The sequence below is a fragment of the Micrococcus sp. Mcc28 genome (assembly GCF_024519775.1).
Taxonomy (GTDB): domain Bacteria; phylum Actinomycetota; class Actinomycetes; order Actinomycetales; family Micrococcaceae; genus Micrococcus; species Micrococcus luteus.
On record NZ_JALJRH010000015.1, the window covers coordinates 1 to 56042 of the forward strand.

The following is a 56042-nucleotide window of genomic DNA, read 5'->3' on the forward strand; positions in this document are numbered from 1 at the left end:
TCGACCCCGAGGTGGTGGCCCAGATCCAGACCCTGCGTCGCAGGGAGAAGTGGTCAGCCCGCCGCATCCATCACCACCTCGTCTCTGAAGGCCACCAGCTGTGCCTGCGCACTGTGGGCAGGTGGCTGCACCGACTGGGCATCTCCCGGTTGCCAGACCTCGCGCCCACGGGTGAGGACCTGCGCCAACGACCGCAGAAGATCACCGCCCGCGGCCCGGGGCACATGGTGCACCTGGACGTGAAGAAGATCGGGAAGATCCCTGACGGGGGCGGCTGGCGTGCTCACGGACGTGAAAGTGAAGCAGGCCGTGCTTCCAAGCGTGGTGCAGGCCGGCGGGTCGGGTACACCTATCTGCACTCGGCGATCGACGGGTTCACCCGCCTGGCGTACACCGAGGCGTTGGAGGACGAGCGGGCGGCCACGACCGTGAGCTTCTACTGCCGGGCGAGGGCGTTCTTCGCCGCCCACGGGATCCGGATCGACAGGGTGATCACGGACAACGGCAACAACTACCGGGCCGCGGACTTCACCGCCAAGGTGGTCTCGCTCGGGGGCCGGCACCACCGGATCCGCCCCTACACCCCGCGCCATAACGGGAAGGTCGAACGCTACAACCGGCTGATGGTCGATGAGGTCCTCTACGCCCGCCCGTATACCTCAGAGCAAGCTCGGCGTGAGGCCCTTCAGGTGTGGGTGAACCACTACAACTATCATCGGCCTCATACCTCCTGCGGAGACGCCCCTCCGGCCTCACTGGCACCGACCCGAGTCAACAACGTCATGCCCTCCTACAACTAGGGCTTCGATGACCGCGGCCTGGCTGGGCGTTGCCGGGTTCGTGGCGGCCTCTCGACGCACCGCGTCGCGGATCGCTTCGGGCACTCGCACGTTCAGGGCCGCGGTCGGCGCCCCACGCCGCGCCAGGGGCGCATACCCACCGGCCGGGTCCGAGGTCGTTGCCGGTTCTGCGGGGATCACCGCTCCGGGAGCCGGGGTCTGGGGGGCCGGGGTGGGCTTGCGTCGCTGTGCTCGCAGACTCAGGTCGGGCTCAAGCTGCTTCTCGTTCATGCGGTGATCCTTTCGAAGATGAGGCCGGCCAGGTCGGCGTAGGCGGAGGCGACGGGTTCGCGCTTCTCATAGTGGCCCAGCCAGTCGCAGGCCAGACGTGCACCGGGGACGATGGAGCGGGCCGGCACCAGGGGGGTGAGCAGCAGCCCGGTCTCGCGCAGCTCCCAGCAGGGCCATGGACTGTTTGAACGCGGCCACGCTGCGGCAGGCTCCGTGCACCCCGACGCAGTCGTCCGAGGCGGGGCGGGCCGCATAGATCACCCGTCTGCGGCGGTGAACGCGTTGGGGGTCAACGGCCCGCCCTGACGGTCGGGGCAGTGGACGACGAGCTGTGGATGCCGCGAGCGAGACGAAGGGCGGGGGCTTCGCGTCTCCGCCTCTATCGTCGGGTCCCCGCGCCCTCCGGCCGACCCCATCCATGACGGCGCGGGGCTGCCGGCGTTCCGGACGGGCCCGGTTGACCGGCCTGCGATCACCCCACCGGCCCCGGGGACAGGGTCCACGTCGAGAGCAGCCGACCCAGCAGGCAGCCCCGCCCGGCCACCCTCAGTCCCGTGGCGTGACCGAGCGCAGCGCGAGCTCGGTGAGGACGGCCGCCTCGAGGGCCTCGCGTCCCTTGTCCTCTCGGGATCCGGGCAGGCCCGCCCGGTCGCGGGCCTGCTGCTCGGTGTCCACGGTGAGCACGCCGAAGCCCACGGGAACGCCGGTGCGCACCGAGACCTCCGTCACGCCCTGGGTCACGGACTGGCACACGTAGTCGAAGTGCGGGGTGTCCCCGCGCACCACGACGCCGAGGACCACGACGGCGTCGAAGCGCTCCGCCAGCCGCGCCGCAGCGACGGTGAGCTCGACGGTGCCGGGCACGCGCACGAGCACGGGCTCCAGGCCCAGGTCCGCTGCGGCGGCCTGCGCCCCGGCGATCAGTCCGTCCATGATCTCCGTGTGCCACTGGGCGGCGACGATCGCCACGTTCAGGCCGCTCGCAGCGGCGGGGTCGGGGGTGAAGGTCGGGGCTCCGGCGCCGCTCATGGGGTGTCCTCCTGGTGGGTGGGGTGGGTCGGGTCGGTGGTCGGGTCATCGGCCGGCGTGGCGGGGCCGCCGGTGGCCGTCGGCGGTTCGAGCACGCGGTCCGCCAGGGCGTGGGCCATCCGGTCCCGCTTGGTGCGCAGGTAGACGACGTTGTGCTCGGTGACGGGCGTGGGGGCCGGGACACGCTCGACGACGTCGATGCCGGCCGCCCGCAGCCCCGCGACCTTCGCGGGGTTGTTGGTGACCAGGCGGATGCGCCGATGGCCGGCGGCCGTGAGGACGGCGGCGGCCCCGGCCCAGTCGCGCGCCTCGGCGGGCAGACCGAGGGCGAGGTTGGCCTCGACGGTGTCCATCCCCTCCTCCTGGAGCCGGTAGGCGCGGATCTTGTTCGCCAGGCCGATGCCGCGTCCTTCGTGGCCCCGGAGGTAGAGGACGGCGCCGCCCTCGATCGCCGCGCGGGCCAGGGCGTCCTCGAGCTGGGGGCCGCAGTCGCAGCGCAGGGAGCCGAGGACGTCGCCGGTGAGGCACTCCGAGTGCACGCGGACGGTGAGGGGACGCTCCGGGTCGGTCTCCCCCGCCACGAGCAGCAGGTGTTCGGCCCCGGTCTCGGCGTCCACGTGCACGCTCACGCGGAACAGGCCGTGCCGGGTCGGCAGGGTGGCCTCGGCGGGGACGGCGGTCAGGGCCGGCGTCGTCTCCTCCAGGTGGGCCACGAGGTCCTCGATGGAGATGAGGACGAGATCGTGCTCGTCGGAGAACTCCCGCAGGGCGGGCAGGCGCATCATGGTGCCGTCGTCGTGGACGAGCTCGGCGATGGCGGCCACGGGCGCGACGCCGGCCAGGCGGCACAGCTCGACGCCGGCCTCGGTGTGGCCGCGGCGGGCCCGGACGCCGCCGGGGACGGCGCGCAGGGGGAACACGTGACCGGGCCGGGTCAGGTCACCGGGGGCGGCACCGGGGTCGGCGAGCACGCGGAGGGTGCGGGTGCGGTCGGCGGCGGAGATGCCGGTGGTGACGCCGGCGGCGGCGTCCACGCTCACGGTGTAGGCGGTCCCCTTGGGGTCCTCGTTGACGGTGGTCATGGGCGGCAGGGCCAGGCGGTCGGCCAGGCCGGCCGGCAGGGGCGCGCAGATGACGCCCGAGGTGTGGCGGACGGTGAAGGCGGTGACCTCGTCGGTGGCCAGGGCGGCCGCGTAGATCAGGTCGCCCTCGTTCTCGCGGTCGGCGTCGTCCACGACGACGACGGGCCGGCCGGCGGCGATCGCGGCGATCGCCGCGGGGACGGGGTCCAGACGGATGTGCTCGCTCACGGGCGGGCCTCCTCGGTGGGTGCGGCGGGGGCGGACGGGATGAGCGCGAGACGCTCGGCGTACCGGGCGAGGACGTCGGTCTCGAGGTTGACGCGGTTGCCCGGCCGCAGGGCGCCCAGGGTGGTGGCCTCGAGCGTGGCCGGGATGATGCCGACCTCGAACCAGTGCGCGGCCGCGCCCGGGTCGGAGACGGCGGTGACGGTGAGGGAGACGCCCTGCAGGGCGATGGCCCCCTGCGCGGGGACGTAGCGGGCCAGGCGGGCGGGCAGGCCGATGCGCAGAGTGGTCCAGGCCCCGTGCGGGGTGACCGCGAGGACCTCGCCGGTCCCGTCCACGTGGCCCTGGACCACGTGCCCGTCCAGGTGGTCGGTGGGGCGCAGGCAGCGCTCGAGGTTGACCCGGTCCCCCGGGGCGCGGTCGCCGAGGCTGGTCATGCGCAGCGTCTGGCCCATGAGGTCGGCACGGAACACGCCGGGGCGCTCCGTGGGCTCGTCGAGGGCCGTGAGGCACACGCCGTCGACGGCGAGCGAGCCGCCGGCGGGCAGCCCGTCGAGGGCGCCGCCGGCGTCGAGGGTCAGCAGGGCGGTGTCGGCGGCCGCGTCGTGCTCGAGGGCGACGACGGTGCCGAGATGGGTGACGATGCCGGTGAACACTCAGTCCTCCTGGAAACGGGTCGGGGCGGGGGCGGTGGGCAGGCGCGGGGCCGGCACCGGGCTCAGGTGGGTCCAGACGTCGACGCCGAGGGCACGGACGGGGCCGCCCTCCGCGGGGTCGGGGTGCCAGCGCAGTCCCTCGGACAGCGTGGCGACGTCCAGGCCGGCGACGGCGGCGCGGCCCGGGCCGAGCAGCAGGGGCGCGGTGTAGACCATGAGCTCGTCCACGAGGCTGGCGCGCAGCCACGCGCCGAGCACGCGGGGCCCGCCCTCGATGAGCACGTGCTCGGCACGGCGGCCGTGGGGCCAGGGCCCGGGGTGGGCCGCGAGCACGGCCAGGACGGCGTGCGGGTCGTGGTCGAGGACCTCCAGCACCACCGGGTGGGTGCGCAGGGCGGCGCCGTCGGGCACGGGCCGGTGACCCTGGACGACGGGCACGGGCTGGTGCGCGAGTTCGGCGCCGACGGCGTCACGGGCGGTGAGGCGGGGGTCGTCGGCCAGCACGGTCCCCGTGCCGACGACGATGGCGTCGACGCGGGAGCGCACCTCGTGGGCGTGGACGCGGGAGTCCGGGCCGGTGATCCACTGGCTCGTGCCGTCGGCGGCCGCGGCGTGGCCGTCGAGGGACTGAGCGAGGTGCCCGGTCACCCACGGACGGCCTGCGTCGCGGACCTCGCGCCAGCGGGCGGTGAGCGTGAGGGCGGCCGCCTCGCCGGTGGGGCCGGTGACGTGCACCCCGTGCGCGGCGAGGCGGGCCGCGCCGCCGCCGTCGTGACCGGTGGGGTCCGCGACGGCGTAGCGCAGTGCGCCGATCCCCGCGTCCAGGACGGCCTGCGAGCAGGGGCCGGTGCTGCCGGTGTGGTCACAGGGCTCGAGGGTGACGTGCAGCGTCAGGCCGGCGGGGTCGAGGGCGGCCAGGGCCGGATCCGTGGCGCGGGCGGCCCGCCAGCGGGTCAGGGCGTCGACCTCGGCGTGGGCAGTCCCCCGTCCGCGGTGGTGGCCGACGGCCAGGACGCGGCCGGCCTCGTCGGTCAGGACGGCCCCGACGAGGGGGTTGGCGCCGCGCACACCGCGCAGCGCGGCGCGGACGGCGAGGTCCATGGGGTCGGCGGACGGGGTCTCGGCGGCGCTCATCGGGCGACGTCCCCCTCGGGGCCGTCCGGCAGCAGCGTCTCCACGGCGGGCTTGTCCCGGTCTGTGGCGCGCAGCCACACGAAGAAGCCGATCAGGGTGAAGGCGCCGTAGAAGGCGTACATCACGGCCGAGGCGTAGTAGCCGGTGCTCCACAGCAGGGGCACGCCGACGACGTCCACGGCCACCCAGATCAGCCAGAACTCCACCCAGCCGCGCGCCATGCCGTAGGTCGCCAGCAGCGATCCCACGAACGTCCAGGCGTCCGCCCACACCGGCTCCCACGAACCCAGGGCGCGGAACACGGGGGTGAGGGCGACGGTGCCGACCGCCATGGCCGTCACGAGGAACACGCGCCCGCGCCAGCCGGCCCACTCCGGGGTGATGGCGGGAGCGTCCTCGGCGTGGCCCCGGCGGGCCTGACGCCAGCGCGCCCAGCCGTAGACGGAGACGGCGATGAACATGACCTGTCGGCCGGCCTGGCCGAGCAGGGTGGCGTGATCGGCCCCCGTGAACAGGGAGGCGAGGAAGACCGTCAGCAGGATGAGGTTGCCGAGGATGCCCACGGGCCAGGCCCAGACCCTGCGCGCCATGCCGCCCAGGGCGGAGGCGAGGCCGAAGACGTTGCCCAGCACCTCGCGCATGAGCAGGCCGCCGCCGGCGACCGGGATGGTCCAGTTGAACGCGTCCACCAGCCAGTCCATGACCGTGACGCCACCTCCTCGGATCGGGACTCCGAGGGGTGCGCTCCGCAGCCCTCCCGCGCAGGGCGCGGAACGGCTCCGCCGCGTGCCTCTCCCATCCCGACTGTACGGTCGGCACCGGAATTCCACCGGTCAGGCCGCCCGGCACCGCCTCGGATGAGGACGGGCCGCGCGGTTAGCGGGCTGTCACCGCCGGTGCGGATTTCCACCGCATCTCGGAGCACGTTGCTGTCCAGCAGTATCGCACGCCCGGCCGGCCGCGCATGCCGGACGTCGCCGGGCGACGTCCGGCGCGGCGGGCGGGCGCGTCGCCGGGCTAGTGGCAGGCGCGGGCGGCGGCGGTGCGCAGGCCGACGAGCGCGGCGTCGGGGTCCTCGGCGCCGAACACCGCGGAACCGGCCACGAACACGTCCGCCCCGGCCTCGGCCGCACGCTCGATGGTCTCCCGGTTCACGCCGCCGTCGACCTGGAGGGCCAGCGGGGCGGACCCGCCGTCGAGGGCGCGGCGGGCCCGGCGGATCTTCGGCAGCACGACGTCGAGGAACGCCTGCCCCCCGAAGCCGGGCTCCACGGTCATCAGCAGAAGCATGTCCAGCTCCGGGAGCATGTCCAGGTAGGGCTCGACCGCGGTCGCCGGCCGCAGCGCCATGCCGGCCCTCGCTCCGGCCGCGCGCAGCTCCCGGGCCAGCCGGACGGGCGCGGCCGAGGCCTCGGCGTGGAAGGTGACGGACTCGGCCCCCGCCTCCGCGTAGCCGGGCGCCCAGCGGTCGGCGTCCTCGATCATCAGGTGGAGGTCCAGCGGCAGGTCCGTGGCGCGTCGGATCGCCTCGACCACGGGCAGGCCGAGGGTGAGGTTCGGGACGAAGTGGTTGTCCATGACGTCCACGTGCACCGCGTCTGCGCTGGGGATGCGGGCCAGCTCGTCGGCGAGGCGGGCGAAGTCCGCGGACAGGATCGAGGGGTGCAGGCGCGGGGCGCGGGCGGTCATGGGCGGGTCCTCTCGGTCAGGCGCCGGGGGCGCGCAGCAGGGCCAGGAACATGGCGTCGGTGCCGTGCCGGTGCGGCCAGAGCTGGGCCGTGCGGGCGACCACATCGGCTGGCTCCGGCGCGCCGGCGGGTTCGGCCTCGTCCAGGCGCAGGTCGTCGAGCGCGACGGTGTCGAGGGCGGTGCGGGCGTCGAGCAGCTCCAGCTCGGGGTGGCGGCGCACGAGGTCCTGGACCTGGACGACGGTCTCCGCGACGTGCGGGGAGCAGGTGACATAGGCGAGCACGCCGCCGGGGGCGAGGACGGAGACCGCCGCGTCGAGCAGCTCGGCCTGCAGGCCGGTGAGCTCGGCGAGGTCGGCCGGAGTGCGGCGCCAGCGCGACTCGGGTCGGCGGCGCAGCGCCCCGAGGCCGGTGCAGGGGGCGTCCACGAGGACGCGGTCGAACGCCGGGGCCGCCTCGGGGGCGTCGGCGATCGTGCGACCGTCCCCGGCCCGGACGGTCCAGGCGTCGGCGGGCACGGCGGCGAGTGCCTGCCGGACGAGGTCGCCGCGGTGCGGGGCGACCTCATTGGCCACGAGCGTCGCCCCCCGCTCGGCGGCGAGGGCGGCCAGCAGGGCCGCCTTGCCGCCAGGGCCGGCGCACAGGTCGAGCCAGCGCTCGGCCCGCCCCTCGGCCGCGGGGACGGGTGCCTGGGCCAGGGCACGGGCGGTGAGCTGGGAGCCGGCGTCCTGGACGCGGAGCACGCCCTCGCGCACCCCGGGCAGACGGCCGGCGTCGCCACCGGAGTGCAGGGCGGAGTCCGGGGCCAGCGGCCCGGGCTCGGCGCCGTCGTCGAGGGCCGCGGCGAGCGCCTCGGCCCCGCCGGCCACGGGCAGGGCGACGAGGTTGACCACGGGCGGGGCGTTGTCCGCCTCGAGCAGGGCGGCCAGCTCGGCGTCGCGGTCGGCGGTGTGGCGGGGGCCGCGGTGGGCGGCCAGGGCCTGGCGCAGCGCGCGGACGATCCACACCGGGTGCGAGGCTCGGACGGCCAGGGCGGCGTCGCCGCCGTCGGCGGGGGCGACGTCGGCCAGCCACTCGTCGAGGGGGCGTTCGGCGACCCGACGCAGCACCGCGTTCACGAACCCGGAGGCGCCGGCCCCGATCTCGGCGCGCACGAGGGAGACGGTGGCGTCGAGGGCGGCGTGGGCGGGCACGCGCATGCCCAGCACCTGGTGGGCGCCGAGCCGCAGGGCGTCGAGCACGGGTGGGTCGATCTGCTCGAGCGGGCGGTCCACGCAGCGGGTCAGGATCGCGTCGTACAGGCCGAGCCCGCGCAGGGTGCCATAGGCGAGTTCGGTGGCGAAACCGGCGTCGCGCCGGTCGAGGCGGGCCTGGCGGATGCGCGCCGGGAGGACCAGGTTCGCGTACGCGTCCTCGGCGTGGACGGAGCGGACCACCCCGAACGCGACGCGGCGGGCCGGGTCGGCGGTGCGGGAGCGCTGGGACGGCGCCTGCGCCGAGTACTTCCGTCCCGCGCCCGAGCGACCCCGGTTGCGGGTGCGCCCCTGCGCGTCGCGGCGGTCCTGGGCGTCCGGCCGGGGTGCGCGGCCGCGTTCCCCGCGGGCCCCTCGCTCGCCCCGGCCCTGTCCTGCCTGTCCTTCGCGGCTCATGCGCGTGCCTCCTCGTCCTGTGCCGCGGCGTTCCGCGCGGCCTCGCGTGCCGCCGCCCGGGCGGCGGCCTTCTGGCGGGCCTGTTCTTCGTGGTGGGCGAGCGCCTCCCCGGCCAGCAGCGCGGCCCCGGCGGCGGCGCCGCGCGCCCAGTCGGCGGCCGGCATCAGCTTCCTGCCCGCCGGCTGGACGCGGGAGAGCCGGACGGCCCCGCCGGACGTGCGCAGCCAGGCGGCCTTCGCGGCCACCAGGATCTGCCCGGGAGCCGCGGCGTCGAGTACGGAGGGCCAGCCGTCGTCGCCGGCGCGGACCGGGGCGACGCCGTCGAGCTTGAAACGGGCCGGGGCGGCGCCGTCGTCCGCGGTCAGCCAGCCCCAGGCGCCGGGCTCGGGGGTGACGCCGTTGATCCGGGCGGCCACCTCGGCCGCCGGGCGGGCGGGGTCCACCAGGCCGTCTGCGGCCGTGAGCTTCGGCGCGTGGGTGGGTTCGCCGCGCTGGGGCGTGGCCGTCGCGGTGCCGGCCGCCAGGCGGTCGAGCACGTCGATCACGAGCGGGCCGCCGCGCTCGGCGAGGTCGGTGAGCACGGTCCCGGCGGTCTCGTCGGCCGCGACGGGGCGGGTGAGTCGGGCGAAGACGGGTCCGGTGTCCAGGCCCTCTTCGAGCTGGAACACGTCGGCGGCGATCTCGGTCTCCCCGGCCATCACGGCGCGCTGAACGGGGGCGGCGCCGCGGTAGGCCGGCAGCGCGGAGAAGTGCAGGTTGAGCCAGCCGTGGCGCGGGATCTGCAGGGCCTCGGCGGGCACGAGCGCCCCGTAGGCGACGACGGCGGCCACGTCCGCCTCGAGCGCGCGGATCGCCTGGAGGGCATCGGCACCCTCGGGTCCGCGGAGTCGGTCGGCCTTGAGCACGGGCAGGCCGGCCTCCTCGGCCACGACCGCGACCGGCGACGGGGTCAGCACCCGCCGGCGCCCGACCGGGGCGTCCGGCCGGGTGAGCACGCCGACGACCTCGTGGGGCGAGTCGAGCAGGGCGCGCAGCACGGGCACGGCGGTCTCGGGCGTGCCGGCGTAGAGCACGCGCAGGGGCGTCGGGGCGGTCATCGGGCGGCTCCTGTTCCGGCGGCGGGGGCGGCGGGGGCGCCGAAGACCGAGCTGACGGCGGCCGCGCGCTCGGCCCCGATGCGGCGGGCGGCGCGGTCCACCTCGCCGGCGCGCATGCGGCGGCGGGCCTCACGGCGTTCCTCGCCGTCGAGGCGGTCGACGTAGAGGATCCCGTCGAGGTGGTCGGTCTCGTGCTGGAGACAGCGGGCGAGCAGGCCGGTCCCCCGGTGCTCCACCGGGTTCCCGTCGACGTCGGTGCCGCGGACGACGGCTTCGGCGGCGCGCGCCGGGTGGTAGCGCAGCCCCGGCACGGACAGACACCCCTCGCCCGGCTCCCGCAGCGCCTGGCCGGCGGTCTCGAGTACGGGATTGACCACGTGCCCGGCGACGCCGGCGACGTCGAACACGAAGACGCGCAGGCCCACGCCCACCTGGGGCGCGGCCAGGCCCACGCCCCCGACGGCGTGCATCGTCTCGATCATGTCCGCCACGAGGGCGCGCACATCCGCGCCCGGGGGCACGGGCGACGCGGCGGTGCGCAGGACGGGGTCGGGGATGGTGCGGACGGGCAGGACGGTCACGCCGTCACCCTATCGCCGCCCTCGGCAGACGCCGGGCGCGACGACGACCCGTCGGGCGCCACGTCCGGGGCGGCGTGGGAGCCGCCGCCGAACGCCGCGGCGCGCACGGCCTGCAGTCCGGTGGCCGCCGACGCCGGGACCGACGGCGGAGGCGGGCCGATGACGCGGAGCGCGGGGCCGGCGTCGTCCACGGCCTGCGCGTGCTTCCAGACCTGGCGCAGGGCCCAGAACTTGTGCCAGTGGCGGGGCAGCACACCGGGGTTGGCCTGGTGCACGGCGACCTCGGTCTCCCCCAGGGCGACGCCGAGCAGCATCTCGGCCTGGCCGTGCCGCCACTCTTCCCAGGTGCCGGCCTCGGGGTCCACCAGGGACTCCTCCGCCTTCAGGCCGGCGGTCAGCTGCATGACCACCTTGGGATCGAGCGCCTTGACCCGTCCGTCCCGCCCCGTGCCCTTCGTCTTGTAGTCGATCAGGCACAGCCGGCCGCCGATCCGGGCGACGAGGTCCAGCGTGCCCGCGTAGCCCACCGTGTGGTTCCAGACGGTGATCTCGGCCGCGATCGGCCGGACGTCGTAGAGGTCCCACCACTCGTCGAAGCGGTCCGCGTAGGCGCCCTCGCCGTGCTCGATCAGCCGGGCCCGGGCCTCCGCCATGGTGTGGGGGCGGCCGAGGGCGCGCTGGGCCACCTGCTCGGCGTAGTCGTGCACGCGGTCCCCGCGCTCGGCCGCGGCGTCCCGGTAGCGGGCGGCGGCGTCGGCGGACTGCCGGGCCACCTGCTTCAGGCGCGCGGCGGAGCCCACGGATTCCGCCAGGCGCGGATCCTGGGTCACGGACTGGGCCGCCATCCACCCGACCCAGCCGTCCAGGTCCGTCTTCTCCATGCCGATCACGGTGGTGATGGACGGGACCTCGGGCAGGCCCGAGAGGGAGCGCGCGTACATGCGCCCGTGGGGGGTCTGATGCGCGAGGCGTGGCTGGGTCATGGTCAGCCATTCTGGCAGGGTCCGCGGACCCCCGACGGGGTGGCCCGACACGCCAGCGGACGCCGATTTTGCATCCGGGCGGAGATGGCCTAGAGTTCTTTCTCGTTGGAAAACGCAGGTGAGCGGCTCGGACGAGCGGATCCCGGCGGCACCGACACGCGGATGTAGCTCAGTTGGCTAGAGCGCCACCTTGCCAAGGTGGAGGTCGCGAGTTCGAATCTCGTCATCCGCTCGCTCAACCTTCACCCCTGGTCGGGTGGCCGAGAGGCGAGGCAGCGGCCTGCAAAGCCGTATACGCGGGTTCGAATCCCGTCCCGACCTCGCAGCCTTCTCCGACCGGGAGTGGCGGCATGTTCACCACCTCTTCGGAGGTGGACGAGCGCGATTGGCGCAGCGGTAGCGCGCTTCCCTGACACGGAAGAGGTCACTGGTTCGAACCCAGTATCGCGCACGGAGACGATCCGTGACGATCGACTCAGGCGGATGTAGCTCAGTTGGCTAGAGCGCCACCTTGCCAAGGTGGAGGTCGCGAGTTCGAATCTCGTCATCCGCTCCCCACACGAAGGGCCCCTCCTGACGGAGGGGCCCTTCGTCGTTCCGGGGCGTGCGGTCGGCCTCGTGCTCGGAGCACGGACGCCGACCGTCGGACGGGATCAGAGCCGCGGGCCGTCCCCCCGCCAGTAGCCGCTGAACATGATCGCGCGCTTCGGTGCGATGCCGCGGCGGACGATCACCCGCCGCGCCGCCGTCGCGAGCGACTGCTCGCCGCACGCCCACACGTGGTCGCGGGGCGCGGCGGGGAGGTCCTCGAGGTGCGGCGTGAGCAGGGCGCCCGGCACGGCGTCTCCGCGGTGCAGGACCGTGAGCGTGGCGCCCTCCGGGACCTCGAGGGCGGGGACGTGGTCACGGCCGGGCACCTCCAGGACGACGTCCATCCGGCCCCCGCGCGGCGTGCGACGCTGCGCGGCGAGGGCGGCGGCGATGCTCGGGACTGCGGTCTCGTCCCCCACCACGAGGTGCGACTCCCCCGCCGCCGGCAGACGATAGGCGCCCGTCCCGGTGCGGAAGCCGGCGACGTCGCCCGGACGTGCGGTGCGCGCCCACGTGCCGGCGGGGCCCGCATGGTCGTGCACGACGACGTCGACGTCGATCTCACCGACGGAGGGCCGGTGCTCGGCGACCGTGTACCACCGCAGATCCGGCCGCACGTCCTCGGGGATCCGCCCGACCGCTCGCCGCGCATTGAGCGCCGCGGGATCGGGCATCACGAGCGCCCGCCCCGGGGGCGGGGTGAGCAGCCCGAAGTACTCGTCGCAGCCCTGCGGGGTGAACGTGCGGAACTCCTCCGCGGCGAACGTGAGACGACGCAGCCGGGGGGCGAGCAGCCACGTGGCGCGGACCGTCATGGTCCACTGCGGATACTCGTCGCGGTCAACGGGCATCGCCTGGCCGAGGGCCGCGAGCCCGCGGTAGGCCTTCATCTGCAGGGCCTCGACACGCGAGGGACGGGCGGCAGGCGGGGGGAGGACGGAGGAGCTCGTCATCCGGTCAGCATAGGTGAGCCTCACCTTTGCTGGAGTCCTCCCTTTGAATACGTCACGTCATTGTTGCGTATTTGCTTTCTTAGGTAAGGCTTCCCTACTGTGCGGGACGTCCGTGGCGCACGCCGCCCGGAGCCGACGACCCCCTCACGGAAGGCCCTCCCATGCTCCCTCGCCTGTTCGGACTCGGCGATCCCGCCGCCTACCTCGACGCCACCGGCAGGGCGGCCCGGGTGGCCGTCGACACCGCCTACGACCGCGCGGGGGTCCACCCGGACACCCCGTCGACGCACCTGGCCGACGCCGTCGGCGCCGTCAACTTCTCGCAGCCGACGGGCAGCCTCGACGACGCCCTCGCCGAGGTCGCGGAGCTCTACGCCCACCAGACCACCGCCTACCACCACCCGCGCTATGCCGCTCACCTCAACTGCCCGGTCCTGCTCTCCAGCACCGCAGCGGACACCGTGCTCGGGGCGCTCAACACGGCGGTCGAGTCCTGGGACCAGGCCCGCTCCGCGGCGCTCATGGAGCAGCGGCTCCTGGCCGAGGTCGGACGCTGGTGCGGGTTCGCCGCGGGCGACGGCGTCTTCACCTCCGGAGGGTCGGCCTCCAACCTGCAGGCCATGACGCTGGCCCGCGGCCGCGCCGTGCAGCGCCTCACCGGCCACGCCGGGCTCGCCGACCTGCCCGCCGAGGTGCTCGGCTCGCTGCGCGTCTTCGTCAGCGCCGCCACGCACTACAGCATCGCCAAGGCAGCCGGCCTGCTCGGGCTGGGTCGCCACGCCGTGGTCGTCGTCCCCACCGACGCCGCCGGGCGTCTGGACCCCGGGGCCCTGGCCGAGGCGGTCGAACGTGAGGTGGCCGCCGGTGCCGTGCCGATGGTCGTCGTCGCGACGCTGGGGACCACCGACCGCGGCGCCATCGACCCGCTGCCGGCCATCGCCGACGTCGCCGAACGCCACGGGATGTGGGTCCATGCGGACGCGGCCGTGGGCGGGATCCTCGCCGCGAGCGCGGCGACGCGCCACGAGCTGCCGGGGCTGCACCGTGCGGACTCGGTGACGATGGACTTCCACAAGACGTTCTACGTGGGGCTGGCCTGCAGCGCGCTGGTGGTGCGGGACGCCGAGAGCCTGCGCCATGTGACGGTGCATGCGGACTACCTGAACCCGGAGGACAGCGTCCATCCGAACCTGGCGGATCGGTCCTTGCAGACGAGCCGCCGGTTCGACTCGCTCAAGCTGTGGCTGACGCTGCGTGAGCATGGGGCCGAGGCGGTGGTGTCCCTGTTCGCGGGGGCGCGCGAACGCACGCGGCAGGCGTGCGGGATCCTGCGGGCCCGGCCGACGTTCGCGGTGCTGGAGGATCCGACGCTGGTGACAGTGCTGTTCCGGGTGCGGGCCGAGGGACTGTCGGAGGAGGAGTGCACGGCGGTGCAGGCGGCGACGCACCGGGAGCTCGTGGCCGGCGGGCGCGCGCTGATCGCGACGACGGTGGTGGACGGGGTGCCCCATCTGAAGTTCACGATCCTGAACCCCGCGGTCACCTCGGGCGAGCTGGAGGAGCTGGTCGACGTCGTGGAGGAGGCGGCGCTGCGGCACGTCGACGCGGTGCGGGCGAGCCGTCATCGGTGGCGCGGGGTGGCGCGGACCCGTCCGCATGGCCCGTCGGTCGCCGTGTCCTGCACGCTCCCCGCTTCGGCGGGGCCACGTCCGTCCGCGGCGCGCGTGGACGAGCACGGAGAGCAGGTGTGCGCATGAGCCCGGCGTCCACGTCCCCCCGCCGCGTGCTCGCGATCGGGCTGGGCCCGTTCAACCTGAGCCTGGCCGCGCTGGCCCACCCGCTGCCCGACGTCGAGGTGGAGGTGGTGGAGAGCCGCGACGCGTTCGTGTGGCACCCGGGCATGATGCTGCCGGGCGCGCAGATCCAGGTGCCGTTCCTCGCGGACCTGGTGACGTTCGCGGACCCGACCTCCCCGTACTCGTTCCTGGCGTATCTCAAAGCGATGGGCCGGCTGCACCGCTTCTACATCCGGGGTTCCTGGTACCCGCTGCGGCGGGAGTTCTCGGACTACTGCGCGTGGGTGGCAGCCCAGCTGCCCGGCATCGCCTACGCGACCACGGTGACGGCGGTGCGGTGGGACGATCAGGCGGACGAGTTCGTGGTGGAGGCGGCCTCCGCGGCCGGGACCAGCACGCACCGGGCCGACCACGTGGTGGTGGGCACGGGCACGGTGCCGTCCCTGCCCGCGCCGCTCGCGCGCGTCGCGGAGGAGTCGGCCCGGGTCGGCGCGTCCCCCGTGGTGCACACGGGTGAGTACATGGGCCGTCGCGAGGACATCGCCGGGGCCGGGTCGGTCCTGGTGGTGGGCAGCGGCCAGTCGGCGGCGGAGTGCGCCCTGGACCTGCTGAACGCGGGCCACCCGGACCTCACGTGGGTCACGCGCTCACCCCGGTTCTTCGGCATGGAGGTCGGCCAGCTCACGCTCGAGCTGACCTCGCTGGACTATGAGCGGCACTTCGCCACTCTGCCCCGGGCGCGGCGGGATGAGATCAACGCATCCCACCGGTCCCTGTACAAGGGGATCAGCGAGTACACGATCGAGGACGTCTACCACGCGCTGTACGAGCGCCAGGTGGGTCCGCTGGACCCGGCCCGGCTGTGGCCGGGCACGTCGGTGACGGACGCCCGCCTGGTCGCGGGCCCGGGTGCGCCCCGGGTGGAGGTCACCCTGCGCGACGAGGAGACCGGGGTGACCGGGGGGCGCGTGGTGGACCGTGTCGTCGCGGGCACGGGCTACCGCCACCCGGACCATCCGTTCCTGGAGCCGGTGCGGCACCTGCTGCGCGCGGAGGACGGTCGGACGACGGCGAACGCGGACCACGCGATCGACGTGAGCGGCCGCCGGATCTTCGTGCACAACACCGCCGAACAGCCCCTGGGTCTCACCGGCCCGGACCTGGGCATGGCGGCGGAGCACAGCGGCCGCATCCTCAGCACGATCGCCGGCCGCCAGGTCTACGCGCAGGCCGAGTCGATCGCGTTCCAGGACTTCGGTGCCGTCGCGGCGGGCGTCCGGTGAGCGCCGTGACGCCGCCGCAGACCACCGTGGACGGTGCGGCCGCGAGCGCGGCCCGTCGTGTGGAGCTCCGTCCCGTGGGCGCGCAGGACCATCCGCTGCTGCACCGGTGGGTGACGTCCCCGCACGCCGTGTACTGGGAGATGACGGAGGCGGGTCTGGCCGACGTCGTGGCCGAGTACGAGGCGATCGCCGCGCACCCGCACCACCACGCGCACGTGGGGCTCGTGGACGGGACCGCGACCTTCCTGGTGGAGGTCTACGACCCGGCCCACTCGGAGCTGGCCGGACGGTATGCGGGCGCGCCCGGCGACGTCGGCCTGCACGTGCTCGTCGCCCCGACGGACACCCCGGTGCCCGGGACCACGGACCTGGTGATGGCCGCGGTGGTGCGCTGGTGCCTGGCCCAGCCGGGGGCGCGGCGCGTCGTCGTCGAGCCGGACGAGCGCAACGCCGCCATCCGGGCGAAGAACCTGGCCGCCGGGTTCACGGAGCTCGGTCCCGTGGCGCTGGGATCCAAGACGGCGATGCTCTCGATCGCCACGCCCGAGTCCTTCACTGCCAGCCGGATCGGCGTCCTCGCCGCCGGGCTGGACCTCACCCTCCCCGAGCCCCCGCTCCTCCTCACCCCCGACAGGCAGGTGTCCGCATGACCCCCGTCCCCCCGTCCTCCCCGTCCCGCCTGGACGCGCTGACGGCGCCGACCGCCCGGCACGCCCACCGGCTGCTCGTCGCCAAGGCGATCCGCGAGTTCACCCATGAGCGGCTCCTGACGCCGGTGCGCGGCGAGCGGGTCGACGACGCCGGCCGCCACGCCTACACGCTCACCCTGGGCGGGGTGCGGTGGACGTTCACCGCGCGTGCCCTCCCGCTCGAGCACCTCGGCGTGGATCCGGACTCGGTGTGCCGTGCCGGGGATCCGGACGCGGTGGCCGTCGACCGCTTCGTCCTCGACGCGGCCGAGGTGCTCGGGCTGGCCGGCGAGGCGCTGGACGTCTATCTCGAGGAGCTCGCCTCCACCTTCGCCGCCCGGTGCCACACCCTGGCCGGCGAGCGCCCGTCCGCCGCCGACCTGGTGGACGCGGACTACACGGCGGTGGAGGCCGCCATGAGCGAGGGACACCCGGGCTTCGTGGCCACCAACGGCCGCATCGGCTGGGGGGCCACGGAGTACGCGATGTTCGCCCCCGAGGGCGGGCGGGCGCTGCACCCGGTGTGGCTCGCGTTCCCCTCCGAGCTCGGGGGACGGTGGACCTGGCCCAAGACCGCGAGCGCGGGCGCCGCCGTGCCGGCGCCGCCCCCGCCGATCACCGAGGCGGTGGCGGGCCTGTGGGCGGAGCGGGCGGCGGCGCTCGACGTCGATCCGGAGGCGTACACGCTGATCCCGGTGCACCCGTGGCAGTGGGAGCACCGGATCCAGGTGGCGTTCGCCCCCGACCTCGCCGCGGGGCGGCTGGTGCACGTGGGCGAAGACCCGGACGCGTTCACGGCCATGCAGGCGGTGCGCACCCTGTTCAACGCGAGCGACCCGCACGCCCCGCAGCTGAAGACGGCGTTGTCCGTGCAGAACATGGGGTTCGTGCGCGGCCTCTCCCCCGCGTACATGTCCGTCACCCCGGCGATCAACGCGGTGGTGGCCGACCTCGTGGACTCCGACCCCCTGCTCGCGAGGTGGGGCTTCGGGGTGCTGCGGGAGTACGCCTCGGCCGGGTACACCGGGGACGCCTTCCATGCCGTGGGCTCGAAGGGTCCTCACACGAAGATGCTCGCCGCCCTGTGGCGGGAGAGTCCGCTGCCGCGCCTGGCGGAGGGCGAGCGGGTCATGACCATGGCGGCGCTGCTGCACCGGGACGGCGGGGGCCGCTCCGTGGCGGGGGCGCTCGTGGAGCGCTCGGGGCTGACGGCGGCGCAGTGGCTGCACGGGGTGGTGACGGCCTACGTGACCCCGCTGGTGCATCTGGCCGCCGCCTACTCGACCGTGTTCATGCCCCACGGGGAGAACATCGTGCTCCGCCTGCGGGAGGGACGGGTCACCGGCGCCTTCCTCAAGGACATCGGGGAGGAGGTGGTGGTCGGCGCGGACGGCGTCCCGCTCACGGAGCAGACCCGGCGCATCCGCATCGACCTCACCGACGAGGACCTCTCCCTCTCCTTCTTCACGGACATGCTGGACGGCGTGCTGCGCCATCTGGCCGACGTGATGGACGCGGACGCCCTGCTGCCGGCGGAGGAGTTCTACGCCGTGGTGGGGCGGGTCCTCGCCGAGTACACGGCCCTGGGGCTCGCGGATGTGGAGCGCCTCGGCCTGGACGCGGAGGACTTCGCGCACTCGTGCCTGAACCGGTTGCAGCTGCGGAACGCCACGCAGATGGTGGACCTGACGGACCCGTCGGGCTCGCTGCTCTACGCCGGTCGCCTGGCCAACCCGGTGGCCGCGCCGCTGCGCCGCGCGCTGGCGGAGCTCCGGCAGGACGCCGCGGCATGAGCGCGGACGCGTGGACCGGGACGGCGACGGGTGACGTGGCGGGCCGTTGCCACCGGGACGCGCACGGCGTGCCGACGCTCGTGGCCGCGTCCCTGCCCGAGCTGGCCTACCTCCAGGGGTGGCACGTGGCGACGGAGCGGGCCTGGCAGGTCGACTGCGAGCACCGCCGGGTCACCGGCATGAGCGCCGAGGTGTTCGGCCCGCCGGCGGTGGCGAACGACGTCGCCGCCCGGCAGATGGACCTGGACGGTGCGGCCCGCCAGGCGTTCGACGCCCTCGACGACGCGGAGGACCGGGCCTGGTTCACCCGGTTCGCCGACGGCGTGAACGCGGGGCTGGACGCCGGGGCCCGGCGCGCGCCCGAGTTCGCCGCCCACGGGGTGAAGCCGCTGCCGTTCGACCCGCACACGGCGCTCGCCCTGCACCTGGGCTACAACGTCTGGCTGACCAACGCGCCGGCCGCCCTGTTCCGCACCCTGCTGGCCGAGCGCTTCCCCGCGCTCGCCGCGGCGCTGATCTCGCCGCGCCCCGACGCGGACGGCTCGAACGCCTGGGCGGTGCGCGTCGGCGCCGAGGGCGCTCCGCTCGTGGCCGCCGACCCGCACCGGCTGCTCGAGCTGCCCGGCGTCTACCAGCAGGTGCGCCTCGTGGTGGAGGCCGAGCGTCCCCGGGACCGCGTCGACGTCGTCGGCCTGGCCTTCCCCGGTGTGCCGGGCGTCCCGCATGTGGGGCAGTCCGAGCACGTCGCGTGGGTGACGACCTCGGCGATGGTGTCCTCGCTCGAGATGGTCCTCGAGGACGCCCCCGAGGGGCCGGAGGTCCTCGACGCCCGGACCGAGCGGGTGCACGTGCGCGGCGGCGACCCCGTGGACGTGCGGGTGGCCCACACCCCGCGCGGGCGGCTCGTGGACGTGCCCGGCGCCGGCCCGGTGAGCATGCGGTTCCCCGCCTGGGACCGCGCCGACACCGGCCTGCCGAGCGCGCGCCGGCTGCTCACGGCCGCGAGCGCCGCGGAGGCCTGCGCGGTGCTGGACGGGCACGTCGAGCCGGTCAATCGCGTGATCGTCGCGGACCGGCGGACGGTGCTCACCCGGCACGCCGGGGCCGTGCGGCGCCGGGATCGACGCTCGGCCTGGGGTGCGGCGCGGGCCTCCGCGCTGGGCCGGGGCTCCGCCGACGGGTCCCTCGATCAGCGCTGGGTGCGCTGGCCCGCGCCGGCCGCGGCGGACGACGTCGTGGTGGCGGCCAACGAGCCCCACCCGGACACCGCCTGCCTCACCGTGGACGCGTGCGCGCCGTGGCGGTCCCGCCGCATCCGGGAGGCCCTCGAGGCGCTGGCACCGCAGGAGCGGACCGTGGACGCGATGGCCGCCCTGCAGACGGACACCCGGACCCCGGGCGCGCCGCGGGCCTGGCTCGCCGACGCCGTCGACGCGCTCGTCGCGGACGACGTGCTGGCCGCGGAGTCCGTCCCGGCGTGGGCCGGCGACGCCGCCGCCGGATCGGCCGCGGCCCGCTGGTGGCTCCTCGTGGAGCACGAGGTGGCCGCCGCCCTGATCGCGCACCTGCCGCCCGCCTCGCGGGCCCTGCTCGGCGGCCCGTGGGCACCGTGGGGCGACGCCGCCGCATGGGTCGGCGCGGCGCTCGCCGAGCGCGGGCCGGAGCCGCTGCGCGCGGCCCTGGGGGTCGCAGCGTCGACGAGGGACCTCGTGCGGGCCGCCGTCGCCGCCGTCGGCGACGCCGCTGAGCCGCCGGGCCCCGACGACACGGCTCGGACGTGGGGTGCGGCGCATGCCCTGACCCCGTTCCTGTTCACGCACGAGCATCCCGGCGGGCCGGATGTGCCGGGGCTCGCCGACGTGCTCGACACGATCGGGTCCGTCCGGGTGGGCGGCACCGCGGACGCGGTCTGCGCCACCTCGCACGCCCCCGGCCTGGCCGTCGGCACCCACCGCGGGCCAGTGGCCCGGGTCGTGTTCGACCTCGGCGACCGCACCCGCAGCCGGTGGGTCGTCCCGTTCGGCGCCTCCGGTCTCGGAGGCGGGCACGTGACGGATCAGCTGGACGCGTGGGCCGCCGGCCGCCTGCTGCCCGTGCCGTCCGGTCCCGTCCCCCCGTCCGCCGGCAGCGGCGTCGCACCCGCCCGCTCCGTCCCCGGCGGGGCCCCTCCGGGACGCATCGTGGCCGAGGTCGGCGTCGGGGCGTTGGGCCTGACCATGACGCGCGTCCGCCCGGCCCTGGACGCCCCGCTGATCCACGCACTCGTCACGGAGCCGCGGGCGGAGTTCTACGGGATGCGCGGGCACAGCGTGCAGGACGTCGAGGAGGTCTACGACTTCCTCGAGTTCCAGCCCACCCACGCGAACCACCTCGTGTGGCACGGCGGGACCCTCGTGGCCCTCGTGCAGACCTACGACCCTCGCGCGGAGGAGGTCGGCGGCGCCTACGAGGTGCGGGACGGGGACCTCGGATTCCATTTCATCACCGCCCCCGGCGGCCTGCAGGGGCGCGCCCGCGCCACGGCCTACCGGAGCATTGTGGACTGGTTGGGCGCACGCCCCGGCACGCGTCGGCTCGTGATCGAGCCGGACGTCCGCAACACGCGGGCCGTGAAGACCGCCCGGGCTCTGGGCTTCACGGTGGACCGGGAGGTCGAGCTGCCGGGCAAGCGGGCGGCGCTGTGCTTCCGCGCCGTGCACTGACCCTGCCCCGCACACGGCGACGGCGCGCACCCGCCTCGGTGCGCGCCGTCGTCGTGCCGGTCAGGGGCGGTGGCTCACTTGTGCTCGGCCACGCCCGTCTGGCCCTCCCGGACCAGGGCGGTCATGCGGGAGACCGTGCGGAAGTACTTCTTCATGTAGCCGCCGTGCATCATCTCCTGCGTGAACAGGGCGTCGAAGGGCACACCGGAGGCGAGGACGGGCACGTCCTTGTCGTACAGGCGATCCGCGAACACCACGAAGCGCAGGGCCGTGGCCTGCTCCGTGATGGTGTGCACGTCGTGGAGGGCGAGCACGTCCACGTCCTTGACGAGCTCGCGGTAGCGGGAGGGATGCACGCGGGAGAGCATCGCGGTGAGGTCCGCGAAGTCGTCCACGGCGAGCACACCCGCGTCGGGGAAGTTCTCCTGGGCGGTGGCCTCGACGGCGGCGTCGTCCAGCGGCGACGGGGCGGCGGAGAGGCCGCGGTGGCGGTAGTCCTCGCCGTCCACGCGGATGACCTCGAACTGGTCGGCCAGGACCTGGATCTCGCGCTTGAAGTCCTGCGCCGCGAAGCGCCCCTCGCCGAGCGAGCCCGGCAGGGTGTTGGAGGTCGCCACCAGGCGCACGCCGGCGTCGGCCAGCTCGCGCATGAGGCGGGACATCAGCACGGTGTCCCCCGGGTCGTCGAGCTCGAACTCGTCGATGCACACGAGGGTGTACTCCTTGAGCTCGTCCACCGCCTTGCGGAAGGACAGGGCGCCCACGAGGTTGGTGTACTCCACGAACGTGCCGAACGCCTTGGGCCCGGGGGCCGCGTGCCACGTCGAGGCCAGCAGGTGGGTCTTGCCGACGCCGAAACCGCCGTCGAGGTAGATGCCGGCCGGCCCTGCCGCCCGCTTCTTCCCGCCGAACAGGCCGCCGAGGAACCCGCCGCCCGAACCGCCCCGGCCGAGGTCTGCCGCGAACCGGCGCAGCCGCTCCACGGCCTGTGCCTGCGAGGGGTGCGCGGGGTCCGGGATGTAGGTGTCGAAGGACACCGTGCCGAAGCGGTACGACGGGTGGAAGCCGGACAACAGCTGGTCCGGGGTGACCTGCGGCGAACGGTCGGCGAGGTGGACGATCTGAGCCACGGGACACTCCCAGGGTCGACGACGGGGATTCCGGGCCATGCTATCGGGCCGCGGACCCGACCCATGTGACCTCGCGTGTCCCGGACTGAGGGGCCCCTACCCTCTTACGTGACACCGACGTGCCGTAATCTGGCGCGCAGGGCACGGACACGGAACCCGCCGTCGTCGTGCCGCCCGCCCCGGGCCCGTGCGGGCCCGCCCCGACGCGAAGGAAGGCAGTGCCATGACCGATACCGCCGCGAAGTTCTCCGAGTACGCCCACCCCGAGAAGCTGGTGTCCACGCAGTGGGTCGCCGACCATGTCGGCGACGAGGACGTCGTGGTCCTCGAGTCCAACGAGGACGCTCTCCTCTACTCCACCGGCCACATCCCCGGCGCCCAACGCGTCGACTGGCACACCGAGCTCAACGACCCCGTCACCCGCGACTTCGTCGGCCCCGAGGCCTTCGCCGAGTTCGCCGCCTCCAAGGGGATCTCCCGGGACACCACCGTGGTGTTCTACGGCGACAAGTCCAACTGGTGGGCCGCCTACGCCCTGTGGGTGTTCACCCTCTACGGCCATGAGGACCTGCGCCTGATGGACGGCGGCCGTGACAAGTGGATCGCGGAGGGACGCGAGACCACCCGCGAGGTCCCGACCGTGGCCCGCGCCGAGTACCCGGTGATCGAGCGCGACGACCACACAGATCGTGCCGCCCGCGAGGACGTCCTGCAGGCCATCGGGACCACCCCGCTGATCGACGTCCGCTCCCGTCCCGAGTACACGGGCGAGACCACGCACATGGCCGGCTACCCGCAGGAGGGCACCCTGCGCGGCGGCCACATCCCCACGGCGGCGTCCGTGCCGTGGGCGTCCGCGGCCAACGAGGACGGCACCTTCAAGTCCCGCGCCGAGCTGGAGCAGGTCTATCGCGCCGGCGCCGGGCTGCAGGAGGGTGACGACGTGATCGCCTACTGCCGCATCGGCGAGCGGTCCTCCCACACCTGGTTCGTGCTCAAGTACCTGCTCGGCCACGAGGACGTCCGCAACTACGACGGCTCCTGGACCGAGTGGGGCAACGCCGTGCGCCTGCCGATCGCCGTCGGCGAAGAGCCGGGCGAGGCCCCCGCGCGCTGAGCCCCCGGCACGGCGTGGATCACTAGACTGGGACACCATGACCGAGAACCACGCCGTGCCCGCCGCCCTGGCCGAGATCATCGACGACTTCGCCGGGGTGCCCGATCCCGAGAAGCTCGAGCTGCTGCTGGAATTCTCGGACGAGCTGCCGGCGCTGCCGGAGCGCTACGACGGCCACGAGGCCGAGATGGAGCAGGTCGTGGAGTGTCAGACCCCGCTGTTCCTGGCCGTGGAGCTCGAGGGTGAGCCCGGTCCGCAGGCCCCGGTCCGCCTCTTCATCACCGCTCCCCCGGAGGCGCCCACCACGCGCGGTTTCGCCTCCGTGCTCACCCAGGGCCTGGACGGGCTGAGCGCCCTCGAGGTCCTGGACGTGCCCGAGGACATCCCCACCCGCCTCGGTCTGGCCAAGGCCCTCACCCCCCTGCGCCTGCGCGGAATGTCCGCCATGCTCGGCCGCATCAAGCGCAACGTGCGCGAGCAGGCCGGGATCGCCTGAGTCCGCCGTGGGCCAGCGCAAGAAGGATCGCAGCGCCCGGCACGGGGCGGCCACACCGGCCGTCGCCGCCCTCGAGGCCGCCGGGGTCCCGTACCGGCTGCACACCTTCGACGTGGCCCTCGACGCCGGCGGCGAGCGGTTCGGCGTCCAGGTCGCCCGGGCGCTCAGCGTGCCCGCCGACCGACTGTTCAAGACGCTGATGGTGGCGGACCCCGACGGCGCGCTCGCCGCGTGCGTGGTGCCCGTGTCCGGTCAGCTGGACCTGCGGGCCGCCGCCGCGGTGCTGGGCGTCAAGCGACTCGCCCTGGCCGATCTGGCCGTCGTCGAACGCCGGACCGGCTACGTGCGGGGCGGCGTCTCTCCCCTGGGCCAGCGCCGGCCCCACCCCGTCGTCCTGGACTCCTCCGCCCTCGACGCGGAGCTCATGTACGTCTCCGGCGGGCAACGCGGCCTGGATGTGGAGATCGCGCCCGCCGACCTCGTGCAGGTGACGGGCGCCGTCGTCGCGGAGATCGCGGCGGACTGACGGGCGGGTCCTGCGGCCGGGCCGGTCAGACGTCGTCGCGCGCCTGGCGGCGCACCACAGCCATGCGCTGGCCGACGGTGACCAGGGAGGCTGCGGCGAGCAGCCCCAAGGTGACGGCCAGGACGACCGGGGGCAGACCGAGGCCGGTGAGGCCGGCGACCACGAGGGTGGCCACGAGCCGTTCGGCGCGCTCGGCGATGCCCACGTGCGCGTCCCAGCCGAGGGCCTCCGCCTTGGCGCGCACGTAGGAGACGAGCATGCCCAGGGCCAGGCAGGCCCCGGAGAGCGCGCCGACCGCGGGTGCGGCGCCGACGCCGAAGCCCCACAGGCACAGCCCGAGGAACACGGCCGCGTCCTGCACGCGGTCCAGGGTGGAGTCGAGGAACGCGCCCCAGCGGCCGGTGGACCCGGCCTCGCGCGCCATGATCCCGTCCACCAGGTCCGAGAACACGAACGCGGTGATGAAGAGCGTGCCCCAGAACAGGTGCCCCAGGGGGAAGAGCACGAGCGCGCCCAGGCTCACGCCGAGTGTGCCGACGACCGTCACGGTGTCCGGACTGACCCCGGCCCGCAGGAGCGTACGGGCCACCGGGGTGAACAGGCGGGTGGTGACGCCGCGCGCGTGACGGTCCAGCATCAGGCGGGGTCTCCGGCCCCCGGGCGAGGATGCTCGGCCGCGGCACGGGCGTTGGCCGCCCGGCGCGCGGCGTGGTCCCGGGCGGCCCGGTCCCAGACGCCCGCGAGGATCTGCCGGGTCTCCCCCAGGGTCTGCGACATGTTCTTGGTCCGAGCGATGATCGGCAGGAAGTTGCCGTCGCCGGTCCACCGCGGCACCACGTGCTGGTGCAGATGGGCCGCGATCCCGGCGCCGGCCACCGCCCCCTGGTTCATGCCGAGGTTGTAGCCGGACGCGCCGGCGGCCTGGCCGAGGGCGAGCATCGCCGTCTGGGTCAGCTCCGCCATCTCGGCGGCCTCCTCCGTGGTGGTGTCCGTGTACAGGGGCACGTGGCGGTAGGGGCAGACGAGCAGATGACCGGGGTTGTACGGGTACAGGTTCAGCACCACGTAGGCGGTGCGGCCGCGGTGGACGATGAGGGAGTCCTCATCGTCGCGCTGCGGGGCCGCACAGAACGGGCAGGTGTGCTCGTCCTTGACCTGGCCCGTCCCCTTGGACACGTACGCCATGCGGTGGGCGTTCCAGAACCGCTCGAAGGCGTCCGGGGCGCCGGGCAGCTCGAAGCCGTCCGTGGCGGCGGCGTCCGCCGACGCGCGGGCCTGCGCCCGCGCGTCGGATCCGCCGGTGCCGGGGCTGGTCATGGGGTGACCTCGCGCTCGCGCACCGCCTTCACGATGCGTTCGATCGCCTCCTCCACCGGCACGCCGTTGTCCTGGGTGCCGTCGCGGAAGCGGAAGGACACGGCGTTCGCCTCCCTGTCCTCGCCGCCGGCGATCAGCACGAACGGCGCCTTCTCCTTGGCCGCGGTGCGGATCTTCTTCGGGAAGCGGTCCGAGGAGTCGTCCAGGCGCGCCCGGATCCCCTCGGCACGCAGCTTCGCGACGACGTCGTCCAGGTAGTCGTTGAATGCCTCGGCCACCGGGATGGCCACGACCTGCTCCGGGGCAAGCCAGGCCGGGAACGCGCCGGCGTAGTGCTCGGTGAGGACGCCCAGGAAGCGCTCGATGGAGCCGAAGAGGGCGCGGTGGATCATCACGGGGCGCTGACGGGTGCCGTCGGCGGCCTGGTACTCGAGGTCGAAGCGCTCGGGCAGGTTGAAGTCCAGCTGGATGGTGGACATCTGCCACGTGCGGCCGATGGCGTCCCGGGCCTGGACCGAGATCTTCGGGCCGTAGAACGCGGCGCCGCCCGGATCCGGGACGAGCTGCAGACCGGAGGCCTCCGCGACCTCGGCGAGGGTGCGGGTGGCCTCCTCCCAGATCTCGTCGGAGCCGACGAACTTCTCCGGGTCCTTCGTGGAGAGCTCGAGGTAGAAGTCGTTGAGGCCGTAGTCCTTGAGCAGGTCGAGGACGAAGTTGAGCGTGGTGGTCAGCTCCTCCTTCATCTGCTCGCGGGTGCAGTAGATGTGGGCGTCGTCCTGGGTCATGCCGCGCACGCGCGTGAGCCCGTGGACCACGCCGGACTTCTCGTACCGGTACACGGAGCCGAACTCGAACAGCCGCAGCGGCAGCTCACGGTAGGACCGGCCGCGGGAGCGGTAGATCAGGTTGTGCATGGGGCAGTTCATCGGCTTGAGGTAGTAGTTCTGCCCCTGGCGCGTGATCTCGCCGGTCTCGGGATCACGGACCTCGTCGATGTGCATGGGCGGGAACATGCCGTCCGCGTACCAGTCGAGGTGGCCGGACACCTCGTAGAGGTGCTGCTTGGTGATGTGCGGGGTGTAGACGAACTCGTAGCCGGCCTCGGTGTGGCGCCGACGGGAGTAGTCCTCCATCTCCTTGCGGATGATGCCGCCGCGCGGGTGGAACACGGGCAGGCCGGAGCCGAGCTCGTCCGGGAAGGAGAAGAGATCCAGCTCGGCGCCGAGCTTGCGGTGGTCGCGGCGCTCGGCCTCGGCGAGGCGCTCCTGGTAGGCCTTGAGGTCGTCCTTGCTGGCCCAGGCGGTGCCGTAGATGCGCTGCAGCTGCTTGTTCTTCTCGTTGCCGAGCCAGTAGGCGGCGGCGGAGCGGGTGAGCGCGAAGCCGTTGCCGATGAGCTTGGTGGAGGGCAGGTGCGGGCCGCGGCAGAGGTCGCACCACACGGCGTCGCCGGTCTTGCGGTCCACGTTGTCGTAGATGGTGATCTCCCCGGCCCCGACCTCCACGGAGGCGCCCTCGCCGGCGGTGTCCGCGGCATCCTTCTTGCCGAGCAGCTCGAGCTTGTAGGGCTCGTCCGCCATCTCGGCGCGGGCGGTCTCCTCGTCCACGACGCGGCGGCGGAAGGTCTGGCCGGACTTCACGATCTTCTGCATGAGCGAGGAGATCTGCTTGAGGTCCTCGGGGGTGAAGGGCTCGTCGACGTCGAAGTCGAAGTAGAAGCCGTCCGTGATGTACGGGCCGATGCCGAGCTTGGCGCCCGGGCGCAGCTGCTGCACGGCCTGGGCCATCACGTGGGCGGTGGAGTGCCGCAGCACCTCGAGGCCCTCGGGCTCCGTGATGTCCACCGCTTCGACGGACGCGCCGGCAGGGATCTCCCGGGCCAGGTCCCAGAGCAGGCCGTCCACCCGCATGACGGCGGTGGTCGGCTTCTCGCGGAAGAGGTCGAGGCCGGTGGTGCCGTGCGTCACCTCCCGCAGCTCTCCGTCCACGGTCAGCAGGATGTTCTTCGGCTCCGACACGGTGCTCCTTCGAGGTCTGGCTTCGGGATCGGTGGCGTACGGGGGCCACCGTCGGCCGCGTCCCATTCTAGGGGCGCGGCCGGACGGCGGGGCACGGAGGCGGACGGTCTCATCTGTCCGGGGTGGGCAGCAGCTCCCACGTCTCCGGGTGGGGCACCGGGATCGGGGTGTGCTCCGGAGCGGGCCGATCGGGTGCCGTGCGGCCGGGGCGGGCCCCGCCGGCCGGCCCGACGTCGGTGCGCACCTTCACGGGCCAGCCGCCCGTGCCGTGGTGCGGGATGTCCGGCAGGGGCTGCGCTCCGGTGCCCGCCCGGCCGCTGCGGCGCGCGGCGGCGGCTCGGCGGTCCGCCGCGAGCCAGTCCCGCCACTGCTGCCGGGTGGCGTCCAGGTAGTCGGGGTCCGGGAGCGTCTCGGGCCGGTGCAGGTCCCAGGCGCGCACGGCCTGGACGGACACGGCCCGGTCGCCGGTGCGCCGGACGGTGCCCTCGATCAGCAGGAGGCGGGCGGAGAAGAGCATCTCCCCGGAGGCGTGCTGGGCCTCGGTGAAGAAGGAGGCGTCCACGCAGCCGGTGCCGTCGTCCACGGAGAGGAACACCACCCGCTTGCCGCTGCGCATGGGCGGGGTCTGGGTGGCCACGCGCACCCCTGCCACGAGCACCCGGGACTGCGTGCGCAGCCCGAGCAGGTCCTTCGCCCGGGTGACGCCGAGCGCGTCCAGGTACGGGGCGTGGGAGTCCATGAGGTGGGCGGTGACGTCCAGGGCGGTGAGCTCCAGCTCGGTGCGGACCCGGGCGGCCGGGCCCGGGTCCGGGAAGAGCGGGGCGAGGGCGGTGAGCTCGGTGTCCGGCAGGTCCAGGGCCAGCTGGCCCTCCACCTGCCGTGGACGGGCGGACCGCGAGCGCGGGGCGGTGCGGCCGGGGGCGGTGCCGCGGGTGGTGGAGTGCTGGAGTTCGAGGTGGTGGACGAGGTCGGTGCGGGAGGCGCCGCCGGGTGGGAGGAGGCAGTCGAGGGCGCCGAGCTGGGCGAGGCGTTCGAGGTTGCGGGCGGTGGGGCGGGCGCGGTCGCGGACGTCGGCGAGGGAGCGGTAGGGACGGCCGGCGTCGAGGCGGTCGGTCTCGGCTTCGCTGAGTCCGGAGAGGCTGGTGAGGGGCAGGCGGATGCCCCAGCGGCCGGGGGCGCCGTCGTCGATCTCGGGGTGGGCGGGGACCCACTCGACGTGGACGTGGCGGGAGGAGGCGTTGACGTCCACGGGGAGGACGGGGATGCCCATGCGGCGGGCCTCGGCGACCATGAGGCGGGCGGGGTACATGCCGGGGTCGTGTTCGAGGATGGCGGCCATGAAGGCGGCGGGGTGGTGGGTCTTGAGCCAGGCGGAGTGGTAGGTGGGGACGGCGAAGGCGGCGCCGTGGGCCTTGCAGAAGCCGAAGGAGCCGAAGGCGGAGAGGGTGGCCCAGACCTCGTCGATGACTTCGAGGGAGTAGCCGCGGGCGAGGGCGCCGGTGCGGAAGGCCTCTTCGACGAGGTGTTCCTGCGGGCCGCCGAGGAGGCGGCGGTGCTCGTCGGCGCGGGCCAGTCCGCAGCCGGTCATGACGTCCATGGTGCGTAGGACCTGTTCGTGGAAGACGGTGACCCCGTGGGTCTCGGCGAGGACGGGCCGCAGGTCGGGGTGCGGGTAGTGGGCGGGTGCCCAGCCGTGCCGCTGTTCGAGGAAGGGTCGGACCATGTCGGACTGCATGGGGCCGGGGCGGAAGAGGGAGATGTCCACGGTGAGGTCGTTGAACTCGCGGGGGGCGAGCTTGCCGACGAGTTCGCGCTGGCCCGGGGACTCGATCTGGAAGCAGCCGAGGGTGTGGGTGGTGCGGATCATCGCGTAGGTGGCGGGGTCGTCGAGGGGCACCTGTTCGAGGTCGATGCGCTCGCCCGTGGTGCGTTCGACCTCGGCGATCGTGTAGGCGATGGCGGACTGCATGCGCACGCCGAGGATGTCGAGCTTGAGGAAGCCCATGGGGTCCATGTCGTGCTTGTCGAACTGGCTCATGGGCAGGCCCATGCCGGAGGGCTGGACGGGGGTGCGGTGCAGCAGGGTGGCGTCGCCGAGGATGACGCCGCAGGGGTGCATGGAGATGTGGCGGGGCAGGCGGTCGAGGCGTTCGGTGAGGTCGACGAGCAGGTCCAGCTGGCGGTCGCCCTCGGCGCGGCCGGACTCGATGCGGCGGGAGAGGCCGCCGAGTTCGGGCATGCGCTGGAGTGCCTCGCGGAAGTTCGAGGCGGAGAAGCGCCAGAGCTGCTTGGCGATGGCGTCCACCTCGGGTTCGGGCATGCCGAGGGCGAGGCCGGCGTCGCGGACGGCGCCGCGGGCCCGGTAGGCGTTCTGCATGCTCATGAGGGTGGTGCGCTCGGCGCCGAAGCGATCGACGACGGCGCGGTAGATCTCGTGGCGGCGGGCGGACTCCACGTCGATGTCGATGTCCGGGAGGGTGGAGCGGTCGGTGGAGAGGAAGCGCTCCATGATCAGGCCGTTGGCCATGGGGTCGACATGGGAGATGCGCAGGGCGTGGTTGACGAGGGAGGAGGCGCCGGAGCCGCGGGCGGCCACGCGGATGCCCATGCCCTCGATGAGGTCGACGACGGCGGCCACGGTGAGGAAGTAGGAGGAGAAGCCGAGTCGGGTGATGATGCCGAGCTCGTGCTCGGCGCGGTCCTGCAGGTCTCGGGCCGCCTGGCTGGTGCCGGGGAGGCCTCCCCCGGTGTGGAGGTGGGGGTAGCGGGCGAGGAGGCCGGTGCGGGTGCGCTCGCGCAGCACGTGCTCCGGGGGGCCGTCGATGCCGATGACGGCGGCCTCGGGGACGCGGGGCACGCCCCAGCCGAGGTCGGTCTCGGGGTCGAGTGCGCAGGCCTCGGCGAGGCGGCGGGTGGCCTCGAGCAGGGGGGCGGGGCGGTCGTCGGCGGCGAAGGCGACCTCGTGGGCGATGCGGTGCATGGCGGCGGTGGACTTGAGCCAGCCCTGTCCGTTGGGCTGCAGGTCGTGGAGGGCGTCGAGGGAGCTGAGGGCACGGACGGCGTCGAGGACGTCCGCGGTGGCGGCACCGTCCGGGGCCGCGTAGCGCACGGCGTTGGTCAGGACGGCGGGGATGCGGGCCTGGCGGGCGGCGCGGAGGGTCTTCACGGCGTGCCCGGTGTCGAGGCGGCGGCCGGGGGCGGAGAGGTGGGTGACGACGTCGGCGTGGGGGCTGCCTGCGGGCAGGGCCGCCTTCCAGCGGCGCAGGGCGGCGAGGCCGGCCGCGTACCGGCGGCGGGCCAGGTGGCGGCCGACGTCCGAGTCCGGGCCGAGGAGGACGAACAGCTCGGGGGTGGGCGGGTTGTCTCGGTTGGCGGCGGTGGGGACCCGGCCGGCCGCCGCGGCGGCGAGCTCGGCGACGCTGGCCCACGGGCTGCCGCCTGCCGCTCCCCCGGTGGTGCGGGCGTGGGCGGCGGAGACGAGCTCGCACAGGGAGCGGTAGCCGGAGCCATGACAGCCTCCTCGGGCGAGCACGACCACGCGGCCGGCGTTCTCGTCCTCGCTCCACCGGACGGCCAGGTCCACGCCCACGATCGGGGTGATGCCGTGGCGCAGGCAGGCGCCCACGTGCTTGGCCATGCCGTAGAGCCCGTCCCGGTCGGTGCAGGCCAGCAGGTCCATGTCCGCGGCCGCGGCGGCGGCCACGAGGTCCTCGGGCCAGCTGACCCCGTAGTGGGCGCTGAACGCGGAGGCGACGTGCAGGTGGGCGAAGGGTGCGGCGGTGCGTCCGGCCGCGGTGGCCCGGCTCATGCCGACCGCCTCAGGTCCTGGGCGTGCTCGTGGACGCGCACGAGCCGCCACCGGCCGGAGTCCAGGTGGTGGGCGACGTCGAGGGTCTGCAGGGGCGCGGCGCCGGCCCGGGCCAGGCGGACCTGCAGCCGCCACATCTCGTGGTCGACGAGACCGGCGCCGCGGCCCTTCTCCGCGCGGACCTCCTCCGCCCACCAGCGGCGCCGCTCGAACCAGCGCACGGGGCGCTCTGCGAGGACGTAGTCCCGCCCGTTCCAGCGCAGCCCCTGCGGGGTGCCGTCTGCCCCGCACTCCACCGCCACCGACTGTGTGAGGACTCCCATTCTGCTTCTCTCCCTGTGCACTGCTGACCGGACCGACGACGGGGTGCCGTCGGGCGATGGGAGCGCGGCCCGTCCGGCGGACCGGACGCGGGGAAGAAGTGGGAAGGTGGGGCCGCACCCCCGATCGTACTCGAATATGTGTTCGAATGCGATGGAGGCGAACGTAGGGCGGCCGCCGGACACGTTAAGGACGCATGGCCCCCGGGATGGGAGGGACCGAGTCCTGACCGCGGACCTCGACCCGACCCTGGGGCGCACATGCACGAGAAAATCGTCTCTTGGGCCGGAAGAAGTGCGCCGGCACGGTCCTGTGGACAATGCGAGCAGGACCACAATCCGCCTGCGTATACTCCGAACCAACCGGGCCTCGCATGCCACGGGCACCGCGCTGCGGGATCAGCGCGGGAGGCGCGGACACACGACGGACGTCCAGTTGGAGGGGAAATGTCTCTCACCGCACCCGGGCGCGCCCTGCGCCGCCACCGATTCGCCCAGGCCGGCACGCTCAGCGTGGCCTTGGCGCTCGCACTGACCGCCTGTGGCGGGCAGTCCGAGCCCGCCGAGTCGTCGACGACGTCACCCTCGTCCGCCAAGCCCGCCGTCGAGACGTCCGCGCCCGCGAGCACGAGCGAGACCGCGGGCGTCAGCTCATCCCCCACGGCCACGGAGAGCAGGTCCGGCGAATACGTGCCCGCATCTGCCGACGGTCCCGCTCAGAACGTGCCCAAGCCGGAGATGCCCGCCGCCATGAAGGAAGAGACCAAGGAGGGCGCCGAGGCGGCGATTCGCTATTTCTGGGAGGCGACTTATTTCCTGCAGCAGACGGGTGAGCCCCAACCTCTGCAAGAGGTATCAGGCAAGACTTGCAAATTTTGCGAGCAGTACAAGCAGTCAATGACAGGTCTATATGAGAACGACGGATGGATGTCTGGCGACGGCCCAAGCATCACCTCCATGGCGACCCAGCCATCTACAGACGGATATATAGCAACACTTCTCATCGATCTGAGCCCTGAGACTGCCCGTGACTCCAAGGGAAAAATTCTTCCCGGCGGAGAGGTTTCAGCCTCACCTGAAAGTCCGTGGATTGCAGAACTTTCCTACTCAAGTGACCTTGGACATTGGGTCGTAGACAGCATGACGCTCGAGTCTCCAGCCGGATGACCAGCATGAAACCTAGGCTTTTCCTGTGCGGTTTCGCTCTTACCTCCCTGCTCCTTACTGCACAGCCCGCCGCCTCCGAAGAACCCGTAGTCAAATGTGGCACCCAGGGAAATTCCTATGGAATAGGCGACAACGCCGTGAAGTCTGAAGTAAATTGCACCGATCCGTCGGAGATTTCTTCACCTGGAACAGACGGTGCAAACTCGTCGGCTCCCGTGGCATCCCACCTAGAGCACAAGACGGTCAGTGCGTGCATCCCAGGGCAGCTCGGCAACTCGGATTTCGAGAGCTGCCGAGAGCAGGAGGACAACTTCTGCCCCGAGGGTTCATGGATCCGGGCGCAGACCATAGACACCCGTCAACCTGATGCGAATCCCGTCTATGGCGCCCCCAAATGTTGGACGGCCAAGGCCTCCAGCAACGGCGCCCCGCCCGTCTCCATCGACGAGGTCCGCACGCTCCTCGTGCTGGAGCCTGAGATCCGGTCGGACAATGGCGGACGCGGGATCCGCAATGCGGAGACGAACTTCTACGCAGACGCCGAGACGCGCACGCTCGTCACCACCCTCAACGGGGTCGAGGTCGAACTCCGCGCCACGCCGGTGAGCTTCCACTGGGATTACGGGGACGGGTCCCCCACCAAGACCACCTCGGTCGCAGGCCAGAGCCAGCCGGAGTTCAACGTCCCCACCCCCACGAGCCACGTGTACGAGGACACCGGGCAGTACACGGTCCGCCTCACCACCGTGTACATCGGCGAATACCGGGAGGCCGGGGGCGAGTGGGTGCTCATCCCGGGCACCATCAGCCTCGACTCGGCCCCTGTCACCGCGAATATCTGGCGCACCATCACCCGCAATGTCGCCGATGACTGCAGCGTCGACTCCTCAGCCTGGGGCTGCACCGGCCCCATCGAATCCGCTCCGGCCGGCTGAGCACAGACCGCGGGGCGGCCGACGGTCTCCCGTCCACCGCCCCGCGGCCCCCTCGTCGGCCGGGTGTGTCAGACCCGGCGCACCCGCCCCCGGGCCATGAGCACGAGTCCCGCGCCGAGGGCCGCGAGCGCTCCGAGCGCGCCCGCCGGAACCTCACGCCCGGTCTCGACCGTGTCCGGGGTCGTGTGGGTCTCCTCCCCGCCCGTTCCCTCCCCCGGTTCCTCCCCGGCCACGGGAGCCGGAGTGTCGACGGGCTCCTGCTCGGCGGGCGGCACCGGGTCCGCCTCGCCGGGAGACGGGGCGTCCTCCCCCGCCGGCACGTTCAGGGCCCAAGGCTTCTGCCCGTCCGCGAGCAACTCGACGAGTGCGAAGACGGCGGACCGCTCCGCGTCCTGGGTGATGATGACGTCCTCACCCTCGGTCACCCCGTCCAGCGACCAGTCGAGGACGAGGCGGTCGTCGGTCGGGTATGTCGCGTCGGCGAGGTAGTGAAACCCGGTGAAGGAGTCCACCGTGGTGTCGCGCCAGAGGGCACCCCAGCGCGGACCCCACGAGAGTTCCGCAACCGCCGCGTCGTCGCCCAGGCCTTCGGACCGGAACGGCAGCAGCACGCCCGGCTCGGCGTGCTCCAGCGTGAGGAACCGCTCGGGGTAGTCCCCGAACACGGGGTCGGCCAGGCTGTGCTCGCCCCACGCGTAGACGAGCCCGGCAGAGGGGCCTATGTTGCCCTCCGGAGTGCCGGCAGCCTCATCGTAGAGAGCGGCGGCCACCGGGGTGCCGTCCACGGACAGGGTGAACAGGAGATGACCGTCTCCGGCCTCACCGTGGCACCCCGCCGAAAGATGCGGCGCTCGCGCCGGCCCGGTGACACCCACGCTACGCAGAGCCCATTCTCAGGGGGAGTTCAGGACGGTCTCGGATCCGTCTCGATCCGATCACGATGCCGCGGCGTCGCATTTCCGCGCCTCACGGGCAGGTCATCCCCGTCGCCCCGTCCCTCAGAGCAGCGTTCCCTGCTGCTCTCTCATCTCCTGGGTCAGCTCCGGCCCGTTGTTCCGGACATTCCCCACAGCGCCCCCCACGGGCCGCAGCGACCAGCCCGCCGCGACGTCGTACGCGCCGGCGCACACCTCGCCCACGAGGGCGTCGGCTTCTTCGGCGGACCCGAGCGTGTCCGGGGCGAGCCACCGGTCCATCGTCTCGGCGTCCATGGGCACGGGCAGCCGGTCGTGCAGCTGGCCGAGTGCGGCGAGCACCGGATCGTCGTCGTCCGCGTCGGGCCCGGCCATGGTGAGGATCGTCGTCGAGAGGACCCAGGCGTCCTCCCCCGCCGCCTTGGCCTCGGGGTCCTGCCACCACTCGTACAGGCCGGCGAACCAGATGACCGGCCCCTCGCCGTCCCCGGCCCCGGCCGGGTGCACGTAGTAGGGCTGCTTCTTCGCGGCCCGCCCGTCGGGACCCTTGGCGCCAGGCTCCGGCGTCTTCCACTCGTAGTAGCCCTCCACCGGCACGGCGCAGCGGCGGGCGCGGACGGCGGCCCGGAACGTCGGCTTGCAGGCCACGGTCTCCGAGCGCGCGTTGAACGCACGGGACCCCACGGACAGCTCCTTCGCCCACGGCGGCACCAGGCCCCAGCGGGCCACGTGGATCCGCCGGGTCACCCCGGCACCGCCGTCGCCCCCACGGGTGCCTCCGGCACCGCCGTCGTCCGCGTGCGCCACGAGGATCGGCACCTCGGCTGTCGGCGCCACGTTCCAGCTCTGGCGCAGCACCAGCTCCTCATTCGTCTCGGCATCGCCCAGGGCCACCAGGTCGCTCGTGGCGCGGGCCATCACGTAGCGGCCGCACACGTCAGCGGTCCCTCCCGTCCCGGCCACGCTCGACATACATCCACGCGATGCCGAGGGCGAAGCCCATCATCGCGCAGCCGAGCACAGTGCCCCAGGGCCTCTCGGTGCCCAGTCCGAACACCACCCCCAGGCCGACGCCGATCAGCAGCCCCACCAGTGGGATGCGCCACTGAGCGAGCGCCCCGGTGCCGTTCCGGGCACCGGCCGGAGCCCCGGCTGGAGCCTCCGGAGCTTCGTACGCCTCGTCCTCGTCTCTGCCATGTCCTGCCACGGTTCGCCCCTCCGTTCACATCGGTGCTGCGGGTCAGGTTGCAGTCTCCCCCGGCCGCCGCGGCGACACCACACACCAGGCCCCCCGGCTGCTCACCGATGCGTCGCACAGACACCTGTGATGGGATGGGCAGAACGAGCCCGCACGTCGCGCCGCCCCACGCATGCGCGGCATCGGGCAGATCCCCACCACCAGGAGGAACAACGTGTCCCAGAAGGTCCGCGGCGTCGTCGCCATGGCGAAGGACGCCCCCGTCACCATCGAGACCATCGTCATCCCCGATCCGGGACCCGGCGAGGCCGTCGTCGACATCAAGACCTGCGGCGTCTGCCACACGGATCTGCACTACCAGCAGGGCGGGATCGGCGACGAGTACCCGTACCTGCTCGGCCACGAGGCCACGGGTGTGGTCTCCGCGATCGGCGAGGGCGTCGACCACGTCAAGGTCGGCGACACCGTGATCCTCAACTGGCGCGCCGTGTGCGGCGAGTGCCGCGCGTGCCGGAAGGGCGAACCGAAGTACTGCTTCAACACCCACAACGCGACCCAGAAGATGACCCTGGAGGACGGCACGGAGCTGTCCCCGGCCCTGGGCATCGGGGCGTTCGCGGACAAGACGCTCGTCCACGCCAAGCAGTGCACCCAGGTCGACGGCGTCGACACGCCCGAGGAACAGGCCGCGGTCGGCCTGCTCGGCTGCGGGATCATGGCCGGCATCGGCGCGGCCATCAACACCGGCGAGGTCAAGCGCGGCGAGTCCGTGGCCGTGATCGGCTGCGGCGGCGTCGGCGTGGCCTCGATCGCCGGGGCGAAGCTCGCCGGCGCCACCACGATCACCGCGGTGGACATCGACGCCAAGAAGCTCGCCAAGGCTGAGGAGCTCGGCGCCACCCACACCGTGAACTCGAAGGACGAGGACCCCGTGGAGGCCATCCGCGCGGCGACCGGCGGCTTCGGCGCCGACGTGGTCATCGATGCGGTCGGCCGCCCGGAGACCTACGAGCAGGCGTTCTACGCCCGGGACCTGGCCGGCCGCGTCGTCCTGGTGGGCGTGCCCACCCCCGGCATGGAGCTGAAGCTGCCCCTGCCGGAGGTGTTCGGCCGCGGCGGCGCGCTGAAGTCCTCGTGGTACGGCGACTGCCTGCCGGAGCGCGACTTCCCCATGCTCGTGGACCAGTACCGCCTGGGCCGCCTGCCGCTGGACGAGTTCGTCACGGAGACCATCGCCCTGGACGAGGTGAACGAGGCCTTCGAGACGATGAAGTCCGGCGACGTCCTGCGCTCGGTGGTGGTGCTCTGATGGCGCGCATCGATCACCTGGTCACCTCCGGCACGTTCTCCCTGGACGGGGAGACGTTCGACGTGGACAACAACGTGTGGATCGTCGGCGGCGCGGAGCAGTGCGTCGTCATCGACCCGGCCCATGACGCCTCGGCCGTCTGGAAGAAGGTGAACGGCCGCCAGGTGCTGGCCATCGTCCTCACCCACGGCCACGACGACCACATCCGCCAGGTCCAGGAGTTCCGCCAGATGGTGGACGCCCCCGTGCTGCTCCACCCAGCAGACCGCATGCTCTGGGACGACGTCTTCCCCGACGAGGAGCCCGACGGCGCGCTCGCCGAGGGCGACGTCCTGCGCGTGGCCGGCGTCGAGCTGCGGGTGCTGCACACCCCCGGCCACTCCCCCGGCTCGGTCTGCCTGTACGCCCCCGCGCTGGGCGAGGCCGGCGACGACGGCGCCCCGACCGGCGTCGTGTTCTCCGGCGACACCCTGTTCCAGGGCGGGCCCGGCGCCACCGGCCGCTCGTACTCGGACTTCGACACGATCATCGAGTCCATCCGCGAGCGCCTGTTCCCGCTGCCGGAGGCCACCGTGGTCCACACCGGCCACGGCGACTCCACCACAATCGGCACGGAGAAGCCGCACCTGCAGGAGTGGATCGACCGCGGCCACTGAGGACGCGCCGAGGTGGGGAAGAATGGTCCCCCGTGACCATCCTCCCCGCCTCGCCCCCTCCCTCCGTGATCCTGCTCGGCGGCGCGTCGGGCTCCGGCAAGTCCTACCTGGCCCGGCGGCACGGCCGGCCCCACCTCTCGCTCGATGCGTTCTACCGTCCGCAGTCCGACGACGGCGCCGCGGGCGGGCCCGGCCCCGTGTTCCCGCGCACCCCCTACGGTGAGATCGACTGGGACCACCCCGGAACGTGGGATGAGCAGGCGGCCGTGGACGCCGTCGTCGAACTGCTCGAGGAGGGCGCCACGCGCGTGCCCGACTACGACATCTCCACGTCCTCCGTCCGCGGGCACAGCACCGTCGCGCTCGAGCCGGGCGGGGTGATCGTGGCGGAGGGCATCTTCGCCGAGCGCATGCCCGCCGCCCTGGACCGGGCCAGGGTCCGCTACGCGGCCTGGTACATCGACCAGGCGCGGACCACGACGGCGGCCCGCCGGTTCGTGCGCGATGTCGCCGAGCGTCGCAAGCCCGTGCCGTTCCTCGTGCAGCGGGGCTGGTCCCTGTACCGGACGGACGCGGCGCGCCGGGCGGCGGCCGTGGCGGCCGGCTTCACCCCGCGACGCAAGCGGGAGATCATCGCGGATCTCACGGCCTGACGGGCCGCCCGCAGCCGGGCCGCCCGTGCCCTCAGCCGGCGGTGCCCGCGCCGAGGACGGCGAGCTGCTCGTCCACGACCTCGAGCCCGGCGGCGGCGGCCCACGCCGTGTACTCCTCCCGCAGGGCCACGGCGAACGCGGGGACGCTCACCCCGGGACGCACGTCCTCGGCCGCGCCCGCCGTGCGGGGGTCCATGTCCAGGCCGAGCTCCCGGTAGACGTCGACGAGCACGGCCCGCAGCGGGGCGGGGTCGGACACCACCACGTGGGTGGAGAACAGGAACGCCCCCTTCACCACGCGCTGCGCGGAGCCGGCCAGCTTCACCGGGTAGGTCGGCGCAGGACCCTGCACGGAGAACTCGCCCGGGCAGTACTCCCCCGGGATCTCGCCCACGGAGGCGGGCACGTCCATGCGCGCGAACGCCCGCACGAACAGGTCGGCGAACTCGGCGAACCGGGCCTGCTGGGTGAGTGCCGCGTCCTCCTGCTGGCTCAGGTGGTCCACCACCAGGCAGCCGTGATGGTAGGCCGCCGCCCTCCCGCCGGCCCGGCGCACCGCCGGCGCGAAGCCGTGGGCCCGGGCCGCCGCAGCCGCGGCCGCGAAACCGGGCAGCCGCGCGTCGCGCTGGCCGAACGCGACCGTCGGTTCGGGCACGTAGACGCGGATCAGATCGTCGAGGGCCCTTCCCTCGGCCGCGGCGGCGCGGAAGACGGCCAGCTCGCCCATGGCCCAGTCGAGGTCTTCGACGGCCCCGAGGGTCCGCTCCTGCACAGCCCAGCGCAGCCGGGGAGCTGCACTCACAGGCCGCCCTCGACCGGCCAGGAGCGCAGGGTGAGGGTCTGCTCGACGTGGGCGAAGGGGCCGTCGTCGTCGTGGAGGACGGTGCTGGTCAGGCCCACGCCGTCCGGGCCCACCGTGACCTGCCCCGCGAGGCCGAGCCAGTGGCCGGTGGGCTCGCGGTACAGGTGGATCTGCAGGTCCACGTTGGGGAAGAACCACCCGCCCGGCTTCGCCGGCAGGGCCGGGGCGATCCCGTTGGCTGCGTCGGTGAGGCTGATCAGGCGCACCAGGTCGCTCGTGCTCTCCCCCGCCACCATCTCGCGGTCCGTGGTGAGCCACACCCGGCCGTGGCCCGGCCCGTGGCCGGGCAGGATGACGCCGTCGAGGGAGGCGATGTACCCGCCTCCCCATCCGTGGAGCGCGTTGTGCGACTGCGCCTGCGAGCGCGGCGGGAGGGGCTCGTCCGGCAGCTGGGCGACGGCGGAGGTGTCCGAGGTGGACAGCAGCCAGGCCCGCAGGGTCAGCACGGTGCGGCCCCGGGCGTGGAGCACGGACTCGACGAGCTCGATGGTCCGGCCCGGACGCAGGGTGCGCGTGACCACCTCGAGCTCGCCCGACCAGAGCGTGCCCAGGATGTCGTAGGAGAGCCGTCCCACCCGCAGCCCGGGAGTGGTCTCGTGCGCGGCGACCTCGTGCAGCAGCAGGCCCGAGACGGCGGCCATGTGCATCTCCTCTTCCCGCCATGCGCCCTGGGCGTGCACGGTGGAGCGCACGCGGGAGGTGCGGACGCCGTCGGCGTCCACGGTGGGCTCGCCGAGGCGGACGTAGAAGGCCAGGGGATCGTCGGCGACGGAGGTCGCGGGGGTGGAGGTGATGTCGGTCATGGGCCGAAGTCTGCCAGAACGACGACGACGGCCGGTGACGTCCCCGCGGGGATGTCACCGGCCGTCACGGCGTGGGCCGAGCCGGGGTTCAGCGGCGCATGACCTTGCGGGCGATGCCGTTGCCGATCAGCTGCAGCGCCTGGACGAACACGATCACCACGACGACGGCCAGCCAGGTGACCTCCGGACGGAACCGGTTGTAGCCCTCCACGATGGCGAAGTTGCCGACGCCACCGCCGCCGATGATGCCCGCCATGGCGGACATGTCCACGAGCGAGATGATCACGAACGTGAAGCCGAGGATCAGCGGGCCGAGGGCCTCGGGCAGCACCACGGTGCGCACGATCCGCATGCGGGAGGCGCCCATCGCGCGGGCGGCCTCGATCACGCCGGGGTCGAGGGAGACGAGGTTCTGCTCCACGATGCGGGCGATGCCGAACGTGGACGCCCAGATCATGCAGAACACCACGGCGGTGTTGCCGATGCCGGTGCCGAGCGTCGCGATGGTCAGCGGCTGCAGGGCGGCGATGAGGATGACGAACGGGATGGGCCGGATGAGGTTCACGATGAAGTTCGTGACCAGGTAGACGGCGCGGTTGGCGAAGATGCCGCCCGGGCGCGTGGTGTAGAGGACGAGCCCGACCAGCAGGCCGAGGACGCCGCCGATGACGAACGCCCAGCCGACCATGTAGAGGGTGTCCCCCACGGCGGTCAGGAGCTCGGGGCCGTAGTACCCCCAGTCGAGGTTCTGGAAACGGTCGATCACTGCTGCACCTCCTGCACGTCCCCGGCGCCGGCCAGGTCCGCGACGAACGCGTCCACCGCGGCGGGCTCACCCGTGAGCGCCACGGTGAGCAGGCCGTACGCGGAGTCCTTGGTGGCGGACATGCCGCCGTGGGCGATCTCGAAGCTGACGCCGCGCGTCGACGCGGTGCCGAGCACGGCCGACACCGCGGCGGCGTCCTTGAGCGAGACCATGATCAGCCGGCCCTCGGTGCGCGCCCGGATGCGGGCCACCTCCTCGGCATTCGGCCGATCCTTGAGCGCCGTGGCCACGAAGGACGCGGCGTCGGCGGAGTGGGCGGGCCGGGAGAAGAGGTCGTAGACCTTGCCGGACTCCACCACGCGGCCGGTGTCCATCACGGCGACGCGGTCGGCGATCGAGCGGATGACCTCCATCTCGTGGGTGATGGCCACGATCGTGACCCCGAGCTCCTCGTTGACGCGGCGCAGCACGGAGAGCACCTCGTGCGTCGTCGAGGGATCCAGGGCGCTGGTGGCCTCGTCCGCGAGCAGGATCTCCGGCTCGGCGGCCAGGGCGCGGGCGATGCCGACGCGCTGCTTCTGGCCGCCCGAGAGCTGCTCCGGGTAGTGCTTGGCCTTGTCCGCCAGGCCGACGAACTCGAGCAGCTCCGCCACGCGAGCGCGGCGCTTGGAGCGTGGCCAGCCGGCCGTGTCCAGGGCGAACTCGATGTTCCCGGCCACCGTGCGGGAGGTCAGCAGGTTGAACTGCTGGAACACCATGCCGATGCGGGTGCGCAGCGGACGCAGCTTCGCCTCGGACAGGTGGGAGACCTGCTGGCCCAGCACCGTGACGGTGCCCGACGTCGGCTTCTCCAGCCCGTTGATCATGCGGATCAGGGTGGACTTGCCGGCGCCGGAGAAGCCGATCACGCCGAAGACCTCGCCGCGTCGCACGGAGAGCGAGACGTCGTCCACGGCCGTGACGCCGCGGCCCTTCTTGGCGGCGTAGACGCGGCTGACGTGGTCGAAGACGATGACCGGCTCCCCCGGGGCGCCCTCAGAGTGGCGCCCCGGGGTGACCGCGTCACGGTCGGACGTATGGGAACCTGCCATGGATCAGGCGTCCTGCTTCGCGATCGCGTCCTGGTACTGCTTCAGGGTCTCGTCGATCTGGGCGGCGTCGAGCTGCACCGGCACGCTCGTGTCGGAGGAGAGCTTCGCGGACTCGTCCAGCACGGCCTGCTCGTGGTACAGGGCCGCGACCTTCTTGTAGGTCTCGTTCTCGCGGTCCGCGCGGCGCACGGCGAAGCCGTTGACGAACGGCTTGGCGGAGTCGGCCTGGGGGTCGTCCTTGAACAGGGCGGTGTTCGTGTCGATGCCGGCGTCGGCCGAGAACGTGTTGTTGATGACCGCGCCCTGCACGGACTCGAGCGCGTTCACGGTCTGCTGCGCGGCCACGGGCTGCACCGTCACGGTGGAGGCGGCCTCGTCGATGTCGCGGACCTCCGGGCGGATGGTCTCGTTGGACAGCTTCAACAGGCCGGCGGCGACGAGCACGTTGATGGCGCGGGCCTGGTTCACGGTGTCGTTCGGGATGGCGACGGTGTCGCCCTTCTTGAACTCGGAGACGTCTTTGTACTTCTTGGAGTACAGGGGCAGCGGGATGATCTCGGTGGTCCCGATCAGCGTCAGGTCCTTGCCGGAGGCCTGGTTGTAGTCGGCCAGGTAGGCGATGTGCTGGAACCAGTTCATGTCGATGTCGCCGTTGTCCAGCGCCGGGTTCGGCTGCGTGTACTCGGTGAAGTTGCGGATCTCGACGTCGATGCCGTGCTTCTCCTTGGCGAGCTTCACCAGGGCGCGGTGCGTCTCGTTCTCGGACACGACGCCGATGCGCACGGTCTGGGCGCCGTCGTCGCCCTTCTTCTCGGCCTGCGAGTTGCAGGCGGTCAGGGCGAACGCGCCGACGGCGGCCAAGGACAGGCCGGCGAAGGAGCGGCGGGAGATGTTCGAGGGGGTCGTCATGGGGTTCTCCTTGGAGGACGGTGCGACGTCGCCGGCGCGGGTGGGCACGGCGGGTGCGGAACGGTGCGGGGTGGGCCGTGCGGTGGGTGATTCCCCGCGGGGCACAGCACGGCGGGCGGGGGGCGAGAGACGCCCCGAGCCGGAGGCCGGGATCCTTTCGAACGCTGCTCTTGCCCGTCCCCCAGTCACCGCGGGCTCCCCTCGAGGGGTCTGCACGCAGCGGAGGCGGGCCGCTTCTCGGTCCGTTGCCACCCGTGAACATGGGGTTGGCGAGCGGCTCGTCGTGGGACCACGTGGACCCGCCGAGGCGGGGTCCACAGCCGCTTCTCCTGAAGCTGGGCCCAAGCCTATCGCAGCGTGTGCGCTCCATCGGGCAGGGCGGTGACGCGCAGCGTCATACTGCGGGGCCCGGGGCCGACGTGTGATGCCCCCGCGAGACGACGACGGCCGGGCGCCTCCGCGGGGAGGCGACCGGCCGTCGTCGGGACGGGGCTCAGGCGGACGGGATCAGAAGTCCCAGTCCTCGTCCTCGGTGTTCTCGGCCTTGCCGATCACGTAGGAGGAGCCGGAGCCGGAGAAGAAGTCGTGGTTCTCGTCCGAGTTCGGGGAGAGCGCGGAGAGGATGGCGGGGTTCACGTTCGTGGTCTCGGCCGGGAACATGGGCTCGTAGCCCAGGTTCATCAGCGCCTTGTTCGCGTTGTAGTGCAGGAACTTCTTCACGTCCTCGGCCAGACCGACGGCGTCGTAGAGGTCATGGGTGTACTCGACCTCGTTCTCGTACAGCTCGAACAGCAGCTCGAAGGTGAACGCCTTGAGCTCCTCCCGCTTCTCCTCCGGCAGGGTCTCGATGCTCCGCTGGTACTTGTAGCCGATGTAGTACCCGTGCACCGCCTCGTCGCGGATGATCAGGCGGATCAGGTCGGCGGTGTTGGTGAGGCGGGCGTGCCCGGAGAGGTACATGGGCCAGTAGAAGCCCGAGTAGAAGAGGAAGGACTCGAGCAGGGTGGAGGCGATCTTCTTCTTGTACGGGTCCTGGCCGTCATAGCGCTCCACGATCAGGCGGGCCTTGGCCTGCAGGTTCCGGTTCTCACGGGACCAGCGGAACGCCTCGTCGATCTCCGGGGTGGAGGCCAGCGTGGAGAAGATCGAGGAGTACGACTTCGCGTGCACCGACTCCATGAACGCGATGTTCGTGAGGACGGCCTCCTCGTGCGGGGTCATGGCGTCCGGGATGAGGGAGACGGCGCCCACGGTGCCCTGGATCGTGTCCAGCAGGGTCAGGCCCGTGAACACGCGCATGGAGAGCAGCCGCTCCTCATCCGTGAGGTGGGACCAGGACTGGACGTCGTTGGACAGCGGCACCTTCTCCGGCAGCCAGAAGTTGTTGACGAGGCGGTTCCACACCTCCACGTCCTTCTCGTCCTGAATGCGGTTCCAGTTGATCGCCTCGACGAGGTGGGACTGCTGGGTCTCGGTCACGGCAGGGCACATCCTTCAGAAGAATTCGTTGAGAATCCGCGGATTCCGGGGGCTCTCGAGAGCACGGTCAGCGGGGCGCGGGTCCGGGACAGTCTAGGCCCGCAGGGGCAGCGGCAGCCACTCGGGCAGGTCCGGGCTCACGACGTCGTGGGCCCGCCCCGCCCGGCCAGGCGCGCCGCTCCACTTCGCGGCGGGAAATCGAGCGCACCTGCGCTCAGAAGCGCGGAATACGCCGGATTTCCCGCCTCGAAGGGCTGGCTGTCAGAGCATGCAGCTGACGCAGCCCTCGACCTCGGTGCCCTCCAGCGCGAGCTGGCGCAGGCGGATGTAGTAGATCGTCTTGATGCCCTTCGTCCACGCGTAGATCTGCGCGCGGTTCAGGTCACGGGTGGTGGCCGTGTCCTTGAAGAACAGCGTCAGGGACAGGCCCTGGTCCACGTGCTGCGTCGCCGCGGCGTACGTGTCGATGATCTTCTCGTAGCCGATCTCGTACGCGTCCTCGTAGTACTCGAGGTTCTCGTTGGTGAGGTACGGCGCCGGGTAGTACACGCGGCCGAGCTTGCCCTCCTTGCGGATCTCGATCTTCGAGGCCACCGGGTGGATCGAGGAGGTCGAGTTGTTGATGTAGGAGATCGAGCCCGTCGGCGGGACGGCCTGCAGGTTGCGGTTGAAGATGCCGTGCTCCATGACGGAGGCCTTCAGCTCACGCCAGTCGTCCTGCGTGGGCAGGGCGATGCCGGCCTCGGCGAACAGCTCGGCGACGCGCTCGGTGGCGGGCGCCCACTCCTGGTCCGTGTACTTGTCGAAGAACTCCCCCGAGGCGTACTTCGAGTCCTCGAACCCGCCGAACCGCTGGCCGGTCTCGATGGCGATCCGGTTCGAGGCCCGCAGCGCGTGGAACAGCACCGCGTAGAAGTACATGTTCGTGAAGTCGATGCCCTCCTCCGAGCCGTAGTGGACGCGCTCGCGCGCCAGGTAGCCGTGGAGGTTCATCTGCCCCAGGCCGATGGCGTGGGAGGCCGCGTTGCCCTTGGCGATGGACGGCACCGACTGGATGTCGGACATGACCGACACGGCCGTCAGCGCACGGATCGCGGTCTCCACGGACCGGCCGAAGTCCGGCGAGTCCATGGTCTTGGCGATGTTCATCGAGCCGAGGTTGCAGGAGATGTCCTGGCCCACGTGGGCGTAGCTCAGGTCCTCGTTGTACTCGGAGGCCTCGGAGACCTGCAGGATCTCGGAGCACAGGTTGGACATGGTGATGCGGCCCTTGATCGGGTTCGCGGCGTTCACGGTGTCCTCGAACACGACGTACGGGTAGCCGGACTCGAACTGGATCTCGGCGATGGTCTGGAAGAACTCGCGCGCGTTGATCTTGGTCTTCTTGATCCGCGCGTCGTCGACCATCTCGTAGTACTTCTCGGTCACGGAGATCTCGGAGAACGGCACCCCGTAGACGCGCTCGACGTCGTACGGCGAGAACAGGTACATGTCCTCGTTCTTCTTCGCCAGCTGGAACGTGATGTCCGGGATCACGACGCCGAGGGAGAGGGTCTTGATGCGGATCTTCTCGTCCGCGTTCTCGCGCTTGGTGTCGAGGAAGCGGTGGATGTCCGGGTGGTGCGCGTTGAGGTACACCGCGCCGGCGCCCTGGCGCGCGCCGAGCTGGTTGGCGTAGGAGAAGGAGTCCTCGAGGAGCTTCATCACGGGGATGACGCCGGAGGACTGGTTCTCGATCTGCTTGATGGGCGCGCCGTGCTCGCGGATGTTGGTCAGCGAGAGGGCCACGCCGCCGCCGCGCTTGGACAGCTGCAGGGCGGAGTTGATGCCGCGGGCGATCGACTCCATGTTGTCCTCGATGCGCAGCAGGAAGCAGGAGACGAGCTCGCCGCGCTGCTTCTTGCCCGAGTTGAGGAAGGTGGGGGTGGCCGGCTGGAAGCGGCCGGCGATCATCTCGTCCACCAGGTGGGTGGCCAGCTCCTGGTCGCCCCGGGCCAGGTGGAGGGCGACGACGGCGACGCGGTCCTCGTAGCGCTCGAGGTAGCGCTTGCCGTCGAAGGTCTTCAGGGCGTACGAGGTGTAGAACTTGAACGCGCCGAGGAAGGTCGGGAAGCGGAACTTGGCCTTGTAGGCACGATCGAACAGGCCCCGGATGAACTCGAAGGGGTACTGCTCGAACGTCTCGGTCTCGTAGTAGTCGTTCTTCTGCAGGTAGTCGAGCTTCTCCTCCAGGTCGTGGAAGAACACCGTGTTGGTGTTGACGTGCTGCAGGAAGTACTGGCGCGCGGCCGCGTGGTCGGCCTCGAACTGGATGCGACCGTCGGCGCCGTAGAGGTTCAGCATGGCGTTGAGCTCGTGGTAGCCGAGGTTCTGCCACTCGGCGGGCATGTTCTTCGCCTGGCGGATGAGGTCCGCCTCGGTGGGTGCGGTGGTGGTCATGTCCACAGTCCTTCCAGGCCGCCGCGGACGCGTTCGACGTCGTCGGGCGTGCCCATCAGCTCGAATTTGTACATGAGGGGCACCTGGCACTTGCGGGAGATGATGTAGCCGGCCAGGCAGTAGCCCTCATGGAAGTTGGTGTTCCCGGACGCGATCACACCCCGAATCCAGTGACGGTTCTCCGGGACGTTGAGGAACTTGATCACCTGCTTCGGGACCGCGCCCGGCCCGCTGCCCCCGCCGTAGGTGGGGGTCATCAGGACGTACGGGGCGGTGGCCCCGAGGGTGGGCTCCCGGGTGATCAACGGCAGTCGAGCCACCCGGTCCTCGGGCAGCTCGAGCTTCTCGACGAAGCGGTGCGTGTAGTTGGAGGCGGAGGAGAAGTAGATCAGTCCCGCGTCGGTGGGGACGAGCCCCTGCGCCTCGGCCGAGCGGATGTGGCTCGGGTCCGCGGCGACGGTCATGTCGACTCCGGTCAGGCCACCGATGCCGCGGCGGACTCGGCGAGCTCGGCGATCTTGTCCGGGCGGAAGCCGGACCAGGAGTCGGTCTCGGTGACGACAACGGGGGCCTGCATGAAGCCGAGGGCACGGACGCGCTCGAGGGCGGCGGGGTCCTGGGACATGTCCACGACCTCGTAGGCGATGCCCTTCTTGTCCAGTGCACGGTAGGTGGCGTTGCACTGCACGCAGGCCGGCTTGGTGTACACGGTGACGGTCATGGCGATCCCTGTTCCTTCGTGGTCTCTGGTGGTCTGCGGGTGTCGGCGCGGCGCCCGCGAGGTGAATCACGGGGCGTGCCGAACATCTGCGTCGATACTACATCTAGTGATCACAGCCGGGAACCATCCCTACATGTAGTAGTCACACCGCTGTAGTTACGTATCCCCACCCTCTGCCCATCCTGTCCACACCCTGCTGTGCGAGACGATCCGCGCGGACATGCGGGACACGCCGGGACCGAGGTCGACTGTCCACAGCCGGTGGAGATCTCGGGGCCGGGTTCCCACAGCCGGAAAGTCGGGTTCGCCACGTCCGCGAGCGGCGTGTCCGGCCCCCGCGGACCACTACATGTAGGAGCCCGCCGCCGGCCGGCGTCGGAATACCCCGTGACCACCGGGGGTTGCCCCGGCATGAGCACCTCCCCCACCGTCACCCGCAATGACGCCGAGTCCCGCTACGAGCTCCACGACGGCGGCACACTGCTCGCCGTCCTCGACTTCCGGGACAACGGCGCGGCCGTCTCCCTGAACCGCGCGTTCACCATCCCGGTGCACCGCGGCCGGGGCCACGCCGCCGCGCTGACCGCGGGCGCCGTCGAGGACATCGCGACGAACGGCGGCCCCGCAGGGGGCCGCCGCATCGTGCCGATGTGCTGGTACGTCGCCCAGTGGTTCGACGAGCACCCGGAGAAGAGCGCGCTGCTCGCGCCCCACTGACCGGCGCGGTCAGGCCGCGACGCGGTGCCGGCGCACCACGGCCAGGACGCCCGCGGCCAGCACCGCGACGGCGACGGGCCACGCCGCCGGACCACGCCCGGTCTCGACCGTGTCCGGCACCGTGTGCTCGCCGTCGGCCGGATCCGCAGGGGTCTCGGGCTCCGCCGGCGAGGTGGGAGTGTCGGGATCGGCCGGCTGGCCCGGAGCGTCGTCGAACGGGCCGGCCACGGGGAAGGTCACGAACCCCGGGATCCGCCCGTTCTCCCAGTCGTAGAGGTCCACGCGGGGATCGCCGAACCGCACGGTCACCGTCCGCGTCGTCGTCACGCCGTCCCTCGTGGCCCGCAGGGTGACGGTGTCGGATCCGGTGAAGCCCTCGGGCGCCTGGTACACGTAGCCGCGCGGCCCGCCGGTCTCCTCCTCCGTCACCTCGACGACCCGACCCTCGGCCGGGCCCGCGACGAGCGTCAGCGGCGCCGCCTCATCGCCCGTGTACGAGGAGATGAACACGTGTCGCTCCCCCGGCGCCGCGAGCAGGGTGGTGTCCCAGGCGGTGGGGAGCATGTGGAAGCCGAGCTCATGACGCTGGTCGGCGCGCAGCGGCTCGCCCGGGTCAGCGTCGGTGAGGTCGGCGTCCGGACCGTAGGTGAGGGCGGCCACCTCGCCGCCCAGGACGTAGAGGGTGTAGACGACGGGACCGGTCCCCGACTCGCCCAGGCTCCGCCGGGCCGCGGCGACGTCGAAGTCACCGCGCTCCAACTCGTCGTCGTACGTGAACGGGACCTCGGTCTCGGCGCCGCGGGCCTCCCCCTCCAGCACCGGAGCCACCGTCAGGCGGACGTCGGACTCGTCCACCTCGAACTCGGTGCCGAAGGAGGCACCGGTCTCACCCTCCGCGCCGGCCACGAGGAAGGATCCGCCGGGCAGGCCGTGCTCGGCGGTCCATCCAGCGGGGTGGGCGGGTGAGGCGAGGGCAGGGGTCGCCCCCAGGCCGGTGAGAAGGACGCCGGCGCCCAGGGCGGCGGCAAGGCGGGTCGGTCGGGCGGTGCGCATCGTGCTCCTCCAGGGGTGCGGTGCTGCGACGGGCCGAAGGGTTCTCCGGCTCGGACGCCCGAGGTCGACCGGATGCCGCACTCGCCGCGTCGGCACGAATCTACGCCGCACGGACGTGAGGCGGGTCACCATCCGGTGACGAAGCGCTATCGACTCGGTCACGGCGACGCGCGATGCGGATCGGGCCGCCCGGCCGGCCGGTGTGTCAGCGGGATGCGCTGGGCGAGGGGCTTGCCCCGGAGGAGGGGCGCGGGGTGGCCTGCGCCGTGTCGGCCGGGCTGGGCGACGGGCTCGCCGATGCGGTGTCCCGCCCCCGCTGGTCCTCGGCGTCCCGGCCGGACGCGCTGGCGGAGCCCGACGCGCTGGAGGAACTGGGCGAGCTCGACGACGGCAGCACCGGCTTCTGGGTGGCGCGGAAGTTGCGCACCCGCTGCAGCGGCTCCGGGACGAAGTCCGAGGGGACGGAGCCGCCGTCGGCGCCGGTGCCCTCGATCTTGATGGGGCCGGTGAACCCGGACGGTTCCGCCGTGCGCGCCCCGCTCGACCCGATCACGCCCATCTCCGCGAGCGTCGCGGCCAAGCTCTCCAGCTCCTTGCGGTGGCCCTCGACCACGCTGGAGGCCAGCTCCTTCGCCGCGTCGTCCGAGCCGTCCTCCGCCTCCGTGGCGGAGATCGTCAGCGCGCCCTGATAGAGGCGGCGCATCTGGAGCAGGTAGATCCGTCCTGCCTCCTCCGGCTCGGCGGCGGCCAGCACGTTCTTCTCCCGGTCGGACAGGAGTCCGGCGCGCAGCTCGTCGCCCACGATCTCCGCCGGCTCCGCGTCCTCCGTGGACTCGGGCTGCGCAGACGGGGTCGCCTCGGCACCCGCACCGCGCACGTCATCCGAGGGGACGCCCCAGCCCTCGAGCATCGACTCGAGCCGGCCCGCCCGCTCCTCGTGCTCGGACTTCATCCGTTCGGCGGTGGCCCGGATCTCCTGGTCCACGCCGTCCTTGCCCAGCACCTGATCGGACTGCTGGATCGCGTCGCGGTGGTTGCGCAGCAGCAGACCCGCGAACTGGATGTCCGCCGCGAGCGGGTCGGCGGACGTCTGGCTGGGGCTGGCCAGCACGCCCTCCAGGTAGGTGTTCCCCGCCTCCGTGCCACCGGTCTGTCCGGGCTCCTCGGCGACGCTGCAGCCGCCGGTGGCCAGGGTGATGCTCAGGAGCGCCCCTCCGACGGCCACGCTCCAGCGGCGGGGGTGCACGCGGGCGGGGGCGATGTCGGCTCGGCTCATGGGCGCAGGTCCTCTCGGCGGTCGTCACCCGGTCACGGGGTCAAGGGCGGTCCGACGCGGTCGGCCGCCCCGGCCTCCCCAGGGTACCCCTCCGGCCTCCCGGCCCCGGGGTCGCCGCGGCCTCAGGCGACGCGGGTGGCCTGCACCACCCAGTTGTTGAAGGCGTTCCCGGCCATCCCGGTGCCCGGCACGAGGTCGCACGTGATCAGCGTGACCTTCGCGTCGTCGCCCCCGGGCTCCCATGCCCAGCGGTGCGACGGATCCTGGGTGAGCGCCTCCTTCTCCATCGAGACCGCGTCCGCGTCCGCCTCGAAGGCGGCCTGCGTGCCGTCGTCGTATGTCACCACGACGACGGCACCCGCGCGCACGTCGCCCAGGTTCCAGAACACGTCCCGCACGCCGTGGTAGACGACGTGCCCGGCCAGGACCCCCGCGTACCGGGACCGCTCCCCCGGCGTGGTGCCCCACTGCGGCGGGCCGTACCAGCCGACCGTCTGTGGCTCCGGGTCCAGGTCGCCGCCCTCATCCAACTGCGTGAGGTCGATCCCCGCTCCGACGATCTGCTCGCCGTCCTGGTGGACGTCCACGTGCACGGGCGTCGCCGTGACCTCGTCCCACGGGGCGGCGGGGCCGGAGAGGTGGGCGGCCGCGGCGGGGGTCGGCTCCTCGGACGGTGCCGGCTCCTCGGACGGCGCCGGCTCCTCGGTGGGGGTCGGCTCCTCGGACGGCGTGGGTGTGCCGGCGAGCTCCTGGGTCTCGACGGGAACCGCCGCCTCCCGCGTGGGTGACGCCGAGGACGGGCTCGGCGTCGGGGTCGGGGTGGCCGTCGTTGCGGGGCTGGGCGTGAAGCGTGCCGAGGACGGCGACGGCGACGGCGACGGGGTCGCGGACGCCGTGGCGCTGAGGGTGGGGGCGGCGCTGATCGGCACGGCGCCGACCGCCAGCACCCCGCGCAGCGCGAGGAACACGAGTCCCAGGCACAGCAGCACCAGGACCACCCACAGGGCGCGTCGGACGGTGGTGTTCATCCGGGTTCTCCCCTCGTGTGCATCGACGCGGCCCGCCCGGGGCCGCGTCCGACGACGGCATGGTCTCACGCGCTCCGGCCTCGGCCCGGCGCGTCGTCCGTTCGGGATGGCCGAGGCGACCGGGACGCGGGTGCGCCCCGGCCGCCTCGGTGCGGGCTCAGGCCAGGCCGAAGGTGCGGCGCAGGCGCACCAGAACGCCGGCGGCCAGGGCGCCGATGGCGGCCAGGCCCCACGCGGAGCCGTTGCCGGTCTCGACCGTGTCCGGGACGGTGTGGCCGTCCTCGGCCGGCTACTCGGGAGCCGGGGCCGCGGGCTCGCCCTCGTCGACGACCGGTTCGGCCGGCTGCTCGGGCTCGGCGGGCTCCTCGGGGGCGGGGGCCGGATCGACCGGCTCCTCCGGGGCGGGCTCGGGTTCCGGAGCCGGCTCGGGGGCGGGCTCGGGTTCCGGAGCCGGCTCCGGCTCCGGCTGCGGCTCGGGGGCCGGCGCCGGGTCGATCGGGGTGGGCGTGGAGTCGCCCGGCAGGTCGAGCACCTCCACGGTGAACTCGACCGTCCGGGTGACGCCGTTCGCGGTCATCACCACGGTGAAGGTGTCGGTCCCGAGGAAGTCCTTCTCCGGGGTGTAGCCGAAGGAGGTCCCGCCGATCTCGACGGTCCCGTGCTTCGGCGCCACGGTGAGCTCGGCGTCGATCGGGCTCGGCACGCCGCCGTCCTCGGTCACGAGGGACTCGACGACGGTCGCGTTCTGGTCCGTGTAGACCCGCCACGTGGCGACCTCGGCCCAGTCCTCGAACGGGATGAACTCCTCGGCCTCGATCGGGGTCATGGTGCCGTCGGCGGCGAAGGCCGCGCCGAAGGCGAGCTGGCCGGCGCCGTAGACGTGCACCTCGTAGGGCTGCGCCAGGTCGCCGCCGAGGACCTGCTCGATGTCGTGCATGAACACGGCGCCCATGTCGTCCTCGGTGATGAAGTCGACCTGGATCTCGGTCTCCTCCCCCGACGCGGTGACGACGACGGCACGGATGTCCTCGGTCGCGAAGTTGTCGTAGAGGACGAACTCCATCAGGTCGTCGTCCGCGCTGACGAACGTGCCGGACGGGGTGCCGTGCTCGGGCGTCCAGGTGGCGGCGTGGGCCGGGGCGGCGGCGACGCCGACGAGGACGGCTGCACCGAGGGCGGCGGCGGACAGGCGGGCGGGGAACTGCAGGGACATGGGGTCCTCCGGTTCGGCGGTGCGGGCGTGGTGTCACCCCGAGTGAGTGCAGGTGACGTGGGTCACGGACACGTCGATCCTATCTGCCACATGTGCATCTGGTGAGCGCCGCCTGGCCGCAGCCGCAGAATTCACTCACTCTTCATGTGGGACGCCGCATCCCCGGGCTCGGCATAGCGGTCCCAGACGAAGGCCTGCAGCCGACGGGCGATCGCCTCCAGCGTCGCGGCGGCGAAGTGATCCTCCCGCCATGCCGCGTGCAGTCGCACCGCGAGCGCCCGCCCCTGCGCGATGACCCGCACCGGCGTCAGCTCGAAGGCCGGGTCCTCGGTGACGACGGCGACGCCCGCCCCCGTCGCGACCAGGGCCTGGGCCACCCGCCCGGAGTTCGCCTCGACGAGGGCCGGTGGCGTGAGGCCCGCCACGGCCACGGCGCCGTCGAGGACGCGCCGCGCCATGAAGGTGCGGGCGGGCGCGACGACGGGCTGGGCCACGAGGTCGTCGAGGGACACCCGCGTCCGGCCTGCCCAGGGGTGGCCCGGGGCGACGTACGCCCAGACCGGCAGGTCCATCAGCGGCAGCGACGCGACGGAGGGAGGCGGCACCGTCGGCATCACCACGAGGTCGTGCCGCGCGACGGCGTCGAGCAGCGAGTCGTCGAGCTGGGTCTCCGCCACGCGCGGGCGCGGGTCCTCCTCGCCGAAGGTGGCCACGAACGGCAGCACGACGTCGATGAGGGTGGTGCCCGGTGCGGCCACGGCCACGTCCGTGAGCCGCCCGGAGGCGAGCGCGCGGGCCGCCTGCTCCGCCCGTCGATGGGCGACGAGAACCTCGCGCGCCACCGGGAGGAACGCCTCGCCGGCCGTCGTCAGCTCGAGCCGGCCGCTGACCCGGGCGAACAGGGGCAGGCGCAGCTCACGCTGCAGCCGCTGCAGCTGCCGACTGAGCGCGGACTGCACGAGATCCAGGCGGATCGCCGCCCCCGAGACCGTGCCGACCTCGGCCACCGTGACGAAGGCCCGGAGCAGTTTCTCCTCCATGCCGGATGAGCATAGCCGCCATGCCAGATGATCACTGGACGGCATGGACTCAACGCCCCACCATGGGAGGACGCGGCCCGACGCGTCGTTGTCGTGCCCACCCGTCGTCCCCGCTCCCCGTGAGCCGTCCCCAGGAGGCACCCCCATGACCGCCACCCCCGACCTCGAGCAGACCCGCCATCTGGCCACCGAGCTGCCCGGCCCTCGCTCCCGTGAGCTCGCCGAGCGCCAGCAGCGTGCCGTCCCGGCCGGCGTGGCCACCACCATGCCGGTGTACGCGGCCCGCGCCGCGGGCGGCATCCTCGAGGACGTGGACGGCAACCGGCTGATCGACCTGGCCTCCGGCATCGCCGTGACCTCCGTGGGCGCCTCCCACCCGCGCGTCGTGGCCGCCGTCCAGGAGCAGGTCGCGCGGTTCACCCACACCTCGTTCATGATCACGCCCTACGAGGGCTACGTGGCCGTGGCCGAGCAGCTGGACCGCACCAGCCCGATCCCCGGCGAGACCCGCACCGCCCTGTTCAACTCCGGCGCCGAGGCCGTGGAGAACGCCGTCAAGGTGGCCCGCGCCTACACCGGCAAGCAGGCCGTGGCCGCGTTCGACCACGCCTATCACGGCCGCACCACCCTGACGATGGCGCTCACCGCCAAGTCCATGCCCTACAAGCACAGCTTCGGACCGTTCGCCCCCGAGATCTACCGCGTGCCCGGCTCCTACCCGCTGCGCGACGGCCTGTCCGGCGCCGAGGCCGCGCAGCGTGCCATCTCCGCGCTGGAGAAGCAGATCGGCGCCGACAACCTGGCCGCCGTGATCATGGAGCCGGTCCAGGGCGAGGGCGGCTTCATCGTCCCGGCCGAGGGCTTCCTGCCGGCCGTGGTCGAGTGGTGCAAGGCCAACGGCGTCCTGTTCATCGCGGATGAGGTCCAGTCCGGCATCGCCCGCACCGGCACCTGGTTCGCCTCCGAGACCGAGGGCATCGAGCCGGACCTGATGGCGACCGCCAAGGGCATCGCCGGCGGCATGCCGCTCTCCGGCGTCACCGGCCGCGCCGAGGTGATGGACTCCGTGCACCCGGGCGGCCTCGGGGGCACCTACGGGGGCAACCCCGTCGCCACGGCGGCGGCGCTCGCCGTGTTCGAGGCCGTCGAGGAGGGCGGTCTCCTGGAGAAGGCCCGCCGGATCGAGCAGGTCATCCGCGAGCACTTCGAGCAGAACGCCGACGACCGCATCGCCGAGGTCCGCGGCCGCGGCGCGATGATGGCGATCGAGTTCGTGGACCCCGCCACCGGCGAGCCGGACGCGACGCTGACCGCCACCGTGGCCGCGGCCGTGCGCGCCACCGGCGTCATCCTGCTCACGTGCGGCACCTACGGCAACGTCATCCGCTTCCTGCCGCCGCTGACCATCGGTGAGGACCTCCTCAAGGAGGGCCTGAGCGAGGTCACGAAGGCGCTGCGGTCCGCCTGAGCCCCCGCCACCGGCGGACCGACGACGACGGCCCCGCATCCCCGTCCGGGATGCGGGGCCGTCCGCCTGTCGGCAGAGGACTCAGATGTCGTCCTCGTAGGCGGGGCCGCCTTCGTTCTCCATGGCCTCGAGGCGCCGGGACTTCTCGGCGGTGAAGATCCGGCGGACCCCCGTGCCGCCGAACTCGTCCTCCGGGACCAGCCCGACGCCGTACTTCCGCAGGGCCTTCTCCAGACGCAGACGCTCGTCCACCCGCAGGTCGGCCAGCCCCTTCTCGAAGCGGCGCAGCTGCTCCTTCTCGAGGCCGGCCGCGGTGGCCAGGGTGCGGACACTGACCTGGGCGAGAGCGCGGCCGGCACGCGCCACGTCGAAGGTCATCGGGGTGGGGTACATCAGACATTCTCGATTCTGCAGTTCTCGACGGGGATCCGATCCATGATGGCCACGCCCCGGATGAAGGGACAAGGGCGCGCCAGCCTAGAACCCGCTGTGCGGTAGGCACCCAGCCGACGGAGACGACCCTGGCCGACGATCGGGGAGAATATGGCGGTCATCACTCCCCCACCCCCGAGAAAGGGGGCTCCATGAGCCACGTGACCTCTTCCCCGCCCGAGA

The 56042-nt window shown here is 72.9% G+C and carries 51 protein-coding genes, 4 tRNA genes and 1 riboswitch; of the genes, 20 read left to right on the plus strand and 35 right to left on the minus strand.

Going from position 1 to position 56042, the window contains the following annotated elements:
• Nucleotides 1–800: IS481 family transposase (locus NR073_RS08775; protein ID WP_256748752.1), on the plus strand; the 800-nt coding region annotated here is incomplete at its 5' end.
• An 816-nt stretch (nt 801–1616) separates the two neighbouring features.
• Here the strand turns inward: NR073_RS08775 and ribH are convergent.
• The 10 genes from ribH to NR073_RS08825 all read right to left on the minus strand — a co-directional run bounded on the left by ribH (nt 1617) and on the right by NR073_RS08825 (nt 11194).
• Entirely contained in the window at nt 1617–2099 is a 483-nt protein-coding gene (ribH, locus tag NR073_RS08780) for a 6,7-dimethyl-8-ribityllumazine synthase (protein ID WP_044659922.1), read from the minus strand.
• Complete coding sequence (locus NR073_RS08785; RefSeq protein WP_044659921.1) at nt 2096–3409, minus strand: bifunctional 3,4-dihydroxy-2-butanone-4-phosphate synthase/GTP cyclohydrolase II; 1314 nt, start codon at nt 3407–3409, stop codon at nt 2096–2098. The genes ribH and NR073_RS08785 overlap by 4 nt, the downstream gene beginning before the upstream one ends.
• Nucleotides 3406–4062, minus strand: a complete 657-nt coding sequence (locus NR073_RS08790) for a riboflavin synthase (RefSeq protein ID WP_044659920.1) — start codon at nt 4060–4062, stop codon at nt 3406–3408. The genes NR073_RS08785 and NR073_RS08790 overlap by 4 nt, the downstream gene beginning before the upstream one ends.
• Nucleotides 4063–5196 (minus strand): bifunctional diaminohydroxyphosphoribosylaminopyrimidine deaminase/5-amino-6-(5-phosphoribosylamino)uracil reductase RibD, encoded by a 1134-nt coding sequence (gene ribD, locus NR073_RS08795; protein ID WP_044659919.1) that lies wholly within the window; start codon nt 5194–5196, stop codon nt 4063–4065. It abuts the gene before it with no gap.
• Complete coding sequence (pnuC, locus tag NR073_RS08800) at nt 5193–5897, minus strand: nicotinamide riboside transporter PnuC (RefSeq protein WP_004167571.1); 705 nt, start codon at nt 5895–5897, stop codon at nt 5193–5195. Before pnuC ends, ribD begins: the two co-directional genes overlap by 4 nt.
• A gap of 82 nt (nt 5898–5979) precedes the next feature.
• A riboswitch (FMN riboswitch) is annotated at nt 5980–6124 on the minus strand.
• A gap of 89 nt (nt 6125–6213) precedes the next feature.
• Entirely contained in the window at nt 6214–6885 is a 672-nt protein-coding gene (gene rpe / locus NR073_RS08805) for a ribulose-phosphate 3-epimerase (RefSeq protein ID WP_060973834.1), read from the minus strand.
• Between the two features lie 16 nt (nt 6886–6901).
• Nucleotides 6902–8533, minus strand: a complete 1632-nt coding sequence (locus tag NR073_RS08810; protein WP_256748753.1) for an RsmB/NOP family class I SAM-dependent RNA methyltransferase — start codon at nt 8531–8533, stop codon at nt 6902–6904.
• Entirely contained in the window at nt 8530–9612 is a 1083-nt protein-coding gene (locus NR073_RS08815) for a methionyl-tRNA formyltransferase (RefSeq protein WP_230278126.1), read from the minus strand. Before NR073_RS08815 ends, NR073_RS08810 begins: the two co-directional genes overlap by 4 nt.
• Nucleotides 9613–9626: 14 nt before the next feature.
• Nucleotides 9627–10211, minus strand: a complete 585-nt coding sequence (gene def / locus NR073_RS08820; protein WP_044659674.1) for a peptide deformylase — start codon at nt 10209–10211, stop codon at nt 9627–9629.
• On the minus strand, nt 10208–11194 hold the full coding sequence (locus NR073_RS08825) for a cytochrome P450 (RefSeq protein WP_044659673.1): 987 nt from the start codon (nt 11192–11194) through the stop codon (nt 10208–10210). The genes def and NR073_RS08825 overlap by 4 nt, the downstream gene beginning before the upstream one ends.
• Before the next feature lie 158 nt (nt 11195–11352).
• On the opposite strand from NR073_RS08825, the gene NR073_RS08830 reads away from it, so the two are divergent.
• The 4 genes from NR073_RS08830 to NR073_RS08845 all read left to right on the plus strand — a co-directional run bounded on the left by NR073_RS08830 (nt 11353) and on the right by NR073_RS08845 (nt 11747).
• Nucleotides 11353–11426 (plus strand) — tRNA-Gly (locus NR073_RS08830).
• A gap of 18 nt (nt 11427–11444) precedes the next feature.
• Nucleotides 11445–11515: transfer RNA gene (locus NR073_RS08835), tRNA-Cys, on the plus strand.
• A gap of 58 nt (nt 11516–11573) precedes the next feature.
• Nucleotides 11574–11645 (plus strand) — tRNA-Val (locus NR073_RS08840).
• 28 nt (nt 11646–11673) lie between these two features.
• Nucleotides 11674–11747 (plus strand) — tRNA-Gly (locus tag NR073_RS08845).
• Between the two features lie 100 nt (nt 11748–11847).
• Here the strand turns inward: NR073_RS08845 and NR073_RS08850 are convergent.
• On the minus strand, nt 11848–12738 hold the full coding sequence (locus NR073_RS08850; RefSeq protein WP_256748754.1) for a siderophore-interacting protein: 891 nt from the start codon (nt 12736–12738) through the stop codon (nt 11848–11850).
• Between the two features lie 161 nt (nt 12739–12899).
• Between NR073_RS08850 and NR073_RS08855 the strand changes: the two genes are divergently transcribed.
• From NR073_RS08855 to NR073_RS08875, 5 genes are read left to right on the plus strand one after another with little or no spacing between them, the layout of a single operon-like run.
• On the plus strand, nt 12900–14495 hold the full coding sequence (locus NR073_RS08855) for a pyridoxal-dependent decarboxylase (protein ID WP_256748755.1): 1596 nt from the start codon (nt 12900–12902) through the stop codon (nt 14493–14495).
• Complete coding sequence (locus tag NR073_RS08860) at nt 14492–15817, plus strand: lysine N(6)-hydroxylase/L-ornithine N(5)-oxygenase family protein (protein WP_044659670.1); 1326 nt, start codon at nt 14492–14494, stop codon at nt 15815–15817. Before NR073_RS08855 ends, NR073_RS08860 begins: the two co-directional genes overlap by 4 nt.
• A gap of 5 nt (nt 15818–15822) precedes the next feature.
• Entirely contained in the window at nt 15823–16467 is a 645-nt protein-coding gene (locus tag NR073_RS08865; protein ID WP_223246401.1) for a GNAT family N-acetyltransferase, read from the plus strand.
• Complete coding sequence (locus NR073_RS08870) at nt 16464–18299, plus strand: IucA/IucC family siderophore biosynthesis protein (protein ID WP_020624757.1); 1836 nt, start codon at nt 16464–16466, stop codon at nt 18297–18299. The genes NR073_RS08865 and NR073_RS08870 overlap by 4 nt, the downstream gene beginning before the upstream one ends.
• Complete coding sequence (locus tag NR073_RS08875) at nt 18296–21001, plus strand: GNAT family N-acetyltransferase (RefSeq protein ID WP_044659667.1); 2706 nt, start codon at nt 18296–18298, stop codon at nt 20999–21001. Before NR073_RS08870 ends, NR073_RS08875 begins: the two co-directional genes overlap by 4 nt.
• A 74-nt stretch (nt 21002–21075) precedes the next feature.
• On the opposite strand, the gene zapE is transcribed toward NR073_RS08875, so the two are convergent.
• The gene (gene zapE, locus NR073_RS08880) at nt 21076–22131 is read right to left on the minus strand and encodes a cell division protein ZapE (RefSeq protein WP_080981737.1); all 1056 of its coding nucleotides are present in this window, start codon (nt 22129–22131) and stop codon (nt 21076–21078) included.
• 223 nt (nt 22132–22354) lie between these two features.
• On the opposite strand from zapE, the gene NR073_RS08885 reads away from it, so the two are divergent.
• The 3 genes from NR073_RS08885 to NR073_RS08895 are packed head-to-tail and all read left to right on the plus strand — an operon-like array spanning nt 22355 to nt 24270.
• Nucleotides 22355–23248: a sulfurtransferase gene (locus NR073_RS08885; RefSeq protein ID WP_044659665.1), complete on the plus strand. Its 894-nt coding sequence runs from the start codon at nt 22355–22357 to the stop codon at nt 23246–23248.
• Nucleotides 23249–23285: 37 nt separating this feature from the next.
• The gene (locus NR073_RS08890) at nt 23286–23744 is read left to right on the plus strand and encodes a SufE family protein (RefSeq protein ID WP_004167585.1); all 459 of its coding nucleotides are present in this window, start codon (nt 23286–23288) and stop codon (nt 23742–23744) included.
• A gap of 7 nt (nt 23745–23751) precedes the next feature.
• Complete coding sequence (locus NR073_RS08895) at nt 23752–24270, plus strand: aminoacyl-tRNA deacylase (protein ID WP_044659664.1); 519 nt, start codon at nt 23752–23754, stop codon at nt 24268–24270.
• A gap of 25 nt (nt 24271–24295) precedes the next feature.
• Here the strand turns inward: NR073_RS08895 and pgsA are convergent, their stop codons facing one another.
• The 5 genes from pgsA to NR073_RS08920 all read right to left on the minus strand — a co-directional run bounded on the left by pgsA (nt 24296) and on the right by NR073_RS08920 (nt 31733).
• Nucleotides 24296–24907: a phosphatidylinositol phosphate synthase gene (gene pgsA, locus NR073_RS08900; protein WP_044659663.1), complete on the minus strand. Its 612-nt coding sequence runs from the start codon at nt 24905–24907 to the stop codon at nt 24296–24298.
• Nucleotides 24907–25587, minus strand: a complete 681-nt coding sequence (locus tag NR073_RS08905) for an HIT domain-containing protein (protein WP_044659662.1) — start codon at nt 25585–25587, stop codon at nt 24907–24909. Before NR073_RS08905 ends, pgsA begins: the two co-directional genes overlap by 1 nt.
• Nucleotides 25584–27602 carry a threonine--tRNA ligase gene (gene thrS / locus NR073_RS08910; protein WP_044659661.1) on the minus strand — a complete coding sequence of 673 codons (2019 nt, stop codon included), beginning with the start codon at nt 27600–27602 and terminating at the stop codon, nt 25584–25586. Before thrS ends, NR073_RS08905 begins: the two co-directional genes overlap by 4 nt.
• Before the next feature lie 109 nt (nt 27603–27711).
• The gene (locus tag NR073_RS08915; RefSeq protein WP_044659660.1) at nt 27712–31410 is read right to left on the minus strand and encodes a DNA polymerase III subunit alpha; all 3699 of its coding nucleotides are present in this window, start codon (nt 31408–31410) and stop codon (nt 27712–27714) included.
• Nucleotides 31407–31733, minus strand: coding sequence for a DUF6504 family protein (locus NR073_RS08920; RefSeq protein ID WP_036338972.1), 327 nt, complete (start codon nt 31731–31733; stop codon nt 31407–31409). Before NR073_RS08920 ends, NR073_RS08915 begins: the two co-directional genes overlap by 4 nt.
• 720 nt (nt 31734–32453) lie before the next feature.
• Here NR073_RS08920 and NR073_RS11355 point away from each other — a divergent pair.
• Both NR073_RS11355 and NR073_RS08930 read left to right on the plus strand, forming a co-directional pair.
• Nucleotides 32454–32897 carry a DUF6318 family protein gene (locus NR073_RS11355; RefSeq protein ID WP_155643112.1) on the plus strand — a complete coding sequence of 148 codons (444 nt, stop codon included), beginning with the start codon at nt 32454–32456 and terminating at the stop codon, nt 32895–32897.
• A 464-nt stretch (nt 32898–33361) separates the two neighbouring features.
• Nucleotides 33362–33832, plus strand: a complete 471-nt coding sequence (locus NR073_RS08930; RefSeq protein WP_004167595.1) for a PKD domain-containing protein — start codon at nt 33362–33364, stop codon at nt 33830–33832.
• 68 nt (nt 33833–33900) lie between these two features.
• Here NR073_RS08930 and NR073_RS08935 read toward each other — a convergent pair whose 3' ends face one another.
• From NR073_RS08935 to NR073_RS08945, 3 genes are all read right to left on the minus strand, one after another.
• On the minus strand, nt 33901–34617 hold the full coding sequence (locus NR073_RS08935; RefSeq protein WP_230278124.1) for a hypothetical protein: 717 nt from the start codon (nt 34615–34617) through the stop codon (nt 33901–33903).
• Between the two features lie 213 nt (nt 34618–34830).
• The gene (locus NR073_RS08940) at nt 34831–35682 is read right to left on the minus strand and encodes an SOS response-associated peptidase (RefSeq protein ID WP_044659658.1); all 852 of its coding nucleotides are present in this window, start codon (nt 35680–35682) and stop codon (nt 34831–34833) included.
• A 1-nt stretch (nt 35683) separates the two neighbouring features.
• Complete coding sequence (locus tag NR073_RS08945) at nt 35684–35953, minus strand: hypothetical protein (protein WP_044659657.1); 270 nt, start codon at nt 35951–35953, stop codon at nt 35684–35686.
• 205 nt (nt 35954–36158) lie between these two features.
• Between NR073_RS08945 and NR073_RS08950 the strand changes: the two genes are divergently transcribed.
• The 3 genes from NR073_RS08950 to NR073_RS08960 are packed head-to-tail and all read left to right on the plus strand — an operon-like array spanning nt 36159 to nt 38562.
• Nucleotides 36159–37253 carry an S-(hydroxymethyl)mycothiol dehydrogenase gene (locus NR073_RS08950; protein WP_044659656.1) on the plus strand — a complete coding sequence of 365 codons (1095 nt, stop codon included), beginning with the start codon at nt 36159–36161 and terminating at the stop codon, nt 37251–37253.
• Entirely contained in the window at nt 37253–37909 is a 657-nt protein-coding gene (locus NR073_RS08955) for an MBL fold metallo-hydrolase (RefSeq protein ID WP_004167600.1), read from the plus strand. Before NR073_RS08950 ends, NR073_RS08955 begins: the two co-directional genes overlap by 1 nt.
• Nucleotides 37910–37941: 32 nt before the next feature.
• Entirely contained in the window at nt 37942–38562 is a 621-nt protein-coding gene (locus NR073_RS08960) for a uridine kinase (RefSeq protein WP_020628074.1), read from the plus strand.
• 31 nt (nt 38563–38593) lie between these two features.
• On the opposite strand, the gene NR073_RS08965 is transcribed toward NR073_RS08960, so the two are convergent.
• The 9 genes from NR073_RS08965 to nrdH form a co-directional block, all read right to left on the minus strand.
• Nucleotides 38594–39364, minus strand: coding sequence for a lipoate--protein ligase family protein (locus NR073_RS08965; RefSeq protein WP_256748756.1), 771 nt, complete (start codon nt 39362–39364; stop codon nt 38594–38596).
• Nucleotides 39361–40227: a thioesterase family protein gene (locus tag NR073_RS08970; RefSeq protein ID WP_036381633.1), complete on the minus strand. Its 867-nt coding sequence runs from the start codon at nt 40225–40227 to the stop codon at nt 39361–39363. The genes NR073_RS08965 and NR073_RS08970 overlap by 4 nt, the downstream gene beginning before the upstream one ends.
• Before the next feature lie 88 nt (nt 40228–40315).
• Complete coding sequence (locus NR073_RS08975) at nt 40316–40993, minus strand: methionine ABC transporter permease (RefSeq protein WP_256748757.1); 678 nt, start codon at nt 40991–40993, stop codon at nt 40316–40318.
• Nucleotides 40990–42084, minus strand: a complete 1095-nt coding sequence (locus NR073_RS08980; RefSeq protein ID WP_134377146.1) for a methionine ABC transporter ATP-binding protein — start codon at nt 42082–42084, stop codon at nt 40990–40992. Before NR073_RS08980 ends, NR073_RS08975 begins: the two co-directional genes overlap by 4 nt.
• Nucleotides 42085–42087: 3 nt before the next feature.
• Nucleotides 42088–42993 (minus strand): MetQ/NlpA family ABC transporter substrate-binding protein, encoded by a 906-nt coding sequence (locus NR073_RS08985; protein WP_123244148.1) that lies wholly within the window; start codon nt 42991–42993, stop codon nt 42088–42090.
• 507 nt (nt 42994–43500) lie between these two features.
• On the minus strand, nt 43501–44484 hold the full coding sequence (gene nrdF, locus NR073_RS08990; RefSeq protein ID WP_152743901.1) for a class 1b ribonucleoside-diphosphate reductase subunit beta: 984 nt from the start codon (nt 44482–44484) through the stop codon (nt 43501–43503).
• A 249-nt stretch (nt 44485–44733) separates the two neighbouring features.
• A complete protein-coding gene (nrdE, locus tag NR073_RS08995; protein WP_180537555.1) occupies nt 44734–46860 on the minus strand; it encodes a class 1b ribonucleoside-diphosphate reductase subunit alpha in 2127 nt (708 codons plus the stop codon).
• Between the two features lie 47 nt (nt 46861–46907).
• Nucleotides 46908–47375, minus strand: coding sequence for a class Ib ribonucleoside-diphosphate reductase assembly flavoprotein NrdI (nrdI, locus tag NR073_RS09000; RefSeq protein ID WP_004167610.1), 468 nt, complete (start codon nt 47373–47375; stop codon nt 46908–46910).
• An 11-nt stretch (nt 47376–47386) separates the two neighbouring features.
• On the minus strand, nt 47387–47632 hold the full coding sequence (nrdH, locus tag NR073_RS09005; RefSeq protein ID WP_036313172.1) for a glutaredoxin-like protein NrdH: 246 nt from the start codon (nt 47630–47632) through the stop codon (nt 47387–47389).
• A gap of 411 nt (nt 47633–48043) precedes the next feature.
• On the opposite strand from nrdH, the gene NR073_RS09010 reads away from it, so the two are divergent.
• Entirely contained in the window at nt 48044–48349 is a 306-nt protein-coding gene (locus NR073_RS09010) for a GNAT family N-acetyltransferase (protein WP_095354181.1), read from the plus strand.
• A gap of 9 nt (nt 48350–48358) precedes the next feature.
• Here NR073_RS09010 and NR073_RS09015 read toward each other — a convergent pair whose 3' ends face one another.
• From NR073_RS09015 to NR073_RS09035, 5 genes are all read right to left on the minus strand, one after another.
• Nucleotides 48359–49402 (minus strand): hypothetical protein, encoded by a 1044-nt coding sequence (locus tag NR073_RS09015; protein WP_036338930.1) that lies wholly within the window; start codon nt 49400–49402, stop codon nt 48359–48361.
• 205 nt (nt 49403–49607) lie between these two features.
• A complete protein-coding gene (locus NR073_RS09020) occupies nt 49608–50678 on the minus strand; it encodes a DUF305 domain-containing protein (RefSeq protein ID WP_036338927.1) in 1071 nt (356 codons plus the stop codon).
• Nucleotides 50679–50800: 122 nt separating this feature from the next.
• Nucleotides 50801–51706, minus strand: a complete 906-nt coding sequence (locus tag NR073_RS09025) for a class F sortase (RefSeq protein WP_134377145.1) — start codon at nt 51704–51706, stop codon at nt 50801–50803.
• Nucleotides 51707–51995: 289 nt separating this feature from the next.
• A complete protein-coding gene (locus NR073_RS09030) occupies nt 51996–52919 on the minus strand; it encodes an Ig-like domain-containing protein (protein ID WP_127435148.1) in 924 nt (307 codons plus the stop codon).
• Nucleotides 52920–53050: 131 nt separating this feature from the next.
• Nucleotides 53051–53959, minus strand: a complete 909-nt coding sequence (locus NR073_RS09035; protein ID WP_127435147.1) for a LysR family transcriptional regulator — start codon at nt 53957–53959, stop codon at nt 53051–53053.
• A 145-nt stretch (nt 53960–54104) separates the two neighbouring features.
• On the opposite strand from NR073_RS09035, the gene gabT reads away from it, so the two are divergent.
• Nucleotides 54105–55427 (plus strand): 4-aminobutyrate--2-oxoglutarate transaminase, encoded by a 1323-nt coding sequence (gene gabT / locus NR073_RS09040; protein ID WP_127435146.1) that lies wholly within the window; start codon nt 54105–54107, stop codon nt 55425–55427.
• An 81-nt stretch (nt 55428–55508) separates the two neighbouring features.
• Here gabT and NR073_RS09045 read toward each other — a convergent pair whose 3' ends face one another.
• Nucleotides 55509–55820 (minus strand): hypothetical protein, encoded by a 312-nt coding sequence (locus NR073_RS09045; RefSeq protein ID WP_127435145.1) that lies wholly within the window; start codon nt 55818–55820, stop codon nt 55509–55511.
• Nucleotides 55821–56042 lie beyond the last annotated feature (222 nt).

Bases quoted from the DNA above. Each gene is read 5' to 3' on its own strand.
- ribH (WP_044659922.1), bottom strand. From the start codon at position 2,099: ATGAGCGGCGCCGGAGCCCCGACCTTCACCCCCGACCCCGCCGCTGCG.
- ribD (WP_044659919.1), bottom strand. From the start codon at position 5,196: ATGAGCGCCGCCGAGACCCCGTCCGCCGACCCCATGGACCTCGCCGTC.
- pnuC (WP_004167571.1), bottom strand. From the start codon at position 5,897: ATGGACTGGCTGGTGGACGCGTTCAACTGGACCATCCCGGTCGCCGGC.
- rpe (WP_060973834.1), bottom strand. From the start codon at position 6,885: ATGACCGCCCGCGCCCCGCGCCTGCACCCCTCGATCCTGTCCGCGGAC.
- NR073_RS08810 (WP_256748753.1), bottom strand. From the start codon at position 8,533: ATGAGCCGCGAAGGACAGGCAGGACAGGGCCGGGGCGAGCGAGGGGCC.
- NR073_RS08825 (WP_044659673.1), bottom strand. From the start codon at position 11,194: ATGACCCAGCCACGCCTCGCGCATCAGACCCCCCACGGGCGCATGTAC.
- NR073_RS08850 (WP_256748754.1), bottom strand. From the start codon at position 12,738: ATGACGAGCTCCTCCGTCCTCCCCCCGCCTGCCGCCCGTCCCTCGCGT.
- NR073_RS08855 (WP_256748755.1), top strand. From the start codon at position 12,900: ATGCTCCCTCGCCTGTTCGGACTCGGCGATCCCGCCGCCTACCTCGAC.
- NR073_RS08860 (WP_044659670.1), top strand. From the start codon at position 14,492: ATGAGCCCGGCGTCCACGTCCCCCCGCCGCGTGCTCGCGATCGGGCTG.
- NR073_RS08870 (WP_020624757.1), top strand. From the start codon at position 16,464: ATGACCCCCGTCCCCCCGTCCTCCCCGTCCCGCCTGGACGCGCTGACG.
- NR073_RS08875 (WP_044659667.1), top strand. From the start codon at position 18,296: ATGAGCGCGGACGCGTGGACCGGGACGGCGACGGGTGACGTGGCGGGC.
- NR073_RS08885 (WP_044659665.1), top strand. From the start codon at position 22,355: ATGACCGATACCGCCGCGAAGTTCTCCGAGTACGCCCACCCCGAGAAG.
- NR073_RS08890 (WP_004167585.1), top strand. From the start codon at position 23,286: ATGACCGAGAACCACGCCGTGCCCGCCGCCCTGGCCGAGATCATCGAC.
- pgsA (WP_044659663.1), bottom strand. From the start codon at position 24,907: ATGCTGGACCGTCACGCGCGCGGCGTCACCACCCGCCTGTTCACCCCG.
- NR073_RS08905 (WP_044659662.1), bottom strand. From the start codon at position 25,587: ATGACCAGCCCCGGCACCGGCGGATCCGACGCGCGGGCGCAGGCCCGC.
- NR073_RS08915 (WP_044659660.1), bottom strand. From the start codon at position 31,410: ATGAGCCGGGCCACCGCGGCCGGACGCACCGCCGCACCCTTCGCCCAC.
- NR073_RS08920 (WP_036338972.1), bottom strand. From the start codon at position 31,733: ATGGGAGTCCTCACACAGTCGGTGGCGGTGGAGTGCGGGGCAGACGGC.
- NR073_RS08955 (WP_004167600.1), top strand. From the start codon at position 37,253: ATGGCGCGCATCGATCACCTGGTCACCTCCGGCACGTTCTCCCTGGAC.
- NR073_RS08970 (WP_036381633.1), bottom strand. From the start codon at position 40,227: ATGACCGACATCACCTCCACCCCCGCGACCTCCGTCGCCGACGATCCC.
- NR073_RS08980 (WP_134377146.1), bottom strand. From the start codon at position 42,084: ATGGCAGGTTCCCATACGTCCGACCGTGACGCGGTCACCCCGGGGCGC.
- NR073_RS08985 (WP_123244148.1), bottom strand. From the start codon at position 42,993: ATGACGACCCCCTCGAACATCTCCCGCCGCTCCTTCGCCGGCCTGTCC.
- nrdF (WP_152743901.1), bottom strand. From the start codon at position 44,484: ATGTGCCCTGCCGTGACCGAGACCCAGCAGTCCCACCTCGTCGAGGCG.
- nrdE (WP_180537555.1), bottom strand. From the start codon at position 46,860: ATGCCCGCCGAGTGGCAGAACCTCGGCTACCACGAGCTCAACGCCATG.
- nrdI (WP_004167610.1), bottom strand. From the start codon at position 47,375: ATGACCGTCGCCGCGGACCCGAGCCACATCCGCTCGGCCGAGGCGCAG.
- nrdH (WP_036313172.1), bottom strand. From the start codon at position 47,632: ATGACCGTCACCGTGTACACCAAGCCGGCCTGCGTGCAGTGCAACGCC.
- NR073_RS09010 (WP_095354181.1), top strand. From the start codon at position 48,044: ATGAGCACCTCCCCCACCGTCACCCGCAATGACGCCGAGTCCCGCTAC.
- NR073_RS09015 (WP_036338930.1), bottom strand. From the start codon at position 49,402: ATGCGCACCGCCCGACCGACCCGCCTTGCCGCCGCCCTGGGCGCCGGC.
- NR073_RS09020 (WP_036338927.1), bottom strand. From the start codon at position 50,678: ATGAGCCGAGCCGACATCGCCCCCGCCCGCGTGCACCCCCGCCGCTGG.
- NR073_RS09025 (WP_134377145.1), bottom strand. From the start codon at position 51,706: ATGAACACCACCGTCCGACGCGCCCTGTGGGTGGTCCTGGTGCTGCTG.
- NR073_RS09030 (WP_127435148.1), bottom strand. From the start codon at position 52,919: ATGTCCCTGCAGTTCCCCGCCCGCCTGTCCGCCGCCGCCCTCGGTGCA.
- NR073_RS09035 (WP_127435147.1), bottom strand. From the start codon at position 53,959: ATGGAGGAGAAACTGCTCCGGGCCTTCGTCACGGTGGCCGAGGTCGGC.
- gabT (WP_127435146.1), top strand. From the start codon at position 54,105: ATGACCGCCACCCCCGACCTCGAGCAGACCCGCCATCTGGCCACCGAG.
- NR073_RS09045 (WP_127435145.1), bottom strand. From the start codon at position 55,820: ATGTACCCCACCCCGATGACCTTCGACGTGGCGCGTGCCGGCCGCGCT.